Below are 57,671 nucleotides of genomic sequence, written 5' to 3'. Positions count from 1 at the left end.
TTTAAGCCTGTACAAAGAAGAATAATGCACTCCATGCGGGAGTTGGAAGATGGCAGATATAACAAAGTAGCGAATGTCGTAGGAAACACCATGAAGTATCACCCGCACGGTGATGCCTCAATTACGGATGCGATGGTGCAAATTGGTCAAAAAGAATTATTAATTGATACCCAAGGAAACTGGGGAAATATTTTCACCGGAGATTCTGCCGCCGCCGCCAGATACATTGAAGCCAGATTAACGCCATTTGCTTTGGAAGTCGTTTTTAATCCAAAGACCACCGATTGGGCTAAATCGTATGATGGCAGAAATAATGAACCCATTGATTTACCCGTAAAATTTCCCTTATTGCTTGCTCAGGGTGTCGAGGGAATTGGCGTCGGACTTTCTACCAAGATTATGCCTCATAACTTTAATGAGCTTATTGATGCTTCTATCGCCCATTTAAAAGGTAAAAAATTTCAGATTTTTCCGGATTTTATTACCGGTGGAATGCTCGATGTTTCTAATTATAATGATGGTGAACGGGGTGGAAGAATCCGTGCCCGAGCCCGAATTATTCAAAAAGATAAAAATACACTTTGCATCACCGAACTTCCATTTGGTAAAAATACGGGAGATTTAATTGATTCCGTTATTAAAGCCAATGAAAAAGGGAAAATTAAAATCAAGAAAATTGAAGACAACACTTCAGATGAAGTTGAAATCAATATCTTCTTGGCCAATGATGTTTCACCAGATAAAACGATTGACGCGTTATACGCTTTCACCGATTGCGAAATCCCAATTTCGCCCAATGCCTGCGTGATTGTTGGCAATAAACCAATGTTTCTGAATGTTTCGGAAATTCTGAGACAAAATACAGATCATACCGTTTCTTTACTTAAAAAAGAACTGCAAATTGAGTTGCATGAATTGCAAGAAAATTGGCATTTTTCTTCGTTGGAAAGAATTTTTATCGAGAACAGAATCTACCACGATATTGAAGAAGTTAAATCTTGGGACGAGGTCATTGCGACCATTGACAAAGGATTGAAACCGCATACCCAACATTTATTGCGGGCCGTAACCGAGGAAGATATTCTGCGATTGACCGAGATTCGAATTAAGAGAATTTCCCGATTTGACCTGGATAAATTCAAAGAAAATATTCTTGCACTCGAAGGAAAAATAGAGCAAGTAAAACACCACTTAGAACATCTGATTCCGTATGCCATTGACTATTACGCAAATATTCAAAAAAAATATGGCAAAGGAAGAGAACGTCAAACAGAACTAAGGATTTTTGATACCATCGATGCGACGAAAGTTGCGGTAGCAAATGAAAAATTCTACGCCAATTTTGAAGAAGGTTTCATCGGGACATCGCTGAAGAAAGATCAGTATTTATTTGATTGTTCTGATATTGATGATATTATAACCTTCCAAAAAGACGGAACAATGAAAGTGGTAAAAGTGGAAGCCAAAACTTTCATCGGTAAAAATATCGTGCACGTCGCCATTTGGAAAAAGAACGATAAACGTACCGTTTATAATATGATTTATCGGGAGGGGAAAGACGGATCTTACTATATGAAACGCTTTTCTGTGACGGGTGTCACTAGAAATACCGACTATAAATTGGCCTCTGATAAGAAAGGTTCGGATATGTTATATTTTTCTGCAAATCCTAATGGTGAAGCAGAAAAAGTAAGTGTTTTATTAAAACCCAATGCACGTGTTAGAAAAAATAAAATTGATATTGATTTTTCTGAATTAACAATAAAAGGCCGTGATTCCAAAGGAAATCTAGTCACGAAATATACCGTAAAAAAAGTAGATCTTAAAGAAGAAGGTCATTCTACTTTGGCGCCCCGAAAAATTTGGTTTGATGATACGGTTCGACGATTAAATGCAGATGCACGTGGAACTTTACTAGGAACTTTCAAAGGTGATGATAAAATATTGACCATCAATGCCCAAGGAGAAGCTAAATTAGTAAGTTTTGAATTAAGCAACCGTTTTGATGACGACTATTTAATTTTAGAAAAATGGAAACCAGAGCAACCGATTACCTGTATTTATTTTGATGGAGAGAAGCAGATTTATTTTATCAAAAGATTCTTGCTAGAGCATACGACCAACATACAGAATTTCATGCCTTCAGACCATCCAAAATCTTTCGTCGAAAATATTTTGGTAGCGAATAATGCCACGGCAGAAATTACTTTTGTTAAAGTAAAAGGTTTAGAGAAAGACCCAGAAACCATTAATATTGATGAATTTATCGCGGTTAAAGGAATTAAAGCCCTCGGAAATCAATTCATTAAAGAAAAAGTAAAATCCATTAATATAACGATTCCTGAAGTTGTGGAAGAAATCAATGAAGGCTTTGATTTGGTAGAAACTACAGAAGGCCATATCAGTTTCATCGATGAAGATGTAAAAGATGAAGAAATTCCAGAAGAAGGAACCATCGGTGATCTGTTTGAATTTCCAGAAGAGTAAGACGGTTTAAAAAACTGAAGAAATATAAAAGAGACGCTTTGTGGAGCGTCTCTTTTTGCGTAAATTTTTAGAGATTTTAAAACTTCACTTTTAAAATGACTTCCTTACCATCGCGTATAACCGTCACCGCAAGTTCGTCTCCGGAGTTGATTTTTGCTAAACAGTCCATATAAGAATAAACTTCTTTGATCTCACAGCTACCGATTTTGGTGAGTACGTCTCCGGCTACCATTCCTGCATTTGCGCCGGGCCGATTTTCCGTCACGCCATCAACATGCAGTCCATCTTGGCTATCTGCATAACTCGGCATAATTCCTAGAGTCACTTTGTATTTAGGAACCGATTTGCTGGCGCTCATTTTGGTTTTGGTAAAAGTAATTTTATCTGACTCCGACAGGGCATTCGCTAAACCGAAAATATAATTGGTAATCATTCTCACCCCATAGAAATTGATTTTTTCCGTATCATCACTCGGTTTATGATAATCGCTGTGTGTCCCGGTGAACATAAATAAAACAGGAATATCCTTCAGATAGAAACTGGTATGATCAGAGGGTCCAACACCAGAACTATCAATGGCTAAATTAATTCCGGCGGGTTTATAACGATGAATATACTTGGAAAAATCTGGTGAGGTGCCAACACCACCCACTGACAAATCTTTGTCTTTGTTCAAGCGGCCGACCATATCCAAATTAATCATTAAATCGATATTTGTTCCTTTTGGTAAATGGTCCGCCATATATTTAGAGCCCATTAATCCATCTTCTTCTCCAGAGAAAAGAGCAAAAATATAGTTGGCTTTTTCGGTTGTTTTATTGGTAGAAAACATTCTTGCCAATTCTAGCACGGCCGAAACTCCGGAAGCATTGTCATCAGCTCCGTTATGAATTTGCCCCGCAGAATTCATCAAAGTAGAGTTGTGGTGCTCGTTTAAGCCCAAGTGGTCATAATGCGCTCCGATCACAATTGTTTTGCTCGCTTTATTGTCCAAATAACCAATGACATTTCTGGCATTTATTTTTACAGATGAACCTTCTTCGTGTGGATTTAGTTTTATGGAATAGTCAAAAGTTTGAATAAAGTCCTTACCCATAAATGGTTTCAACCGTAGTTTAGAAAATTCGCTGCTAATATATGCAGCCGCTTTTTTTTCGCCCAAGCTTCCGGCTAACCTGCCTTGTAAATCATCGGAAGCGAGATAAGTAATATGATTTTTAAGATTTTTTTCTGAAACATTTTCGGCCATATCTGTCTCCACCCAATCGGCAATAAAGACATTGGTCTCATTTGGTTTTTCACCCTCACGATTGCTAGAAAAAACCAATTTTTTTCCATCAGGAGAAAACATAGGGAATGCATTGAACATACTTTCATAAGTCACTTGTCTCAAATTACTTCCGTCGAGATCTACGGAATAGATCTGAAAATCGTACCCTCTAGTGGAATGATGATTTGAGGAAAACAAAATCTTTTGATCAGAGGGATGAAAATAAGGTGACCAATTCGCTTTTCCCAAGTGCGTAACTTGTTTCAACGCTGTGCCATCAATATTCATGGTGTAGATTTCCATATTTGTAGGCGCCACAAGATTTTGAGCCAACAATTGTTTGTATTCATTAATATCGTCGGAAGTTGTAGGGCGTGATGATCTGAAAACCAATTTCTTCGAGTCGTGAGAGAAGAAAGCTCCACCATCATATCCCAACCCAGTTGTTAATTGTTTTAAGTTCTTACCATCGATATCCATGCGCCAAAGTTCCAAATCACCACTTCTGCTGGACGTAAACACAATGTACTTTCCATCGGGTGATACTACGGCTTCTGCATCATAACCAGGTTCATTGGTGAGTTTCTTTACTATTTTTCCTTTAAGGTCTGCCATATAAATATCGAATTCTGCGTAAACCGGCCATAAATATTTACCATCTGCCCGAGGCACTGGTTTTGGTGGACATTCTTTATTGGAATCATGCGTAGAAGCATACAGAATATGTTTGCCATCTGGCATGAAAAATGAGCAAGTGGTTCGGCCATATCCCGTAGAAACAAGCTGTAAATCTTTGGTATCAATATTTTTTTTGTGGAGATCCAAAAGATAAATCTGATCGCAATGCGCACCAATTAATGGATTTGTAACCTGCAGGGTTAATTTCTTACCATCTGGTGAAAAATAGGCTTCGGCATTATCGCCCCCAAAAGTTAATTTCTGAATATTTCGAAGGTTATGCTCCTGTGAATATAAAAATGCCGAAAAACCTAAAAATGTGATTTTTAATATCGATTTTGACCAACTCATAAATAATTGCTTTTTTTAGTGACCTAACAAATGTAATAAAAAAAATCGCAGAATAACCTGCGATTGAATTTTTAAAAAGGATAGCCGAAGGCAAAGTTCAGCACTGGTTTTAACGGTTGCCATTTACCAATTACCCAGCGATCACCACTAGGTTTATTGGGATCATACACTTTATATGCAGCATCTAAGCGCAAAGTAATATATGCCACATTAATTCTTAAACCTACACCGGTACCGACTCCCATTTGCGAAATAAATTTGCTAAACTTAAATTGATCACCAAAACCACTGTCTTTTAAACTCCAAATATTACCGGCATCTACGAAGGCCGCACCTTCAAACATCTCTGTAAAAGGCATTCTGTATTCGATGTTGGTGGTCAGCTTTACATTATCCATAACGTAGGAGCGCACTTTTTCATCGAGTTGGGAATCTGCAGGGCCTAGACCGCCAAAAACGCGCCAGGCTCTAATATCATTTGATCCACCATTAAAATAGGAACGTACAAAAGGCATGGTTGATGAATTTCCATACGGAATCCCGATTCCTACAAATTGTCTTAAAGCAAGGGTTTGTTTTTCATTATTAAAGGTGAAATATTTTCGAACATCAATATCAAATTTTACGAATTGAGAATAAGGAATACTAAAAATTGTTCTGGATGGTCCAGAAACTATCCCATCGTCTCTTCTGCTGCTGTTGAAAATACTGAAAATATTGCCCGCAAGTTCTACTTTTCCGTTAAAGTAAAACGGATTTGGGCGGTCTTTTTTACCAATTTCATTATACACAAAATTATAAATCATGGATGAAATCAGGATGTTTTGGGTCTGCCGGTCTTTGTTAATCAATGATTGAAGAAACGTATTCAATGCATTAAGATTATCGCCAGTTAAGGATTGCTGAAAATTTTGATCTGCTACAATCAGGGTAGAAAATTCATCAGAACTAATGTTTCCGGCTATAAAATCTTGGTATAACGTAGGAGAGTAAATTTCAAAAATGCGGTCGCGAACATCTGCATCACGGGGAAAGAAATCATAATATCGATCTTTATTTCGGGTCAAACTTAACTGCGTATTAAAAATCGACAGCCGGTGGGAAACAATATCATTGGCATTGGCAAAATAATTTAAACTTGCGTTAAAGCCAATGCGTCCTAAGCCTATATTATCTTGAACAGAAGTTCCTAAATTAATAGAAGAAGTGGGCGAATACCTTTTGGGCACTACTTTCCAGGTTTGAAAAGGGAGCAATAAGCGCGGAAAATTGAGTTGCGTTTGCGCAGAGACCTCATACGCTAAGGTTCTTTTATCGGTATTTTTAGAACTAATGACCGAACCAAAAATACCCGAAAGGCTGGTGGTTAAGTTTTCTGCACCGCCAAAAAGGTTTCGACTGGTAAGATCAACAGAGGGTGATACACCGAAATTTAAAATTTGCGAATAATTAAGATCAGTTGCAATTTTTAAATCATATTTTGGTAGCGGCGCTAAAAAATAGGTTACATCTAAAATACTATCATTAGACTTCCGTAGAATTTCATCATATTTAATAATACTGAAATTATTGGTTGCAGCAATATTTCTCTTGGTAAGGTCTAAATTTTTCTGACTGTAAATTTCACCCGGGCGTAAAATAATCGGTCGCCACAAAGACATGGTTTTATACTGATTGTCGAGTTTATAGAAATTAATTCTTAGCAGCGAATCTTTTACGGTATCTGTGGAATCTGAAAGTTTTTCAAGCAAGTGAACTTTTACCTTGCCAATGGTAGTTAATTTATAACGGGAATCAGCAGAATCCTGGTGGATATCCATCGTCAAGGGAACATTTTTTCTACTCTGCAACGTATCTGCCGTAAAATATATTTCTTCGTTAGAATTATTAAATTTATAGTAACCTCTGTCTTTCATCAAATCATTAATTCTCTTCACTTCTTTTTCCAAAACAGCTTGGTCGAGTACTTTTTTGCCGCGCACGAAACTCTTATTCAGGTTTTGTTCATAAATATTTTTAATGGCTAAATCTGGAATATTATAATAGTAATCGCTAATGTAGGTTGGATCTTTAGGTGTAATTAAATAATTGACTTGTGCTTTCTTCGCTGCAGAATCCAAATCTTGACTGTATTTTACATCGGCATCCCAATATCCTTTATACACCAAGAATTTCCGAACAGAATTGGCGCTTTCTTCAGTTTTTCCTTGATCTAAAATAACCGGCGGCTGGCCAATACTTTGTAAGAATCTTTCATAAAAAAGACTTTTGCCCACATATTCCGGATGCTCAAACTTTACAAAAAGTGAATCTCGTAGTTTTTGATCTCTCATTTCTGTAGGATAGGTCATATATTCCGCAAGAATTGAATCGTATTTGGGATTGGTGGCATTATACATCCATAAACCGAAGGGCAGAAAGTAGAGTTGTTTTTTGTTCGGTTTTTGATTTACATGGTCGGATACTTCTTCTTCATGAACCTTTTTTCCTTCATATCTAAAATTATTTTTGGTCAACAGAAACTCGCCATCAGGAACTTTTTTTGTCGTGCTACAGGCGTACAAAAAGAGGATAGTGATTGCAGATGAAAAAAATAAGTAATACTTTTGAAAATATTTTGAAAAATGCTTACGGCTCATAAAATAAAAATTTTACAATCTCTTGATAAAAAGAAGTTCAGACAAAAATACAATTTGTTTTTGGTTGAGGGCAATAAAACGATCAAAGAAATACCCGCTTCGACCTACAGAATTAATGAAATTTTTTCTGTAAATCCGTCTGACTTAATTCTGGAAAGCCAATCCATTACCCCAATATCTTCTGCTGAATTAAAAAAAATAAGTTTTTTACAGCATCCTAAAGATTCAGTGGCGGTTTGTGAACTTAAAGAAGAATCATTGTTAAAAGAAACTGGTGTGCAATTAATTTTAGATGGGATACAAGATCCTGGTAACCTTGGTACCATCATTCGATTGGCAGATTGGTTTGGGATTTCGCAAATCATTTGTAGTGATGATACGGCAGATTTTTACAATCCAAAAGTTATTCAGGCAAGTATGGGATCTTTCCTCCGGGTGAATATAGTTTATCAGGATTTAGAAAGTTATCTTGCTGAAAATACGCAACCCATTATCGGAACTGATATGAACGGCACCAGCTTTTATGAGTATCCATTTCCAAAAAATTTTAATTTGGTTTTGGGAAATGAAGGAAACGGAATTAGGCCTGAAATAGAAAAACTGCTCACGGATAAAATAACGGTTCCTCGCTTTGGCAAGTCGCGGGCTACGGAGAGTTTAAATGTGGCGATGTCGGCGGGAATTATCCTAGGACAAATTTTCAAACAAAAATAAAAGCCGGTAAAAACCGACTTTGTATCTTATATTAATTGTTCAAAACTAGAGGTCGTTTTTGATTTTTCATAGTCTTCAATTTTTTTACGGATAAATCGTAAAGCAATAGGAGCCAGGTAAATAAGCGCCAACCCAATTAGTTTTTTTTTCCAACTTTTATTGTAAAGACTTTTTCTGGCATAATTTCCGACAAAAGTTACCGCACCTAATTTCATGGCATTTTCTACAATGCTCATTCCTCCTTCGCTTTTTGCAAAATTCAACACAGAACTTCTGCTTAGCAAAGAATCTTTAATACTACCGGAGATTTCTTTCACAATTTCATTCGTTTTAAGGGAGATTGTGGTTTCGCCCTCGAGGTTGGTATCTTGTTGCAGAAATTTATCGGTAAAGCCATTGGTCAAAACACTTAAACTTTCTTTGGTGTTGTCAAAGGTAAGAAGATCTTCTAACTCAGATACTTCCTTTTTTAGCAATGCTTTCTTACGTCTAAGTTCCTCCAAACTATTATATTTTGCGCTCATCTTTAAGAATTTATAAATTTAATAATTGTATCAGCTATCTTATATTTAATTGAATTTCGGAGGGCAAAAATCAACAGTAAAATCAATAAATAAAAACCTGCCATCATTAAAATTCCGTAGCCATAATTCCCTAACCAAGAGCCAAGTAACAACCCCAATCCAATATTAAATAGTATGATAAAGAATAAAGCCGCTACCGTTCCTAATAAAAGATAGGTTAATGTTCCAACGGTAATCGATGATTTCTCGGTCATCTCCATTTTAAGAAGATCAATTTTCTTTGTGGCAAATTCTTTTACAATGTCAACCATAATATTTTTTTTAAAGTTACAAAAAAAGGAACTTAAATTAAGTTCCTTTTTATTTTTAGGAATAAAACAGGTTTGAGATTATGATCTCATTCCGTCTAATTCACTTTCTACATCTTCTACAACTTCTTTTGTTTTAGCAACCGCTTGATCTTTGTATTTATCATAACCGTCTTTTACAGAAGTTACTACTTTGTCAGCCGTTTCTTTAACTTGAGTTGAAATATTTTCGTATTGGTTTTTTACTTTACCAGATACGTCTTCAAATTGCTCTTTTGCTTTTTCAGAAACTTTTCCATATTGATCAACTGCTTGATCTTTTAAATCATTCGCTTTGCTCTTGATTTTTTTTCTCGTTTCTGCACCTTCTTCTGGAGCATAAAGCATTCCCAGAACAACTCCTGCTGCTGCTCCAGCTAATAAACCTGCTAATACACTTGCTGCGTTATTACCTTTCTTTGACATCTTACTTAATTTTTAATAGTTAATAATGATTACCGAATGAATTTCTTCATCTCTTATAAAGTTACAATTAATATACCAAAGAAAAAAGTAGGGGTATTAATGTTTTGTTAAAAAGTTTTTAAGTAAGACAAAATCAAATCAATTGTTTCTTGTTTTGTAAAAAGTGAATTATCGATAACAATTGCATCATCAGCTTTTTTCAAGGGTGCAACTTCTCTTTCGCTATCTGTTTTATCTCTGGAAATTAGGTTTTCACGAACGGTGTTTTCATCGGTTTTGATACCTAAACCTTTCAACTCCAAATAGCGCCTTTTTGTCCGTTCTTCTACACTTGCTGTCAAAAAGAACTTAAAATCGGCGTTGGGTAAAATCACAGTGCCAATATCGCGGCCATCCATTATTACGCCACCTTTTTCAGCCATCTTTCTTTGCGCATCGAGCAGGAAATCACGAACTTCTTTTTGTCTGGCAATTAAACTCACATTTTCATTCACCTCATTGCTTCGGATTTCTTTTGCGACATCCTGTCCATTTAGAAACATCACCAATTCTGTATCGATGGGTTTAAATTCGAGTTGAATTTCTTTAAACCTGCTAAAAAGATCAGATAAGTTGATCTGACCATCTTCACCAATACAATGATTTAAGGCAAAATAAGTAATTCCACGATACAAAGCCCCAGTATCCAAATGGACCAAGCCAAGCTTTTGTGCAATGATTTTCGAAATCGAACTTTTGCCAGTAGAGGAGTAGCCGTCGATAGCAATTACAGGTTTTCTCATAAGGCAAATTTCCTGAAAATATTTGAATGAAAAAAATTATTAAGGGTGGTTTGGCTGAGAAAACCTAATAAAAGACAGGAATAAAAATACAGATTTATCTGCGATTCCCAGAAACTTCGATTAAATCTAAAGTGATCCCGAACATATTAATATTAGAGGCATTATGATACCTTACATGCGCATAATCGAAACGAAAACTTGAAATCTTGATGCCGAAACCGGCAGACAAACCTGCGAAACTTCTTTGGTCCAGTACAGCAAGTTCATTACCGCGACGGATGTTATAGCCAAATCGGATATTAAAAGCCTGTTCAGGGAAAAGTTCGGCACCCAAAGAAATATGATCTGCAAGTTTTCGGGTCCAGTTAATGGGTTGGCCGTTATTATTCAAATCCTGCGAAATATTGAGCTTTTGCAAGTCATGTGCGGTAATGGTAAAGGCCAACGGAAATTCATCTAAAATTCTGGTGTATCCTAAATCCACCCTAAAAGCCACATTTTCCCGGGTCCCGTTAAAAGATTTGAATTGATAACCGAAATTACGAAAAACCAAAGCCAATGTTTCCCGACTTTTATTGTTGTGGTAGGTAATTCCAGCGGTACCGACTACGGCCATTGAGGTATAGCTATCGATTTTAGAAGTGATAAAATTTGCACCACCAGCGATGGTGAAATTTTCATCAAACTGATAGGCGTAGGACAAGCCAATGGAGGCGTCCATCGCACCAAAATCACCATTGATCTCTGCGCTTTCATCAGTTCTTGGCATTTTACCATAATCCATGTAGCGGGCATTAAAACCGATCAGATGTCCTTCTGCCAAATCCCTTACATAACTGATGGTTCCGTATTTTGAGTCGGCGAGGTAAGACGCGTAGTTTACCGAAATCATTTCATCTTGCTCTAAATTCATCAACCCGGGATTTACTGCCGCAAAACTCACATCAAAATCACGTACAGAAACTGCGTCACCGCCCAAAGCTGCTTGTCTGGCAGAAACAGGAATATTCAGAAAAGGGTACACGTTGGTTCCTTCCTGAGCAGTAAATAAGCCAGCAATTAATAGCGTGGTAAAAGCAATATTTTTTTTCAATGGTGTTGGTAAAGATGCAAAAATAATTTATTTATGTACTTTTCAAAAATTATTTCGGTGTAAATATAAATCTATTAACGAAATTATTTGTGTTTCCTTATATTTGCAGCGTAAAAAAGTAATAAAACTGTAAAAATGAAATACGAACGAATTCTTCTAAAATTAAGCGGTGAAGCCTTAATGGGAAACCGCCAATACGGAATCGATAATGACCGACTGAAAGAATATGCCGCAGAAATCAAAAAAGTAGTCGATATCGGTTGTCAAGTGGCGATTGTAATCGGTGGTGGAAACATCTTTAGAGGTCTTGCTGGTGCTGCCACCGGAATGGATCGAGTTCAGGGCGACTACATGGGCATGCTGGCAACGGTTATTAATGGAATGGCATTGCAAGGTGCCTTAGAAGATGCTGGAATATTTACCCGTTTGCAAAGTGCCATAGAAATGGATAAAGTAGCAGAGCCCTTTATTAAAAGAAAAGCAGTGCGTCATTTAGAAAAAGGCAGAGTGGTTATTTTCGGGGCTGGAACTGGGAATCCTTATTTCACAACTGATACCGCAGCAACTTTGCGAGCGATTGAAATTGATGCCGATGTTATTTTAAAAGGAACCCGGGTTGATGGAATTTATGATTCTGATCCTGAAAAAAATGCGGATGCCGTAAAATACAATTCACTTACTTTTGAACAAGTATATGAAAAAGGTCTGAAAGTAATGGACATGACTGCTTTTACCTTAAGTCATGAAAATAAATTACCAATCATCGTGTTTGATATGAACAAGGAGGGTAATCTTCTGCGTGTGGTGCAAGGCGAAACTATCGGTACTTTAGTGAATTTATAAAAAAATAATCCTATTTTTGAATACTTCATTTTAATTAGTAAAACAGAAATTTAAGATATAATGGAAGAATTAGAACTTATTGCAGGGATGGTCAAGCAGGAAATGGATGCGGCCATTAAACATTTGGAACATGCTTTTCAGAAAATTAGAGCCGGCCGGGCTTCTACAACCATGGTACAAGATGTTATGGTAGAATATTACGGTGCGCCAACACCATTGAGCCAAGTCGCCAATGTGATGGTTCCCGATGCGATGACAATCTCCATTCAACCTTGGGACAAAACAGCGATTGGCGCAATTGAAAAGGCAATAATCAATTCTAATCTTGGTTTTGCCCCTTCTAATAACGGAGAGAACATTATTCTAAATGTTCCGCCTTTAACAGAAGAAAGAAGACGTGAACTGGCAAAACAAGCGAAAGTAGAAGCAGAATCTACAAAAATTACGGTTCGTAACGCACGACAAGATGGAATGAAAGAATTACGCAAGCTAGATGGTGTTTCTGAAGATTTAATTAAAGATGAAGAAGCAAAAATTCAAGTATTGACCGACAAATATATCAAAATGTGTGACGATCATTTAAAAGTGAAAGAAGCCGAGATTATGAAAATCTAACCTTTTGTATTTGCAACATAAAAGCCGTTTCAGCCTGGTTGAAACGGCTTTTTTTTCTTAAAAATATCACAATATCATCGGTATTTTTGCAATTACCTTCTTAGTTATGTTTCTGCGCAAAACTGAAAATACTTCCCAATTTAATTTTAGAATAACCATTGGACTTTATCTTGGCAGCATTAATCATTGCATGAGCCAAAACGCTAGTGGGTAAGGGTTTCTGACTTTTTAATAGGCCAAATGAATTTAAAAAGTGAATGACTTTTGCGCCGACGACTTCACCAAAACGATTTGAATGTTTTCGCTCCAACATTCCCGGTTGAAAAATGGTGACTTTATTGAAGTGCAATTCTTTGATTTTTCGCTCCAGTTGTCCTTTAATTCGGGAATAAAATACATTAGAATTGGCATTGGCTCCATAGGCAGAAACCAGAATAAAATCTTCTACATTATTCTCCTTCGCACTTTTTGCAAAGTTATATTGATAATCAACATCTACTTTTTTCTGAGCTTCTTTACTTCCAGCCGCTTTCAGCGTAGTTCCCAGGCAAGAAAAAGCAACATCGCCATTCACCAAATCTTTCCACTCCTCAGGTTTTTCGAAATCTACGATATGAACTTTCAGTTGAGAATGGTCTGTTTTCAAAGGTTTTCTTACGAAAACATGAACTTCTTTAAAAGTGTCATCTGCAAGCAATTGTGCTACGAGATCTTTTCCGGTGGCACCTGTTGCGCCGATGATTAGTGCGATCATATATAAATAAGTAAGAGGTAATAATTAGTTGGTCATCTTTTCTGAGATTGCGAATTATAAAATTACTAAATTTGTGGTAGATTTAACCCATAACTAATTGCTTATTACGCATAACTTAAAAAGATGGATGTAACCGAAATTTTAGATTATTGCCAGCGCAAAAAAGGAGTTGAAGAAACCTTTCCCTTTAATCCAGAGACTTTGGTCGTAAAAGTAGCTGGGAAAATGTTTGCTTTAATTCCCTTAGAAAAACAACCTGTAAATCTTTCACTAAAAGCAGATCCCGAAAAAAGTGCAGAACTTCGGGAGCAATACCCACAAATTACTGGAGCATATCACATGAATAAAACCCATTGGAACTCGGTGCGGTGCGAGGGTTTGAAAAAGGAATTGATTTTTGAGTTGATCGATCATTCGTATGATCTGGTCGTAGCTTCTTTAACAAAGAAAAAAAAAGAAGAGTTGTTGAATTCCTAAAAATTGAATTCAGAGGTCAATCTTCGATCCTCATCTAATCTCACCATCAGTTCTTCTAAACCATTAAATTTAATTTCTTCATGTAAAAATTTTCTGAAGTTTACGGAAATTTCTTTGCCGTAAATATCTTCATCAAAATCTAAAAGATAAACTTCTACAGAAAGTGAATCTCCCTGAACGGTTGGATTAGTTCCAATACTCAGCATTCCTTTATAATGCAGGTTTTTTACAAAGGCATCAACAATATATGCACCTTTTTTTGGCAATAATTTTATCAGATCAACTTCAATATTCGCTGTTGGATAACCAATGGTTCTTCCGATTTTTTTACCGTGAATTACTTTACCTGAAATAGAGTAGTTGTAACCCAGCATTTCATTGGCATAAATTACGTTACCATTTGACAAAGCATTCCTAATTTGGGTAGAACTTATATGATGGTCGTTATAATTTACAGCTTGTACCTGCTCTACTTCAAAACCGAATTCTGGACCCATCTTCTTTAATAATGCAAAATCGCCACTTCTGTTTTTTCCAAACGTATGATCGTATCCTACAATTAAATGCTTTACCTGTAGTTTCTCTACCAAAATCTCCTTTACAAATTCTTCGGCTGTTAAATTTCTGAAATCTTGATTAAATTCTTTTAAAAACAGTTGTTGTAAACCGTTTTTTTGAAGCAGATATTTTTTCTCATCAATGGTGTTCAACAATTTTAAATCCTCATTAGGATTAAAAACTTTTCTCGGATGTGGCCAAAAAGTAAGAATGGCAGACTGCAAATTTTTTGTAGCAGCAATTACGTTGAGTTTCTGGATTATACTTTGATGTCCTATGTGCACCCCATCAAACATCCCAATGGATAATACTAAAGGATATTCTGAAAGTGAATCTGTGAAGTTTTCTGTAATTTTCAACTGAAATTCTTGCTAAGAGTGGAAATATTTGCCTTAAAAAAAGCCTTTAAATAACTTTGTGCAAATATGACAAAAATCTTCTTTTAAACCAATTGCAAATTTGCGAATATTCATTATATTTGCACCAAGAAAAAAATTAGCAATGGCAAACCAACTTAAAGGAAAAATTTCTCAAATTATCGGACCGGTAATCGATGTCCATTTTAGTGATGCGGCAGAACTTCCAAACATCTATGATGCCTTGGAAATCTTAAAATCCGACGGTAACAAAGTGATACTTGAAGTAGAACAACATATTGGTGAAGATTCAGTAAGATGTATCGCAATGGATGCAACAGACGGACTTCAAAGAGGTCAGGAAGTAATTTCACAAGGAAAACAAATTACCATGCCAACTGGTGAAGCAGTTTATGGTAGATTGTTTAACGTAGTTGGAGATGCAATTGATGGAATTGAACAAGTTTCTAAAGAAAACGGTTTACCGATTCACAGAGATGCTCCGAAATTTGACCAACTAACCACTTCTGCTGAAGTTCTTTTTACAGGAATTAAAGTAATTGACTTGGTAGAACCTTACTCCAAAGGAGGTAAAATTGGTTTGTTCGGTGGAGCAGGTGTTGGTAAAACAGTACTGATCCAGGAATTAATTAACAATATTGCAAAAGGTCACGGTGGACTTTCTGTTTTTGCCGGGGTAGGTGAAAGAACCAGAGAAGGAAACGACCTTTTGAGAGAGATGCTAGAATCTGGCATTATTAAATATGGTGATGAATTCATGCACTCTATGGAAAATGGAGGATGGGATTTATCTAAAATCGATTTAGAAGTAATGAAAGAATCGAAAGCAACCTTTGTTTTCGGTCAAATGAATGAACCTCCTGGAGCAAGAGCTCGTGTAGCACTATCGGGTCTTACGATTGCAGAAAGCTTTAGAGATGGAGACGGTACAGGTCAAGGTCGTGATATCTTGTTTTTCGTTGATAATATTTTCCGTTTTACACAAGCAGGTTCAGAAGTATCTGCACTATTAGGAAGAATGCCATCAGCAGTAGGATACCAACCAACTTTGGCTTCAGAAATGGGTGCGATGCAAGAGCGTATTACTTCAACTAAAAATGGTTCAATTACTTCCGTACAAGCGATCTACGTTCCTGCGGATGATTTAACTGACCCGGCGCCGGCAACCACATTTGCTCACCTAGATGCAACTACGGTATTGGATAGAAAAATTGCTTCCCTAGGGATTTATCCAGCAGTAGATCCATTGGCTTCTACTTCTAGAATCTTGACTCCAGAAATTTTAGGAAATGAGCACTACGACTGTGCACAAAGAGTGAAAGAAATTCTTCAAAAATATAAAGCATTGCAAGATATCATCGCAATTCTTGGGATGGAAGAACTTTCTGAAGATGATAAATTAGCCGTATACCGTGCCAGAAAAGTACAAAGATTCTTATCTCAACCTTTCCACGTTGCGGAACAGTTTACAGGATTAAAAGGAGTTTTGGTAGATATTAAAGATACCATCAAAGGATTTAACATGATCATCGATGGTGAGTTAGATCATTTACCTGAAGCTGCTTTTAACTTAAAAGGTACGATTGAAGAAGCAATCGAAGCAGGTGAAAAAATGTTAGCGGAAAACGCATAAATAATTTTAAATGATAAATTTTAGATTTTAGATTGTGAAAGCATTTTAAAATTTAAAATCTATAATCTATAATTTTAAAGAATGAATATTAAAATTTTAACTCCCGAATTTGTAATTTTCGAAGGTGATGTAAAATCAGTTTTACTTCCTGGAAAAAATGGTGAATTCCATATCATGAAAGATCACGCCGCTATTGTTACTTCCCTAAACGGAGGAAAAATTAAAGTGTATACGGATCAGATTAAGGAAGAATATAGCCAACATTTCACCAGAGAAAACGAAAAAGAAAGTGTATTTTCTTTTGTTATGAAAAGTGGAGTGGTAGAATTTAGCAATAACAAAGGAATTATTCTAGCGGAATAAGAGCTTTATTACAGATAAAAATTCCCGTCTTTTTTAGAAGACGGGAATTTTTTTGGTGTAAAACTGAATTTTAAAACTAAAAGCCTATTCTATTTTTGAAACTTTTTTTATAAATCACTCGCCGTATTTTCTTTTGAAAGTTGACGGTGTGAAACGAAGATCAATACAATCATGATCGCAATAGAAACCAATGAAGCGGGCAATGTTCCTAAATCCAAGCCACCCTTTGCGATTGGTTTGGTTAGAAAATCTCCGAAGGTAGCACCGAAAGGACGGGTGAAAACAAAGGCAATCCAAAATAAAATAATAGGATTAAGTTTTGTAAAATAGTGCAGCGTAATAACAAAGAGTATTACAGCTAAAGTGATCACTGCACCAGTCAAATAACTTAAACCCAAACCATCGTTTAAATAGTCTCCGAAAGCAGTTCCCAAACTGTTGGAAAATAGTACGGCGATCCAAAAATAAATTTCCTTTTGCTTTTCAAAAATAGGGGAGACTTCCAGATTGCCATATTTTTTATTCCATAAAAAAAGCGTTAAGAGCAAAAAGGCAAGCAGCACCATACTTCCTAAGGCATAACCCAAATGTAAACTTCGATCGATGAAATCAGAAATTTCAGTTCCTAAAGTCGTAGTTCCGATAATCACCAACCAGAAAAAAACGGGTGTGTATTTCTTGGCAGAAAGTTGCAGAAAAAGGGTCAATAAAAAGAAAACCAAGGTAATTGCTATACCTACCAAATATCCTAAATTCAAGGTTTGAGCAATAAAATCGCCTAAAGTTTCACCTAAGGTGGTGGCAATAATTTTCATCAGCCAAAAAAGCAGGGTGATTTTGGCTATTTTGTTCAGGGTAAATTCTTGTGCGGAGTTCATCATGGTTTATTTAAATTTCAATACCTGAATTTTAAGTCAGAATTCTTTAGTAAAAATAAACCTTTTTAAGGTGGAGTCGGTTTAAATTCAAGGATTTATTTTGAGCCCTATTAAAACTTACAAACTCAAAATTACGCCGTTCCGTCTTAATTGTAAAATTGGTTTTGAAAACCAAAATGATTCAAAATCCTCAAAAACTTCTTCAAACTGATTTTTAAGCTGTTGAAGGGTAATCTTTTTGGGATTATCGGTAAAATTATCGCTGAATATTTTCATGAGCCAATCTGCGTAATCTCTTTCCAATTCTATTTTAACAATATTGGTTTTTAGATGGAAAGTCAATCGTGTCAGTTCGAAAGAACCGGCTCTTGTGCTTTTTACAAAGTTCTCGACATTTGCATTTTTATCGAAAAATACTAACTTGGAGTTTCCTTTAAAAATAATTTCCTCTTCTTCCAAAAGACAGTCGTGGATATAATCGGGGTGAATGGTAGTTTTCGGAATTTTAAAATCAAACCAATCTTTCAATGGAAGATCAAAATTGATTCCATGCATGTAATTGAAGAGCGATTTCTTTAAACCGAAACTAAATAGGCTGTGATCGAGCCCCGATTCGTCAATAAACTCCACATCGTTATGTGCAAAAAGGATTTCTTTTCTTACCGGTTTAACCCCAAATTCTTCTGGATTATTCCCAATCGGTGAGTGCGCCGTCATCGAAAACTGGTGCCAGAAACCACTCTGCACGATTCCCATTTCAAAGAGTTGCCGGACCATTTCTAAAGAGTCTACCGTCTCCTGGATGGTTTGCGTAGGAAATCCGTACATTAAATAGGAGTGCACCATGATTCCGGCTTCCGTGAAATTTCGTGTTACATTTGCCACCTGATCTACAGAAACTCCTTTGTCTATAAGTTTTAATAAGCGGTCACTTGCGACTTCTAAGCCGCCAGAAACGGCAACACACCCGGATGTTTTCAGTAAAAAGCACAAATCTTTGCTGAAGCTTTTTTCAAATCGAATGTTCGTCCACCACGTAACAACCAAATTCCGGCGTAGAATTTCTAAAGCAACTTCTCTCATCAAAGCTGGTGGCGCCGCTTCATCTACAAAATGAAAACCCGACTCTCCAGTTTGAGCAATCAATTCTTCCATTCGATCTACCAAAATTTTGGCAGAAATGGGTTCATATAATTTAACGTAATCCAAAGAAATATCACAAAAAGTACATTTTCCCCAATAGCAACCGTGCGCCATGGTGAGCTTATTCCAACGTCCGTCGCTCCATAAACTATGCATCGGATTGGCGATTTCAATAACGGAAATATATTGGTTTAACAGTAAGTTGGTGTAATCAGGAGTTCCTATAAGAGCCTGCTTATAATCTGATCTCTTGGTATTATTTTTATAGCTGACTTGTTGATTTTCTAAAATGAACGTTCTTTTGAATTCGCTATCTGAACTGTTTTTTCCTGAACTAACATTTTCAAAAACTAATTCAATAGGTAATTCACCATCATCCAAAGTGATAAAGTCGAAAAATTCAAAAACGCGTGGATCCTTTAATTCTCGTAATTCGGTATTTGGAAAACCACCGCCCATCACAATATTAAGTCCTGGATAATTGGCTTTGATAAACTGCGCGGATTTAAAGGCTGAATATAAATTACCCGGAAAAGGAACCGAAAAACACACTAATTTCGGTTGTGCTAAATCTAATTTTTCCTTTAGTAATTTTAAGGTAAATTCATCAGTAAAAGTTTGCGGAGCATTTAATTTTTCGTACAATTCATCAAAGGAATTGGCACTTTGCCCAATGCGTTCGGCATAGCGGCTGAACCCAAAATCAGCATCGATATTTTCGACAATATAATCAGAAATATCCTCTAGAAATAGTGTTGCCAAGTGCTTTGCTTTATCCTGTAAGCCCATATTTCCGAAGGCATACTCCATATCATCTAACTGATTAAAACGGGAAGCTTCCGGCAGAAAATTCATGCTGCAGATTTGTCTTGCCAAAGTCGGATTTTGATTCTGTAGGAAAAGAATAACCTGATCGATGGTTTTAATATACTCTTCCCTTAAAGCAAAAATGCGCTTTGAATTTTCTGAAGTTTGAGTTAAATTGATGCTTTTTGAAAATACTTTTTGGATTCCATTTTTCGAAAATAATTCTAAAATCACTTCAATTCCCAAATCAATCTGATAACTTGAAATATTTTTGGTGTTCAAAAAACCTTTAATGTAAGCCGTTGCCGGATAAGGCGTGTTGAGTTGGGTAAAAGGCGGCGTAATGAGGAGCAGATCTTTCAAGCGTTTTCTTTTTGCAAATTTATTTTAAATCTTGGAGTTTAGAACCATTAAATTTTTTAAACAGTAAAAGTCACAAATAATCTGTGAGTTATGTGTTAAATGGCGACGGAAGGAAAAAGTATGGTTCTTCTCAATTTTCATTCTCTTAGTAAAACTTTCTGGCGTGAATTTTTTGGTAATTTTTTGGTGTAAACTTCTATCTACAAATCAAAATCTCCCGCAGCTTCTGGCTGATAAACAACTTCATCGATCACGATTTTGGTCATTCCTGAAGGAATCAGCCAATCGATTTCATCTCCAACTCTGTAGCCGATTAGAGCAGCTGCAACAGAGGAAAAAATTGATATTTTCTTTTGTTTTAAATCAGCTTCTGCAGGATACACCAGTTGAAACTCCATCGAAGTTTTATTATTTTGAAAGTGAATCTTTACAATTGAATTCATGGTGACCACATCACTTTCAATTTGGTCTTGCTCTACAATTTTAGCAGCTTTTAGTTCGGCGAGTAATTTTTCCGCTTCATCTTTTTTAATGCTGTTTTTTGCTTTAGCATCGGTAATGGATCGGTGGATTTTATTAAAATCTTGTTTGGTAATAATAACTTGGCTCATAATAATAGGTTTTAAATAAAAAACCGTTTGAATTTTTCAAACGGTCTATATTAGGAATATATTCTGAAAATTCTACGAGTTCTTAAAGTGAAGGTTTTTCTCCTCCATTAATTTTTGCTCCTGCTCTTTATAAAAGCCAGAAACTAATTTTTCATGAATGGCTTCAAATGCAGCCAGCGTTTCGTTTATTTCCGAATCGGTATGGGAAGCAGTTGGAATTAATCGTAATAAAATCATCCCTTTAGGAATTACAGGATAGATTACTACCGATGTAAAGATTCCAAAATTCTCTCTTAAATCTCTAGAAAGTAGGGTAGCTTCAACGGTAGAACCTTCCATCATTACTGGGGTTACACAAGTATCAGACCCACCTAAGTTAAACCCTCTTTCTTTCAACCCATTTTGTAATTTATGAACATTCTCCCAAAGTTTTGCTTTGATTTCCGGGCGCGAACGCAAAAGATCTAGTCGTTTTAAACCGCCGATCACCATAGGCATCGTTAACGATTTTGCAAAAACCTGTGACCGTAAATTATATTTTAAAATTCTAATAATATCTTTATCTGCGGCAATGAAGGCTCCAAAACCAGCCATTGATTTGGCGAAAGTAGAGAAGTAAACATCGATTTGATCTTGGCAACCTTGCTCTTCACCAGCACCGGCACCAGTTTTTCCTAAAGTTCCAAATCCATGCGCATCATCAACCAATAAACGGAAATCGAATTTTGATTTTAAATCACAAATTTCTTTGATTTTACCCTGCATTCCGCGCATCCCAAATACCCCTTCGGTAATCACTAGAATGCCACCACCTTGTTCTTGTGCAACTTTGGTCGCTCTAACAAGGTTTTTCTCTAAACTTGCAATATCATTGTGCTTATAAGTAAAACTTTTACCCATGTGAAGACGCACGCCATCAACGATACAGGCATGTGAATCGGCATCATAAACGATTACATCGTGCCTTCCAACGAGTGCATCAATGGTAGAAACCATTCCCTGATAACCAAAATTTAAAAGATAAGCAGATTCTTTTTCAACAAATTCTGCTAATTCTCTTTCTAATTGTTGATGCTGATCTGTTTCACCAGACATTGCTCTGGCGCCCATTGGATAAAACATCCCATATTCAGCGGCTGCTTTTGCATCAGCTTCTAAAACTTCTGGGTGGTTACAAAGTCCCAAATAATCATTCGCACTCCAGAAAATCACCTCTCTTCCTTGAAATATCATTCGTGGACCGATCGGACCTTCTAGTTTTGGGAATACAAAATAACCCTCTGCATAATCTGCAAATTGTCCCAATGGACCTGGGTTTTCTCTAAGGCGATCAAAAATATCTTTCATTATTTTTTTTGGTTTTAAATACTCAAAGTTAATTATTTAAACTAAAAAAACCTTTCGCTTACTACAAAAAGGTTTATTCTAGTGTTTCTCTTTATTTTGTTATTTAACAAATTCTGTTTTATATACTTCATCATAATTATGAACACAATTATTGATGAATCCTTGTTCTGCCATCCATTCGTCGCTGTATACTTTGGTAATATATCTGGATCCATGATCCGGGAATAGGGCAACTACCAGATCATTTTCTGTAAACTCATGAGAATTTGCATATTGTAAAAGTCCTTGGGTAACTGCACCGGTGGTATAACCTCCCATGATGGCTTCTTTCAAAGCAATTTCGCGCGTTCTGTAGGCTGCCATTTCATCATTAACGCGAACAAATTCATCGATTTTATCAAATAATAAAGCCGCAGGAATTAGATTTTTTCCCATTCCTTCAATTTGGTACGGATGAATATCTTCATTGTGAATTTCTCCTGTTTCATGGAAGCTTTTCAAAATTGAGCCAGAAGCATCAACACCGATTATTTTAATATGGGGATTCTGTTCCTTTAAAAATTTTGCAGAGCCCGAAAGTGTCCCTCCAGTTCCTGTACAAGCAATAAGGTGGGTGATTTTACCTTGGGTCTGTTTCCAGATTTCGGGACCAGTTGTTTGATAGTGTGCATCAATATTCAACTCATTAAAATATTGGTTGATATAAATTGAGCCAGGGGTTTCACTGGCTACTCTTTTAGCTACTTCATAATAAGATCTTGGATCATCAGCCGCCACATTTGCTGGGCAAATATAGACCACTGCACCTAAGGCCTTTAAATAGGCGATTTTTTCTTTCTTTGTTTTATCACTTACGGCTAGAATACATTTGTAACCTTTGATAATACAAACCATAGCAATTGAAAATCCGGTATTTCCGGAAGTAGTCTCAACTACCGTAGAACCAGGCTTCAAGAGTCCTTTTTTCTCAGCAGCTTCAATGATATGCATTGCAATTCTATCCTTCGTGGAGTGGCCAGGATTACAAGATTCTAATTTAGCATATACTGTAGCCGGAATCTCTTTAGTAACTTCATTTAGTTTAACCAAAGGAGTGTTACCTATTAAACCCAGAATGTTATCGTGAACATTAGTCATTATTTCGTCATTTTAGTCAATTAAAACCGTCTGCAAAAATACTAAAAAATAAATAATTCAACAATAAATCCAGAACTTTGTATTTATTCTATGAGATATATCATTCTCTATTCTTGTTTTCGGCGATTTGGCAGTAGGTAAAAAGCAGAATTCATGCTTAAATTTTGTTAAAATCAATGGATAATAAGTTAAAAACCTTATTTTCGCAACATTGAAAATTTAATATGAAAAATTGGTCTTTTAAACAGTGGAATACTTTAATAGGATGGGTGGTATTCGTTATTGCATTTTTTACTTATTTAGCAACCATCGAACCTAATTTTAGTTTCTGGGATACGGGCGAATATATTTCTTCTGCGGTAAAACTAGAAGTTACCCACGCTCCAGGAGCTGCACTTTTCCAGTTGGTTGGTGCTGTTTTCGCGGTATTTGCTTTTGGAAATGGCGAAAATTATTCGGTCGTTATCAATGCAATGTCGGCTCTTTTCAGCGCATTTACCATCTTGTTTTTATTTTGGACCATTACACATCTTGTGAGAAGGTTGTTGCATAAAGATTTTCATGAGATTACCAAACATCAGGAAATTTCTATTCTTTTCGCCGGCGTCATTGGAGCGTTATGTTTTACCTTTTCTGATACGTTTTGGTTTTCTGCGGTAGAAGGTGAAGTGTATTCAATGGCCTCCATGTTTATCGCTCTATTGCTGTGGTTAATTACCAAATGGGAAAATGAATACCTGGAAAACGATAACGAACGTTGGATTATTTTAATATTCTTTGTTCTGGGTTTATCTGTAGGCGTTCACATGATGGGAATGTTGGCAATACCAGCCGTTTGCTTTATCTATTATGCGCGCAATTATGAGTTTACTTGGAAGAGTTTTATGTGGGCAAATATTGTCACTCTAATAATTTTAGCCACGGTATTCAAAGGAATTTTCCCATTAATAATGACTTTATTCGGAAAAATGGAAGTTTTTGCCGTGAACGGAATCGGACTTCCTTTCCATTCTGGGACGATAATTGCATTTATGATTCTCATTGCAATTTGTTATTTTACCTTAAAATATGCCCGTACAACTAAAAAAAGCATTTATCAAACCATTGTTCTTTCCGTGGTCTATATGATGATTGGTTTTTCTTGTTGGATGGTAATTCCGATTCGAGCCAATGCTAATCCACCAATGAACTTGAACAATCCGGATAACGCCATTGGCATGTTGGATTATTATAATCGTGAACAATATGGTGATTGGCCAACTTCCTACGGACAAAACTACACGGCACATCTGGATGCAAATGGAATTCAAAAAAATGAAGACGGAAGTTATAAAACCACTAAAACTGGTGATGTGTACGAAAAAGATGAAAAGACACAAATGTACCGGAAAGTGGGCGAGCGGTTTAATTATGTGTACAGTAAAGAACATATAAGCTTTTTACCTCGTATGTTTAATGAAGATCCATCGGTGATGGAAAATTATATCTCCATGTACGGTGCGCCAGATTTTTCCTTTAATTATGGTAATGAAGAGGTGGCCGATAATCCAGAGGCCCTTCAAATTTTTGATGATCTCAGAAAAAAGTATGAAGAAGGAAGTATCAAAGCCGCTGATTATTTACAAGTGAAACCTTATAATTTAATCAATGTGCAAAGGCCTTCCTTAAGCCAGAACTTGAATTATTTCTTCACCTTTCAGAACGGATATTACTTTGTAAGATACCTGATGTGGAATTTTGTGGGTCGCCAAAACGACTTAGAAGGAAACATGGAAAACAACCGTGGGAATTGGATTTCTGGTATTTCATTTATTGATAATGCCATGTATGGTGATCAAAGCAAAATGCCAGCGAAATTTAAAAACGAAAGTACCGTTGCTTTTTTCTTCCTGCCTTTATTATTAGGACTTATTGGGTTTTTCTTCCAACTCAATAGAGATTTCGGTCGGTTCTATGCGATTTTGTCCTTATTTATCATTACCAGTGTTGGCATTATATTCTATACCGGTGTGAAACCTTTTGAAGTACGGGAAAGAGATTACGCGATGGTCGGTTCCTTTTACGCTTTTGCGGTATGGATTGGCTTGGGAGCAGGCGCCATACTTTGGTATATACAAGAGAAAGTAAAATCAGATGCTTTAAATATCGTTGCTGGCCTGGTTCTTCTCGGAATTCCTTTAATGATGGGCTTCCAGAATTATAATGTTCATGATCGAAGTGGTCGCTACACCGCTTATGATTACGCTTATTCTACTTTAAAATCTTTACCAAAAGATGATATCCTATTTGTTTATGGTGATAATGACACGTATCCTATTTGGGGAATGCAGGAAACTTCTGGTTTTAGAGACGATGTTAAAGTGGTTAACTTCACTTTGCTTTCAACCCCTTGGAACATTGATCAGGTGAAGAGAAGAACTTACAATTCAATGCCAGTTCCCTCAACTTTTGTTCATGAAGATTATCGAGATGGAACCAATGATCAAATCTTCGTAATGAATAAAAAAGATTGGGAAAATATTTTTGCAAATATGAAAGAGCAAGGTGCGCCAGATAACACCTTTTCGGAATTTAAAAAATATTTGACTCAGGATGCGATGACCATGAAAGAAGCCGTGAATTTTATTAAAATGAAATCGGATAATAAAGATCAAATATTAAAAATGATTTTTGGTGAAGCAAAATACGAGAAATTTAATTTCTTGCCGGTCTCTAAATTTATTTTACCGGTGAATAAACAAAATGCTGTAAAATCTGGAACGATTGCACAGAAAGATTTAGCAAATACCGTGGATCAAATCACCATTAATTATAAGAAAACCAGCATGTTCAAAAATAATTTAATTTTGATGGATATCTTGGCAAATTTCGATTGGAAACGGCCGATTAATTTTTCTTCAGGTGGAATTTACGACCCTGAAAATCTATTCTTTTTGGGTGATTATTTACAATATGATGGATTCAGTTACCGCTTGGTTCCCATTGAAACCAAAGAACGAGAGGATGGGGAAATGGGCAGAGTTGACGCCAATTCATTGTATCAAATTGTTAAAAATTACAAGTGGGGAAATTTCAAAGATCTGAGTGTGCATTTTGATGAAACTTGCACCCAAAACATTGTAAGTTATAGGAGTTCTGCAAGCCGTGCAGCCGAAGCCTTAGCGTTGTCTGGGCAAAAAGGAAAAGCAGCAGAAATATTGGATCTGGCCTCGAAAGAAATTCCTGTGGCAAAATATAATGATCCACGCTCGCTAAGTTCTATGGTCTACGGATATATCGTGGCTGGCCAAGAACAGAAAGGATTGGCGCTTGCAGAAGAACTGAAAAAAGGAATTTTTACGGAATATGAATATTACAACAGTTTATCAGAAAAAGAACAACGTTTTGTAAGCCGCCAAATGAGAGCAAAACCCATGGAATACTCCTTAGTGGTTGGAGCCGTAGCAGATGCGTATGCGAAAACAGGACAGAAAGTAAAAGGATATGATTATTTGGTAAAATCAATAGAACCTATTGACAAAAAGTTTAGCGCATTTGTTAAACATTTGCAAACAATGGGCAAAGAAAAAGCTTTTAATGAAGCTGATAAAGTAAAAAAAATAACTCCTTTTTACACCTATTTGTTTGATATTATGGAGCCTTACGACTCGACCTATTCAGAAGAAAAGGAAAGTCAAATTACCGCTGCAATGATGAAAGCAACGCAGTAAAAAAATCTTAAACGTAAAAAATCAAATTAAATGACCGTATTAGATTATATTAAAAAAGTTCCGAAAGCAGAATTACATCTTCATATTGAAGGTAGTTTTGAACCAGAATTGATGTTTGAAATTGCACTAAGAAATAAGATCGAAATTCCGTACGCAAGCATCGAAGATTTGAAAAAAGCCTATCAATTTAGTAACTTACAGGATTTTCTGGATATTTATTATGCTGGTGCAAATGTTCTTATCTATGAACAGGATTTTTACGATTTAACGATGGCTTATTTTAAACAATGTGCCAAAGAAAATGTGCTTCATACCGAAATCATGTTCGATCCGCAGACCCATACCAAAAGAGGTATCGCATTTTCTACCATTATTAATGGAATCCAGCGTGCAAGAGAAGAGGCAGAAACTCAGTTTGGTATTTCTTCGCTTTTGATTATGAGCTACCTGCGCCATTTATCAGAAGAAGATGCCTTTGAAACTTTACGACAATCACTTCCGTACAAGCATTTAATTAAAGCAGTAGGCTTGGATTCTTCTGAAAAAGGAAATCCACCTTCGAAGTTCCAAAAGGTTTTTGAAGCTTCGATAAAAGAAGGTTATGTTCCTGTGGCTCATGCAGGTGAAGAAGGTCCCGCAGAATATATTTACGAAGCTTTGGATTTGTTGAAAGTTGCCAGAATTGATCACGGAAACAATTGTCTATCTGATTCTAAATTGGTTGATCGGTTGGTTCAAGAGAAAATGGCCTTAACGGTATGTCCACTATCAAATACAGCCCTTCGAAATGTTGATCACCTCAATAATCACCCGCTGAAAAAAATGTTGGATTTGGGCTTGAAAGTCACTGTGAATTCAGATGACCCCGCCTATTTCGGTGGTTATCTTACGCAAAATTACATCAGTTGTATAGAAGCACTTGATTTATCTTTAGACGAAGTTAAGCAGTTGGTTCGCAATTCTTTTGAATATTCTTTCTTATCTGAGCAAGAGAAAAAGAAATTTTTGGAGCGGATTTAAGTAGCGATATTATCAATTATAGTTAAATTTTTACTACTTAAAATTTACTATGATCATTTTTTTTAGATTTAAAAATAAAGGGCTGGCTAATATGTTAGCTTTTTTTGTTAGCTTTTTAGCCTTATTTATACTTTAATATTTTTCTGAAAAAAGGTGTAATAACCCAATAAATTTAATGACGTTTTGTTACATTTGTAAAAAACAACGCCATGAAACAATTATTACTTATTTGTATGCTTTCGTTCGGAATGCTATATTCCCAACAAAGCACAGAAAACGAAATCCCGGGAAAGGTGTATCCTATTACAATCCTTTCTTTGCAAAATTCTGTTAAGACGCAGAAATCATCACCTAAACGAATTAAAAATTTGAGCATTACCTTGCCCAATTTTTCTGGTGAAAAAGTGAATTACAATTTAACTGAAAATGATTTAACCCATGAAAGAGTTGCAGATGTTACCACTTTCGATGGAGTATCTACCGACGGAAATTCCAAATTAAAGCTTTCTTTATTTCAAGATCATCTTGTAGCAATTGTGAAAAATAAGGATGGATATTTTTATGTGGAACCCTACAAAACTTCTTCTGGAAATTATCGAATTTATCCGGCGTTCGCTGATTTTGGAGTAAATTTCAGTTGTGATAATGCTGTAGACCCCGATTTATTGCAAGAATTGATTGCCGTAAAAGACAACCTTTCTTCAAGACAATCTGCACCTAATTTTCCTTATGGAAATCAATTAAGAAAATTCAGAATGGCAATCGCTACGACAGGGGAATTTACACAAGCTTTTGCCGGAAATCAGAATAATGCCTTAGCAGAAGCATTAAGTATGCTTAATTTAATCAATTTGATTTACGAATCTGAAGTGTCCATTAGCTTCAACGTAATATCAAAAACTACGGATAAAACCTTAATATTTACAGATCCCAATACTGATCCCTTTACAGTAGATCCTTCATTTGCGAGTGCTGCCAATTCCCAAACCGGTTTTAATACCATGAATACCAACGGAACTTTGGCCTATTCTTTATATGATATTGGCCACACTTTCCATATTATGACAGGTGGTGGTGCACAAGGACAAGCAGGAAATCAACCCTGCAATTCTTCATTTAAAGCAAGAGCTTGGAGCCAGTGGAATATCACCATGCCCAAAGCAATTACTGCAAATCTTATTGTTCATGAAATGGGTCATCAATTTACTGCAGGCCATACCTACAATGCAGTAGGTGGAACCAGCGGTAGCCCAACTTTCTGTACTTCTGGATGGAGCAGTACAGCAGCCGTAGAACCAGGTGCTGGTACAACGATCATGAGCTATGGAAATAACTGTACGGTTCCCGCTAATCAAACCAATACGGGGAATAATGGTTTAAGTTATTTCAATGCAAAAAGTCTGGATCAGATTACTGCTAATTTAGCGGGTCCAGGAAATTGCTATAATGTAGAAAATACGGCAAATCAGGCACCTGTTGCTAATGCTGGAGTAGATATTACGATTCCAAAAAACACTCCTTTTAAATTAAATGGTACGGCTTCTGATCCGAATGATACCAATTTATCTTACACGTGGGAACAGGCAGATAATGCAAGTGCAAATGATAAAGGTGCTTTTGGCAGCACTATCGCTGGTGCAGGTGGTTATGTTGCAAGTAGCAGTACAGCCAGTGCTCCCTTGTTTAGATCAGAACAAAGTACTTCAAGCACCGAAAGAACTTTTCCTAAGCTGATCTATGTTTTAAATAACCAAAATTTACCACCGGTTAATGATGCAGAAGTGCTTCCCGGCGTGGCGAGAAACATGAAATTTAGATTTACGGTAAGAGATAATAATGCCTTGTCTGGCGGTGTAGATTCAGATGAAATCGTCGTGGCTGTAGACAATAGTGGACCGCTAGTGGTTACCTATCCGTCAGTAACAGGTATTACAATAGCAGCTTCAACTGGAACAATTATTACATGGAATGTGAATGGGACAAACGCTTTAAAATCAACAGTAAATATTTTACTTTCAGTAGATGGTGGAAGCAGTTACCCATACCAATTAGCGATGAATACGCCAAACGATGGCTCAGAATCGGTCACGATTCCAAATGTTCCTGGAACTACAACTGCAAGGGTCAAAATTGTAGCAGTTATTAATCCCAATGCAGAGTTTTTTGATGTTTCCGATAAAGATTTTACCATCAGCTCTGCTTGTAACGCTTATCAATCCTTTATTAATCCTACCACAGCAGTAACTACAAGTGTTGGATCTGCGGCTAGTAATCTAAGCATGACTGCACCTTCGGCAGCAAGTAATTCTTTCACTGTTAAAAATATCGATTACAGTACTGCAACATCAAATAATATCGTGGCTTACAGCGATGCTACAAAATCAACGCCTACCTTGGTCACTAATAATTATCCTTCCGTAACTTATAGTTTTAGAGTGACCAAAACCGGAAATTATGTATTTAGTAAAACAGGCGCTTTTTTAATCGTAACCATTCATTCTGGATCCCCTTATTCGACAGGTAATTTTGTTGCTTCTAATGCATATAATACAGGTGGTGGTAGTTATTCTTCGGCTGCATCAACCCAAAGTATGGTATTACAAGAAGGGGTAACCTATTACGCAGTACTATGTAATTTTAGCAATCCTGCAAATAATTTAACGTACGATATTACCAGTTCTGGATCCGGAAATTTATACAATCCGGTGACAACACCAGCTGGTTACAGTTATACTTTCATAGCGATTAACAATTCAGACAGTAAAATTAAAGCGGTAAGTTCTACAGCAAATTTCTCTACCTTACCAGTTGGGGAATATACTGTAAAAGGAATTTCTTTCCCTACGGCAACCAATAGTTCACTTTTTGTAAATCAAACAGTTGCAGAATTGGCAAGCGCCGGAACTTGTTTTGCGCTTAGTGGAAATGAAAGATCTTTGATCATCGATACTACTTTAGCTTCGATCGAAAATCCATATACAGGTAAAGATTTTGTGCTCGCTCCAAACCCAGTCGATAATTATCTGACTGTCAAGAGTAAACAAAAAATATCCGGTTACCAAATCTTAGATATTTCCGGAAGACTCATTGAGACCAATGTTTTAAACAATGAAACCATCAATTTTAGTCGGTTAAAAACCGGAAATTACATGCTAATATTATTAAATAATGGAAAAGTAATTCATCGAGAAAAAATAATTAAAAAATAATTAACTTTGAAAAAGCCATCGTAAAGGTGGCTTTTTCTTTATATTAGCATTTATGAAATTTATTTTAGTACTAACAGGTATATTTTGTTTTGGCTTAGTTTTAGGCCAAAATAAGCAGGAATATGTCTTTAAATTTAATGTGAAAAAATGGAACAAAGAATTTTTAAAACAACATAAACCAACTAAAGATGGAATGGTTTCTATCAATCTTTTTGATGTTAATGGAAAAGCCGTTTTATTTGAAGTACAAGAGAAAAGTATTTCAGAAGTGAACGTTCCAGATATTAAAATTTTTAAAGGAAAATCAACAGATGATACAAAGATAATCACATTGACCATCTTACCAAAAACCATGAGCGGTGCATACTTAGAAAAAGGCATTCAGTATTTTATCGAAGCTGTAAAAGGAAGTTGTAATCATTATAAAGTGTATACAAAACCGGAGATCGATAAAAAAATTGAAGTAGGACAAATTGAAGATTATATAAAATAGTTAATAGAAATTAAACCCAAGTCTTGAAAAAATATTGTGCTTTTCTTCGTGGTGTTAATGTTAAGGGTACTTCTATGAAAATGGTAGAAGGATGCAAAATATTTACTGAGGCAGGAATGAAAGAAGTTTCTTCCGTTTTAGCCACCGGAAATATCTTATTTTCTTCTGATAAAAATCGATCAGACCTAAAGAGGATTTTACAGCAAGTACTTTCGGAATATTTTGATTATGAAGCATTTCTATTCCTGAAAACCAAACAGGAAATTACAGAAATATGTACTAATAATCCATTTGTAAAATCCGAAGATTTGCATATTTATGTATTCATTGGAACAGAAGAAATTGAAAATTCACTTTTAAAAGAATTTAATTTAACCCTAAAATCAAAGAACGAAGACGGTAAAATTGTAGGAAATACGTTCTATTGGCAAATTGAAAAAGGAAACACATTGGATTCTAATTTTGGAAAGGTTCTGGGTAAAAAATCTCTGAAATCTCAAATGACATCTAGGAATATCAATACTTTGGAGAAAATTTCAAAGAAGTTTTAAATTAATTTTTTATAAATAATGATAAAAAAAATTCTATATACATTAATAATTTTGTTGACTTTCTTGTCATGCAATTTACAAAAGGAGTTTTATGAAAGTGGAAATTTGAAAGGGAAAGGAAAATTTGAAAATGGTCTGAAGAGTGGGAAATGGAAATTATTCTATGAAACAGGAGAACTTTATGAAATGGGAAATTACTTCAATGGGAAAGAAATTGGCGAATGGAAAATATATCACGAAAACGGAAAAATTAAGCAATTTGGAAGTTTTAACAACGGTAAACAAAATGGAGAATGGAATTTCTTTTATTCAAATGGTAATCAACAAGGAAGCGGACACTTAGAGGACGGGAGGAAAACTGGAATCTGGAAATGGTATTTTGAAAATGGAAATATTTTTACAGAAAGAAAATGGAAGGATGGTAAACTGGTTGAAATAATAATTTGTGTCGACGGAAAAGGAAACGATTTAGATAAAGGTACCTATAAAAATGGGCTTGGAACGGTACATATTTACGATGTCAATGGGAAATTGTTAGAAACATCCTATTTTGAGAAGGGTGAATTTAAAAATTAACATTTAATAAAAAAATCTACATTTAGTTTATTATTATTGACTAAAATTTTTATTAGAGGTAAATAGTACCATTGAAAATAGACCGAAAAATTCCGTATTTTTGTTCCTCTTAAAATTACATCAATCCAAATAAAAAAAATGATTCAATACCTCGATAACATCCACCACAAAAATTCTAAAAATTTCTTTCTTATTGCCGGTCCATGCATTATTGAAGGCGAAGAAATGGCCTTACAGATCGCCGAGAAAATTGTAGAAATGACCAATAAATATGAAATTCCATACCTTTTTAAAGGGAGTTTTAAAAAAGCAAACCGAAGTCGGGTAGACTCTTTCACCACGATTGGAGAAGAAAAATCTTTAGAAATATTAAAGAAAGTTGGCGAGACTTTTAATATTCCCACTACGACTGATATTCATGAAAACGAACATGCTGCACTTGCTGCAAATTATGTGGACGTTTTGCAAATCCCCGCTTTTTTAGTGCGGCAAACCGACTTATTGATTGCAGCTGCAAAAACCGGAAAATGTGTAAGTTTGAAAAAAGGACAATTCCTTTCCCCAGAATCTATGCAATTTGCGGTACAAAAAGTACAAGATTCTGGTAATCCAAAAACGGCGATTATAGAAAGAGGCAATTCTTTTGGCTATACCGATTTGGTCGTAGATTTCCGGGGAATTCCTACCATGAGAAATTACGCACCTGTGATTTTAGATGTCACCCATTCGTTGCAGCAGCCGAATCAAAGTTCGGGTGTAACTGGCGGAAGACCAGAGCTCATCGAAACCATTGCAAAAGCCGGAATTGCTGTTGGTGCAGATGGTCTTTTTATTGAAACTCATCCTGATCCAAGCAAAGCACTTTCCGATGGCGCAAATATGCTTCGATTAGATAAGCTGGAAGAATTATTGCAGAAATTAACCCGAGTAAGAGAAGCAATACTGTAATTTTTGTTACCTTTAAAATCTAAATTTCCAGCCTTGAAAAAAATCCTTTTATTCCTGTCGGTTCTGCCAATTTTTGCCTTTGCGCAAATTAATCTGAAAGTTTTAGATGAAGATGGGCAGCCTATTTCTGAAGCCAATGTTACCTATAACAATCAAACCTTTACAACAGACGATAAAGGTTTTGTAAAAATTCCGCTCGCAGAATCGGAGCAACTTTTATCGGTTCAAAAAGCGAGTTTCAGGGGCTTTAATAAAAATATTAAAAGTACACCCAAAGTTCAAAACATCAATGTTCTCTTTGTCAAAGCGGAAAGAGAAACCGAGATTGAAGAGGTTGTTTTTCAAAAGAAAGGAAAACCAAAAGTAACCGATCTTACTTCGATGGAAATTTCTGCGAAAGAAGCACAGCAAGTAGCATCTCTTTCCGGCGGAGTTGAAGGTCTTCTGAAAACGCTGCCTTCCGTAAACTCTAATGCAGAACTTTCTTCGCAATACATGGTGCGAGGCGGAAATTACGATGAAAACCTAATCTATATTAATGATATAGAAATTTACCGCCCCTTTTTAATTCGCAATTCTTTGCAGGAAGGGTTGAGCATCATTAATCCAGATATGGTAAAAGCCATTAACTTTTCCGCCGGTGGTTTCGAAGCGAAATATGGCGATAAAATGTCATCTGCGCTAAATATTTATTACAGACAGCCTACAAAATTTGAACTTTCTGGAGAAGCGAGCTTGATTGGTGGAAGACTCACTACGGGATTCGCCTCCAAGGATAAAAAATTATCTGCCATGATTTCCGGACGGTACAGAAATACCAACTTGGTTTTAAATACACTGAATGAAGACACCGATTTTAATCCGCAATACCTGGATTTCCAAACCTATATTAATTATAAATTAAATGATAAATGGGGTTTTTCTTTCATTGGATATTGGAGTAAAAACGATTATGAAATGATTCCGAAAGTGAAAGAAGTGGAATTCGGAACCTTACAATCCCCTTTGAAACTGAGCGTTTTCTACAATGGAAAAGAGGACGACAAGTATAAAAATATGATGGGTACGGCATCCATTAATTTTAAACCCAATAAAAAATGGGCATTTACTTTAGATAATTTCGCTTACCAAAATCGTGAGCGTGAATATTATTCCATCGCTTCTGGTTATCTGTTACAAACATTCGATCCGATTACCGGAGCACCCATTACGTCTTATGATGTTGGTGGACAAATCGATCACGCCAGAAATGATTTATTGGTTAAAACCTACGGTGCACAACTGAAAACAAAATTTTCGCCTGATGTAAATACAGATTTTGAACTGGGATTGAAATTTGAAAAAGAAAACCTAAGAGATTTTACGAATGAATGGCAATTGGTAGATTCCTTAGGCTACAGTACGCCTAGGACTTATGTAAATCCTGGGACTTTGGATCCGTCGCAACTGCGCTTGCGCTACAGTATCTCTGGCGCCAATCATATTGAACCGACCCGACTTTCTGGATATATGCAATATTCTAAAAAATTCTATTGGGGGGACAACCGCGTATTTATCAATGCTGGAGTTCGTGCTGCTCATTGGGATTTTAATGATGAAACAATTATTTCGCCAAGGGCTCAAATTGCCGTTAAACCAAACTGGGATATGGACATGTTGTTCAAAGTATCTGGTGGAGTTTATTACCAAGCGCCGTTCTATAAAGAAATAAAGGATGTTGATGGAAACTTTAATCCAAATATCAAATCACAACGTTCGATGCAAATTATTTTAGCCAATGATTATGAATTTCAAATGGCTGATCGTCCCTTTAAGTTAACTACAGAATTGTATTATAAGAAAATGGATCATTTGATTCCTTATTATTTAGATAATGTAAGAATTAGATATTCTGGTGAAAATAATTCTGAAGGATATGCGTACGGAATTGATACCCGATTATTTGGCGAATTTGTACCAGGAGTTGATTCTTGGGTTTCTGCAAGTTATGCCAGAGTATATGAAAATATTGATGGGCGCGGCGATATTCCAAGACCGACCGATCCAAGATTTAGATTCTCGATGTTCTATCAAGATTACATGCCAAAATTCCCCTCTATGCGCGTGAATTTGACTTTGGTTTATGCGAATGGACTTCCCTCTGGAACACCAATTTCTTTAAATGAAAATGGCCAACCAGATTTTGAAGCGCCTTATAAATACCAGCGAACTTTGCCGTCTTATAAAAGAGTAGACATTGGCTTATCTAAAGTTTTTATCGACCAAAAAGACAATAAAGTAAACGGTGGTTTCTGGGGTAACTTTAAGGAACTTACTTTGGGTGTTCAGATTTTCAATGCCTTCAATATTAGTAATACCGTTGCAAACCAATGGGTAAATGATGTGAATTCAGGGTATAATTATCCAGTTCCCGTGCGATTGACGGGCAGGTTTTTCAACGTGAAGTTAGAATTTAAGTTATAAAGCAGCCAAGAAAAAAGTAAAAAGAGCCCTGGTTTGTAGAAGTTCCCTATTAATTTAAAAAGAATGTCAGCATTTCATTACGCTTTCAAAGTAAAAGATATCGATTCGACCAGAAAATTTTATGTAGAGATTTTGGGATGTGAGGAAGGACGTTCTACTGAAAATTGGATTGATTTTAATTTTTTCGGAAACCAGCTTTCTGCCCATGTCAGTAAAAATTTGCCTGATTTGGATTATTGCGGAAATGTAGACGGAGTTATGGTACCGATTCCGCATTTTGGGTGTTTACTCGAAAAGGAGTTGTTCAATAAAATATTGGAAAAATTACGGACTGAAAACATTGAATTTCTCGTAAAACCCTATAAAAGATATGAAGGAAAAACCGGGGAACAAATGACGATGTTTGTATTTGACTATAGTGGCAATCCTCTAGAATTCAAATCATTTTCAAAAAATGATGAAATTTTTGCATAATATATCTTATATTGATTATTTAAAATGCTGCTAAAATAAATAGATCATATTTATTTCGGCTAAAACATAAAACTCATAAAGTTGTTTTTTAAGATTTTTTTTGGTTGAAAATACATAATTTATCAAAAATGTTAGACCATTAATCACATTTTAAAGATTATGGGAGGAAATTCAACAAAAAAGGGTGTTTTCACCTATTGTCAGAATTAAAATTATAATTATTTTTACTAAAGCTATATTTAAAGTTTAAGTATAAAGTTCGGCTCAACGATCATTGTGCAATATATTTTTAGTACAGTTGATCATTTTAATTTTAGAGAATTTTAGAAATCAGGTTTAATGAATTTTAGCACCGTGAATTTGCTTGAGTATTTTAAATAAAGCTAGCTTGCTTTTTCAGTTTACAAATTTTTGAAGAATACAATAACCATAAAGAATGTTACTAATGAAAAAACATTTACTATTTTTTAGTTTTATCGCTTGTATTTTTCTTTATGCGCAAGAATCGGTGACCAAAAAATATTTGGCTGAAGATAATATAACCTCGGCGAAAAACTTTTCTAAGGAATATATTGAGAATGTTTTATCTAAAAAATATACCCTGAGAACGATCGGAGATCCAGAAAGCAATAATTACGATATAGAGTATACCGTTGAAGATAAATTAGGTTTTGCAATTATCCTCATCAATTACGATTTCAGAGCCAACGATTTTACCCTGAAATTAAAATCGCTGAATTATGAAAGCAAAATAAATGGCAAAGTAATGCCAGTTACTAGCAATAGTACTGATCAATGGATTTCTGAATATTATGACAACACAAAAAAACTTCTGCTTACTTTACATTCTGATTACATTGCCCCAGATTTAAATGAGTGAGAGAATTAATAAAATCAGTTAAATATCTAACTTTTCTAAATTTAAAAGAAACATTGATTAAAATATAAACTCAAAAATAAACTATCATGAGAAAATCACTCGCCCTATTATTCGTATTATTCCTGTCTATCGTAACATTTGCGGCATCCAGAACAGGATATTATACCGCTGGACAAACCAGAGAATCAGTCTTGGAAAATGTAAAAACATTTGAAAAAGACATGTTGGAGTACAAATACTCCAAAGATGCAGAAAGGAGAACCAGCAAATATGATTATTCCCAATCTTGGTCTTACATGAGTGCAGGTGCTACAAGTGCCGCAACAATGCGCTATCAATTTTATGATGATAGAGTAGTAGTAACCATGTCCGACGCCATGTTTATCTCTAAAGAAGGAACAAAAATTCCTTTGCAAGAAAATGACCCAACAGAAGTAAAAAGAAAAGTGTATGAAAGTTTGGAAAACATTATGGTTACTGTGTTTTTTAAATATTTGCAAGTTTCTGAAACAAAAACAGCCACTTCGTCTTCCGTTGCTCCTACGCGTACAACTGGTGCAACGTATGATCAAATTACTGCAAATTACTTATCCACTGACAACAAAGATGCTGGGAAAAAATATTCTGCAGAATATGTAGATCAAGTTTTGAAAAAAGCATATGTGGTAAACTACATTAGTTCTTCAACAGCAGACAGTCAAGAAATAAAATATACTTTGGAAGATGAAAGCGGTATTGCAACAGCAGTGGTCACGTACGTATTTGGTCCCAAAAGTTTTACCATCAAATTAAAATCGATTAACTATTATCATAAAGGCAACAAAACCAACACGGTAATTTCTAAAGAAAGTAACACAGAAGCAACTTCTAAATTTTACAACTTAATAAAAGATTACTTCATAGACAAGCATGCCAATTATATTGCGCCGGGAGCTGCATAATAAAATTGCTTAAAGTATAAAATATTATCAATGATAATTAGAGGCACGTTTCATCTACAATAGAGTACGTGTCTTTTTTATTATACCAATACCAAAATTTTTCATTTTAAAATCATAATAGAAAATACAAAAGAATAAAAATTATGAAAAAATTAATGGTCTTTCTCTTCATTGGTCTCTTTAGTATTGTTGCTTTTGCAAGACCTAGAACAGGCTATTTTGAGGGTACACAAACCAAAGAATCTGTTTGGAATTACGCAAAGGAATATGAAAAACTGTATACTTCAAAAGGTGTTCAAATTGCTACCGTTAAAAGTAATTCTAAATACAATTATGAAAATGATTGGCGATATCCATCAAATAATGCAGTCTTAACCGCTAGGGTTCATTATCAATTTTTTGATGATCGTGTCGTTATACATATTTTGGAAGCAGGACTTATTCCTGATGGTAAAGCAAAAATTAACCTTACCGAAGAGGATTCTAATCCAACGAAAAAAAATTTGTACGAAGCTTTACAAAACATGATTGTTTTTAGCTTTTTTACCAATTTAAAATTGAGCGAAACAAAGCCAACTCATGCTTCTGTAAAAAACGAGACTAAAGAACTTTTCATTGAAAATGGATATGATTTCGTTACAAGAAACTACAAAGCCAATCAAACCAAAGAAATGGCGAAAGAGAAAAATCTGTCATATATTCTAAATGTTATCAAACCTACATTTCAGGTAACTTTTCTATCTGATAAAAATTCTGATAATTTTGATGTAAAATATTTTAAACATGATGAAGGAGAAATTTCTACCACTATAATTGTAAACTATAAGTTTTATAACAAAGATTTTTCTATTTATATAAAATCTTTAGAAGTGATAAAAGATATTGATAAAAGCAAGGTTATAGTTAATAAGTACATCAGCACAGAACCCCAAAAACAGTTCTATGAATTTATGAAAAGTTCTTTTGTAGATGGTCATGCAAATTATATTTCGCCGAAATAGATTTTGAATTATTTAAAATAAAATTTATAAAATGAAGAATCTATTTTCCATACTATTCTTTTTTGTATTCACATTTACCGCTTATTCTGCAACCAAAATTGGTTATTATTCAAAAAATCAAACTAGAGATGCGGTTATGAAAGAGGTGAAAAATTATGATGAAGACATGCATGCTTCAAAATTTAAAATGTCTCTTTTAAACATCAAAAATAAATACGATTTCGAAAAAAAATGGGAGAAAAACCATGTAGGATTAACTTTAATTACCAAAGTGCATTATCAATTTTTACAAGATAAAGTACTCGTTACCCTTGTAGAATCTACTTTTAGTATTGATGATGTAAAAACAGTTTCTCTCGCTGAAAATGAAACGATGAAAGAAAAAAGAGATTTGTATGAATATTTAGAAAAAGCAATGATCACCAATTTTTTTAGACGTTTAAAGATAACTGAAAACAACACCCTCAAAAAACCTGACAACACTTACCAAACACAAAATTACGACAGCGTAAATAAGTATTTTTCTGAAAAATTAACCAGAAAGCAATCTAAAAAATTAGCGACAGAATACATAGATATTGTTCTAAAAGACGCCTATGATGTGAAATATCTCGGATCAACGCCAGAAGATAATTTGTACAGTGTAAAATATACTTTGGACAATGAAGAGGGAAGGCAAACAGCAATAGTTACTTATGGTTTTAGTTTAGATGGTTTCAAAATAAGTATCAATAGCATCAACTATTTCAATAAAGCTGAAAAAACCACAACGCTCATTACCAAAAATAGTACGACCGAAAAAGAACAGAAGCAATACGAATTACTGAAAACTTATTTTTTAGATAAACACTCAGCGTACATTCTTTCCGGAGAATATGATGAATATTGAAGATTAAAAAATTATAAATGATAGGAACCAAGTCACTAATAAAAAAAACCCGAAAATTGAAGAATTTCGGGATTTTAATTTACTCGGCATCCGGATCATTACGATATGAAATCGTGTCATACAAATCTTTCCGGCGGTCGCTCATCGTTCGTACGGCGCCGTAATGATGTAATTCTTTCAGCAAATTTAAATCTACATCGACGATTAAAGTCATTTCGGTATTTGGCGTTGCTTCCCCTTTAATCGCATTGGATGGGAAGGCAAAATCAGAAGGTGTGAAAACCGCAGCTTGTCCATATTGAATATCCATATTATTTACCCCCGGTAAATTACCTACACATCCCGCAATTGCAACATAACATTCGTTCTCAATCGCTCTGGCAGAGGCACAATTACGAACACGCATGTAGGCATTTTGCGTATCTGTCAGGTAGGGAACAAATAAAATTTTCATTCCTTGATCTGCCAGAAGTCTTGGCAATTCTGGGAATTCTACATCATAGCAAATGACCAAGCCCACTTTTCCGCAATCGGTATCAATCACTTTTATTTGATCGCCACCTTTCATTCCGTAGAATTTTTTCTCGTTTGGCGTAATGTGAACTTTGCGGTGTTCATCAATTTTGCCATCGCGGTGAAGCAGATAACTTACATTGTACAATTCTTCATTTTCCACTAAAGGCATGCTTCCACCAATAATATTGATGTTGTAACCAATCGCTAACTGAGAAAGTTTATTTTTAATGGCTTCCGTAAGTTCAGCCAATTTAAACATGCTGTCTCTTTCGCTTAAATCATTAAATGGAGCGAGTAGAGGCGTATTGAAAAACTCTGGAAACATGATGAAATCTGATTTGTAATCGGCCATCACATTCACAAAAAACTCAACCTGTTCAAAAAACGCATCAATATCTTTAAAATGACGCATTTGCCATTGAACCAAACCGAGCCGAATAACCGAATCCTGCATGGTATTGGGTTTCTTGCTATAATAAATATTATTCCATTGCAACAAAACCGCATTTTCGGCAGAATGTAAATCTTCTGGCAGATAATTTTTTAGCACGCGAACTGGTAAAAAGTTATTGGCCAACTGAAAACTTAAAACGGGATCGTATAATTCTTTTTTTCTTACCTGCTGTATATATTGTCGCGGCGAAAGATCTTTGCTGTGCAAATGATAGTTTGGAATCCTTCCCCCTACGATAATTGATTTTAAATTAAGTTTTTCACACAATTCTTTTCGGGCATCATACAATCTCCTGGCTAAACGTAGTTCTCTGAATTCTGGATCTACAAATACCTCAATTCCATACAACACATTTCCGGTGTCAGAATGGGTGTTAAAGGTGTAATTCCCAGTAATTTCTTTATACGTGTGATCATCACCGTACAGTTCATATTGAACAATTAAAGAAAGACAAACCGCTGCAATTTTGTCATCAACTGTAATGCAGATTTGGCCGTCTGCGAAGAGCTTTATCAATTTTTTTATACTCGTCTTAGACCAAATACTTTCCGACATTGCCGGATAGGCTTTTTGCATGGTCTCTCTGAGTTCTTCATAATCCTCAATTTTCAAAGGTCTAATATCTATTTGCATCGATCTTTTTAATTTTTTTTGTTTAAACTAATAGGCCACTACAGTGATCGCGCAAACTGCCCGTTGCTGAAGAAAGCACATTATTTATATTATTTATTTTCAAAACACCCATGAACGCAAAAATCAACGCTTCTTTAAAGTCGATTATTTCTGGCGTAGGAATCATGATTTTTGTTTGTGTTTTACTTTGTATTCTTTCAATTAAATACGAGTTATACGTTCCACCACCTGTAAATAAGACATTATTAATTTTATAGTGATTAAAAACCTGCGCAATCTGTGTTGCCACATGTTCCGTAAAAGTAGCTAAAATTACCGCTGGATTTTCAGCTTTAAACTTGGGCAAAATATTTTCTGTAACCCATTCTATTCCTAAAGATTTCGGTGGACTTTCTTGATAGTAGGGAATAGCGTTCAAGGAATTTAAAAGGTTTTCATTAATGTTTGAATTTCTGGCAAAGTCACCATTTTCGTCATATTCTTTTCCTAATATTTTGGCCAAATGGTTCAGTACAATGTTCACCGGGCAAATATCAAATGCGATCCTCTTTCCTTTGTCTTTGAAAGAAATATTTGAGAAACCACCAATATTTAAGCACGCATTATATTCAGAAAAAAGCAACTCATCACCGATCGGAACTAAGGGTGCACCGTTGCCACCCATGAGAACATCTTGGCTTCTAAAATCGTAAATTACGGGAACATCAGTACACATTTTAATCGCCCGACCATCTCCTATTTGAACGGTGAACTTTTTATGTGGCTGGTGAAATACGGTGTGACCGTGCGAAGCGATGAAATCAACTTCTTTTAAATCATAATTTTCAATAAATTGTTTTGCTTTTTCTCCCAAATAAAAACCGTACTCGGTATGGAGTTCAAAAATTTCTAAGGAAGTTAAATGAATGGCATTCCGAAGCCGATTTTCCCATGTTTTAGAATAAGGAAAAGTAGCAGCATGTAGGATTTCAAAAGTCCATTTACCAAGGGCATTTTTTTTAAAAGAAGCGTGACAAATATCCAACCCATCGAGACTGGTACCAGACATTAAACCCAAAGCGTAGAAATTCATAAAATTATAATTTACTTAAATGTATGAATTTTTGTTGAAAAATAATCGTCTAAATCGTTTTATTAGCGGCCTTTTTCTGGAATTTTCTGAGCATTGATGTCGCCAGAATTGTTGTAGAACGTGTATTCAGAAAAATCATCTTTTGCGGTCATCCCGTTGGCGCCAACCAAAGTAGAACCATCTTTATCAGTTACGTACACCGTATCGGTCGTATAGATAATCTTTTTCACCTGATCCCAATAAACCGACTGCATGGCAAACATCTGATTTTCATTGCTGATGATCTTTACATTCCCCTTGGCTTCGTAAAATTTCTTTTTTTCATTAAATTTCGCATATTTCGCCGATATTTTTCCAGGAACATCTGGTTTCTTTTTATCATAAAAAAGAATATTAATTCCTTTTCTGGCAACGATGTAAGGCGAATCAATATACTCGAATTTCTCGATAAGTGGAGCCGTAGCACGCAGCTTAATCAGCCCAGAATCCCGTTGCACAATATTGGCATTATTGATAATCTGCGACGGAAAATTGGTGTTTCTATTTTTATTGATGAGGGCAAGATCTTCATCACAAGAGATTAAAGCAAAAAATATAGCGCAACTTAAAAAGACGGCTATATTTTTATAAAATATTTCTTTAATGAAATTCATTTTTAATCATAAAGTCGTTTGTTAAACCACTTATCAGCAAAATTAATTCCTATTTTCAAGTTCACGAAATTTTGACGGATCAAATTATTATCCAAAGTTCCTCGTTTTCCCAATTCAATCCCCAAATCGATTCCGCTCATTCTGCTGGCACTTTTATTTTCGAAAGGAAAAGTCATTCCACCCGTAATCGCAAATTGATTAATATTTGTTCCGTTAAATGCTAAGCTTCCTTTTTCGTAATAGGCTCCATATCGGTAGGTAACCCGTGAAAAATAATTTCTGAAGTTATTGTAGTTCGGTAAATACCAACCTCCGGCAGAAACTTTATAAGAATTTTCGTTTACAAAAGGTTTTCCTAAAAACTGAATGGTTTCGCCTTTTTTATAATCGACTTGTGTACCCACAAACCATTTGGCATCTTTGCCATAACCTGCACCCAGAGAGAATTCCATTGGGATCAAGTTTTTATCTTCGCTGAGTTTTTCCTCAATAATACTTACATTATTTTTAAAATCTCCCGCACCGTAATAATAGGTGCTGTTCATGTATCGGGTTTCCATCTGACCCGTATTCCCAAACGTATACGTGGCACCTAAAGTTAACTTTCGGTCTTTCTCGAGGTTTTTCTGATAGGCCGTACCCAAAGTGAAATTAAAAGTTTTTACTTTATTTTTAGTTTCATATCCATTGATTAATTCAGCATCTGAAAAAGTCAATTCATTAATATCATAAACATTACCGAAGAAAAAATTGGATCGAAGACCCAAGGCGAACTCTGGTGTAATCTGGTAGGAAACTGCGGTTTGTACGGTGCTGATTGTTCCTTCACCGCGATAAAGACTCGCTTGTTTATTCCCTCCATCCAGTACTGCGGTCGTTAAAACATTGTATTTTTTTGAGCTGTACGGTTGATAGCCCATCCCAAATTTCACTTTTTTTGAAATTGGAAAGGCAATTGAAATATTCGACAAATAAGAAGAATGTTTGGTAACACTCATATTATCATAATCGGATTTGAAGAAGTTATTTTCATTACTTCCTTCAACTTTTAAAGTGGTTAACTCTAAATTTTTATTCGCTGCTGGATTGCTGAAATTAAAACTGTTGTTAAAATCCCAAATATATGCGGTAGAAACGCCACCCATCGAGCTGATATCGGTCGTATTATCGTACTTAACATCACCGATCCCAAAGGCAGCATATGGAGAATTACCAATAGTTTGTGCATTAAGTAAATAACCTGCAGCAATCAATGGCAATACAAAAAATCTTTTCATTCTCTATTTTTAAAAATAATGCGCAAATATCTTAAATAATACTGAACTGTGAAAATAAGTTTGGTTAAAGTTTGTTAAGCTTATTCAATATTTTTTTCATCACAACAGAGGTAATAATCATATGTTATAAGGATTTTACCGGAAGTCGTATTTCAATATTTTCAAGAAAGCATTTCGTATTCTTACATTTTAATTGGACTTAAATTTTAATAATGAGCTGGATTTCCTTCGACCGAATTTTAACATTATAAGCATTTTTTTCTTTCGAATCATCCAACAAAAACATTTATCTTTGAAGCATGAATTGGGAACAAATTATAGGTCATCATGAACTGAAAAACCTGCTGAAAGACAGCATAAGCAGCAATCGCATAAGCCACGCACAATTATTTGTTGGTAAAGACGGGTATGGCACCATGGCATTGGCAATGGCTTTTGCGAAAGAAATTTTACGAAAAGAAAATGAACATTCTTCCTCAAAAGTAGACCATCTTAATCATCTGGATTTGCACTTCAGTTTTCCTGTTTTCAAAGCCAGTAAAAACGGTTTATCCGCTCAGTTTTTTGATGAATTTCGGGAAATGATGTTAAAAAATCCCTATTCAAATAATGAAGATTGGAACGCTATTTTAGAATCAGAAAATAAGCAGCTCAGTATTTACGTCGAAGAAATTGATGAAATCAATAAGAAATTTGCTTTAAAGAGTTTTGAAGGTGGAAGTAAAATTCTAATTGTATGGCAAGCCGATAAAATGAATACCGAGGCCGCTAATAAATTTTTGAAATTTTTGGAAGAGCCACCAAAAAACACCTACATTATTCTTACCGCCTCAACGACAGATTTTATGCTTCCCACCATATTGTCGAGAACGCAAATCGTGGAAATCCCCAGCATCAAAGAAGAAGACCTGGGTCATATTTTACAGAAAAAAGGGAGCGTAAGTTCCGAGAGGACCCAAGAAATTGTTTTTCAAGCCCAAGGAAATTGGAATACCGCTCAGAAAATGTTGCATTCTGAAAATGGGAATAATGAATTTGAAGAGCATTTTATCAAGTGGGTTCGCGAGGCCTTTCAAGTAAAAAAGAAACCCGAGTTTTTAAAGAATATCGTTCTTTGGGGTCGGAATATTGCCAGCTGGAACAAAGAAAAACAATTGTCTTTTCTAGAATATTGTTCGGAAATGTTTCGATTGGCTTTACTCCAAAATTATGGCAACGATCGTTTGGTGTATAAAAAAATAGAGACCGATGGTTTTAAATGGGATAGCTTCTCTAGATTCATTCATGGAGCTAATATTGAGGCGATTTTAGAAGAAATTTCATCCGCAGATTACCACCTGGAAAGAAACGGAAACACCAAAATCATCTGGACGGATTTAGGAATTAAACTCTCGAGGTATATTCATAAAAAGCCCTAAAACAAGTTTTTTTAAATTCTACATTGCAACTTAAAACACCTTTAATTAAATTTTATAAAAAAGTTGTGAAAATCGCATTGGTTTGAAAATCTACTGCAGATGATAAATGTTTAGATTTATTTAATTAAAACAATGATAGACTCGGAATCGATAATGTATTCTACTACTTGGTCAGGTGCTTTTATCCGAATAACAGCATCAAATATAATTTTAACCTCATACGGGCCAATTTTTTTGGTAAGCTCAAGATGATCCACCGTTTTATCTCCAATTGAAGACGTATTTTTAAATAATGCTATAATTTCTGGTAATAAATTTATTTCGGCATCATTAAATTCAACCGTAAAATTATTTCTTAAAATACTTCCAGGAGCTTCAACCTTAAAGGTATTATTTTCAAATTGAAATGAGGTATGCGACCGATCGATCTTGCTTAAATAACGATATTGTGAAATATCTGCGGCAAATGTCTTTGATTTTAACCGCATCCTTTGATAATCTGCTGTATGGTCATTATCATATTTTACATTTTCAAACTCAGAATGTATACTGTTAAAACTCCAAATATTTCCTTCCGCCAGATCTTTAGCATAATCATTTCTAAGGGTCATTGGCAGCAAACTTAACAAGAAGTCGTTTTCTTCTCTTTTCGCAAGAAAAGCAAACTTGTCAGAAACATCATTAACAGCGGTGCTCGAAATTTGTTTATCAAAATTAATAGTGCCGTTGGCCAATACCTTATTATCTTTTAAAGTTTTTAGCAGCTCACTTTTCTGACTTCTCTTGGCTACAGAAAAAGCGTTGAGATAAGGGAAAATCAAAGAAAATAAACCAAATATGAATAAACTAATTGGTACAAATCTGATGGTTTGTTTACGGCTGAAAATAAAATAAAGAACAACCGTTGTAAGCCAAAGAGCCAGCAACAGCACGAAATACCTAGGTTCTGTATACCCGTATTCTAAAATTCGTGTAAATATGGCTGTAAATAATAGGACGATTAAAGGTGCCAAAGTATAATAGAAAATTTTAGAAAAAATCTTAACCCATGATTTTGTAAAATCTTCCCTTAATGGATGAACCAAGAGAATGGCGAGAATCCCAACAACGGAGTAGGCAAGAATCAAATAAGAAACCCAACCTCTTGGCAATTCCCAATTGATCAGAATTTTAGCAGAATAAAAATAAAGAATGACCGCATAGATCAGTAATAGAGGAACTAATACATATTGCGTGAAAAACTTTAAAATCACAGGATATTCACCATTTTTTTCTAAATAAGGCAATCCTTCTTCATTGAAAAGAAGAAAAATAAAGGTACTACCGAAAATGGATAGGAAGCTAAAGGTGTAAGAATAATAACGCCCATTAAAATTAAAATCAAACAAATTATCGACTGCTACAATGGCAAGCATAATTCCGCCCGTTAAAATTCCGGTGAAGACAACCGTCAGAAATAGATTGATGAATAAGTTTTTGTTGTAATGCCAAAAACTGATCTCGCTATTTTTTTTAATAAATGCGATAAAAGAAACCAGTAAGTGGGATAGAATAAAGGTAGGAAAGATAATATAAGCGTAAACTTCCGTAAATCTTTCTTCGGTTTTCGGCAATAAAAAGTAAAAAAAGACCAAAAATAAAATACCCAACAATTGAAACAGTATTTCTTTTCCGATTCTTTGTGCCAACATCTTTAGCGCATACATCACCGATATTCCTAAAGCAGCTACCAGACCAAATTTCACATAAAAAAAGGAATACTCACGACTGTTGTAATCATAATTGATATAAAACATTGCGGAAACCGCTGCCAGAAAAGCCATCACTAGGACCATAGGGTACGCGCCAAGAATCGCCTCGGTTTTCCCGAAAATTTCTTTAAATTTTTTAATCATTAGGTGTAGGTATTAGGTGATGAAGAACAATCGCATTTTTGAAACAGTCTACAAATTCTTTTTCTTTTTATTTTTTTTCTTTTCGCCTTTTTTCTTTTTTTTCTTTTTTTTCTTCCTCTTGAACGAAATGATTTCGTTGATAAATTCAGTCAGGTCAGTGTCTTCTTCTTTTCTTTGTGGCGAAATTGTCGATGATTTGATCTCAAACAACTGCTTAGGATTTTGATGATCTAAAAGCTTTTCTGCAGCCAATATTTGGATGAGTTGTGTAGAAGAATTATTAAAGTAGTCTTGCAAAAACTGCTTCAATAAATAGATTCTGTAATCATCAAACGGAATGGCTACGGTATATTGAAAAACCCGGCCGTCTTTATGGGTGCTCAGAAATTCTTTTTCAACCAAAATTTTCAAAAAGGTGGAAATCGTATTGGGATGAGGCTTCGGTTCGGGATATTGCGCGATGATTTCTCGCATATATGCCGAATCGAGCCGCCACAAAACATTCATTAATAATTCTTCGCTTGGAGTCAGTTGACTTATTTTCATAATGTATTATTGGGTTTGGATCTGCGTATAAAGATAAATAAAAGAAACGAAACTCGAGATAACAGCACCGCTGAGAACTTCGGCCCGAGTATGCCTTTTTAAAACAATGCGGCTGAATCCCACAGCAATTGTAATCCCTAACCAAATAAGTCCGTACAGCGGATTTATGGTCACCATCAATGCTGCTACAAATAAGTTAAGAGCAGTATGCATGGAACTTTTAATAAAATAATTGCTGATTTGCATCGCGATTAATAAAATGAGGAGAAAAATCAAAACAAAATCAGTTCTTTCATATCGTAAATAAACAAATGTTAAATAAGTAAGAATAGAGGCTGCAATAAAAAAATAAAATCCCTTTCTCTGTTTACGGTCAGAGACATCAGTATCAGTATATTTTTTAGTTTTTACATGGTATATAATCCAAAATGAAATAGGAATAATGGTGAGGAGTAATAATGGTAAGAACTGGCGTACGGATTCTTCAATTGAAAAGTTTGCAGAGCTGAAGACGATAAAATAGATGATTAAAGAATTCATGGGATTAAAAATTTCCGATAGGTATTTAGAGACTTTTATCAGTGTAGGCGAAGGGCTTTTTAGCATAAATCAATTTATACTTTCAAAAGTAATATTTTTAAATGACTAATATCAGAACTTTGTTTTCTTATGCTAGCAATAAAGACAAAGATTTTTATTATTTTTGCTAAATATTTACAATGAACATGAAACCGTTCGGTTGCATGCTGTTATTAAAAAGCAATAGTTAACACATGAAAGAATTTTCGAAAGAGGTCTACCTGAAGTGGTATGAAGAAATGACAATGTGGAGAAGGTTTGAAGACAAATGCCGTTCTCTTTACCTAAAACAAAAAATCAGAGGATTTTTACATTTATATAACGGTCAGGAAGCAATTCCGGCAGGTTTTGCCCATGCGATGGATTTATCGAAAGACAGCATGATTACCGCTTACCGTTGTCATATTCATCCGATGGCAATGGGTGTAGATCCAAAAAGAATTTTAGCCGAACTTTGTGGTAAAGCCACAGGAACTTCTGGCGGAATGGGCGGTTCTATGCACATCTTCAGTAAAGAACACCGTTTCTATGGTGGGCACGGTATTGTAGGTGGGCAAATTCCATTAGGTGCCGGAATCGCGTTTGCTGATAAATATTTCGACAGAAATGCCGTGAATATCTGTTTCTTCGGAGATGGTGCTTCTCGCCAAGGATCACTACACGAAACCTTTAATATGGCCATGAACTGGAAGCTGCCTGTTGTATTTGTTGTAGAGAATAATGGCTATGCCATGGGAACTTCTGTAAAAAGAACCGCAAACCACGAAGATATTTATAAATTAGGATTGGGTTATGAAATGCCTTGCCTACCTGTAGATGCTATGGATCCTGTAAAAGTTGCTGAAGTTGCTTTTGAAGCGATCGAAAGAGCAAGAAGAGGCGACGGCCCAACCTTCATCGAAGCCAGAACCTATCGATACAGAGGACACTCCATGTCTGATGCCGAACCGTATAGAAGCAAAGATGAAGTTGCAGAATATAAAAAAAGCGACCCAATAGAAATTGTAAAGCAAAGAATCCTGGATAACCAATGGGCAAATGAAGATGAATTAGTAGCCTTAGACGAAAAATCTAGAGCGTTCGTAGAAGAATGTGTGGACTTTATGGAAGAGTCTCCGTATCCAGATTTGAACAAAGTATATGACTATGTCTATGCGCAGGAAGATTATCCTTTCATCAATAAATTAGAAAATAACTAAAAATAATTCATCTGAAATCTGATTTTGCTTAAAGTCAGATTTCATTTATTGAATCAAAAAAATAACAGAATATTATGGCAGAAGTAATAACAATGCCCCGTCTTTCTGATACGATGACGGAAGGTAAAGTGGCGAAATGGCACAAGAAAGTAGGAAATACAGTAAAAGAAGGAGATATCTTGGCCGAGATCGAAACTGATAAAGCCGTACAAGATTTTGAATCAGAAATCAATGGAACATTATTATATATTGGCACAGAAGAAGGTGGTTCCTCGCCCGTAGACACGGTGCTAGCAATCATTGGTAAAGAAGGCGAAGATATTTCAGCCCTAAAAGGAGGAAATTCTGCAGACCCAAAAACCGAAAACACCATTCCTGAAGAACATAAAACGGAAGGAAAAGTAACCGATATTGAAACGAACAAAGCAGGAGAAAAAGAAAGTACAGAAAATGCCGAAATTCCAGCGGGCGTTGAAGTAATTTCCATGCCGAGACTTTCTGATACCATGACCGAAGGAAAAGTAGCAAAATGGCATTTCAAAGTAGGTGATCAAATTAAAGAAGGCGATATTCTGGCAGAAATAGAAACCGATAAAGCAGTTCAGGATTTTGAATCAGAAGTCAATGGAACTTTGCTGTACACTAGCGTTTCCGAAGGAGAAGCTAGTCCAGTTGATACCGTCTTAGCCATTATAGGACCTGCCGGAACTGATGTTTCTGGTCTCACTTCTGGAGGAACAAAAAAAGCTGCTGCAAAACCTACTGCTGAACAATCATCCGAGAATGTTTCCGCTGCAGAAAATAAAGAACAACAACCTGTTGCAAATTCATCTACCGAAAGATTAGCCATCTCTCCTTTGGCTAAGAAAATGGCAGAGGACAAAGGTATTGATATTCATTCCTTGCAAGGTTCTGGCGAAAATGGCAGAATCGTAAAAAAAGACATCGAAAATTATCAACCAACTACCGCAGCACCAGCACTACAAAAAATTGCCAGCTCCCCAGCAGTTGCTGCACCAGCAACAATGGCCATGAATTTTGTACAAGGTGAAGATTCCGAAACTCCTAATTCTCAAGTAAGAAATATCATCGCCAAACGTCTTTCCGAAAGCAAATTCACAGCGCCACATTATTATCTGATTGTAGAAATCAATATGGACAAGGCGATACAAGCCAGAAAAGAAATCAATGCACTGCCAGATACCAAGATTTCATTCAATGATATGATCATCAAAGCTACGGCGATGGCTTTAAGAAAACATCCGCAAGTGAACTCGAGCTGGAAAGCAGATAAAATTATTCACCACGGAAACATCAATATCGGGGTAGCTGTTGCAATCCCTGATGGATTGGTCGTTCCTGTATTGAAAAACGCAGACCAGATGAATTACAATCAAATTTCTGCCAGCGTAAAAGACATGGCCGGAAGAGCAAAATCCAAAGGACTAAAAGCCAATGAAATGGAAGGCTCAACCTTCTCTATCTCTAATTTGGGCATGTTCGGTATTGAAACCTTCACCTCCATTATTAACCAACCAAATTCGGCGATCCTTTCCGTAGGTGCAATCGTTGAAAAACCTGTTGTTAAAGACGCTCAAATCGTGGTCGGAAATGTTATGAAACTTTCCATGGCGTGTGACCATAGAGTAGTTGATGGTGCAACCGGAGCGCAGTTTTTGCAAACATTAAGAACCTATTTAGAGCAACCTCTAACCCTGTTACTCTAAGTTTTTCTGGAAAAACTTTTATAGAATCCTTTCAATTCAGTTTGAAAGGATTTTTATTTGGGCGCCTCCCTCGCCACCGCTTGGCAGCTTCTCGGGTCGGTCTACGTGCAGTCGTTCTTTTTGTTTTTTCTGCGAAAAAACAAAAAGGAACTCCAACAATGCACTACGCCCTTGCGCAAAAACTCGCAAATATTACCCAAATATCAAATTCAATTCACTATTTTTGAAACCATGATAAAAGCGCGTAATATTCATAAATCCTATGGCGATTTAGAAGTGTTGAAAGGAGTTGATATTCACATCAAAGAAGGTGAAGTGGTTTCTATTGTCGGAGAATCCGGTGCTGGGAAATCAACTTTGTTACAAATCTTAGGAACTTTAGATAAACCCACTCATCCAAAGAAATTTAATACCGTTCTGGAATTGGCTGGGCAATCATTTGTCCATATGAACGATCGGCAATTATCTCGATTCCGCAATGAAAATATCGGATTTGTATTTCAGTTTCACCAACTTTTGCCCGAATTTTCTGCCTTAGAGAATGTTTTATTACCCACGAAAATTGCCGGAAAAAACGAAAAAGAATCAATAGATAAAGCCTATTCACTTTTTGAAGATTTGAATATCGCACATCGAATTCACCATAAACCGAATGAGATGTCGGGCGGTGAAGCCCAAAGAACCGCCGTTGCCAGAGCGTTAATCAATTCACCTAAAATTATTTTCGCCGATGAACCAACAGGAAATTTAGATTCGAAAAACGCCGATGATTTGCACCAACTGTTTTTTGATTTGCGAGATAAATACCATCAAACCTTTGTAATCGTAACGCACAACACGTATCTGGCAGACACAACCGATCGAAAGTTGGTTATGAAAGATGGAATGATCATTTAAAAAAGGATAAAACTTTTAGGTACGGTCGTTTATGAAATCGAAGATGAAAAATATATTTGCAGTACTCATTTTATTATTGTTTTTCTTTGAATCGAAATCACAAGAGAAACAACCTGTAGAAGAAATTTCGAAAGAGAAAATCGTTGAATTAAGAAATTTTTTAAAAGGAAAAGAATATAATCAAGATGTAGCTATTTTTATTAATTTTAAAATACCTTCTAATAAATTCCGACTTTTTATTTATGATTTAAAAAAAGGAAAAGTTCTTGAAAAAGCGATTGTTTCGCACGGTTCTGGTTCAGTTATTTCAAATTCAAATCAACTGAAATTTAGCTATATCGAAAATTCTTACCAATCATCTTTGGGAAAATATGAAATTGCAAATAAGTATTTTGGCGCTTTTGGTTTATCTTTTCGATTAAAGGGTCTTGATAAAACAAATAGCAATGCAATGAAGCGAGCCATTGTAATTCATTCGCTTTCTTGTATAAAAGATGAAGAGTCGAGCGAATTTGCTTGTTTGAGTTTAGGTTGCCCAATGCTTTCGCCAAAATTTTTAAAAACTGCTGAAAAATATATTGATTCCTCTAAAAAACGCATAATATTAGACGCATATTATTAAATTTGTAAACTGAGAACCTTTTTAAATTTCACCAAAATTACTTGCCCCCAATCCCTTAAGCATGTGATTTTGATGAATTTGTAAAATATTTTCTAGCCTTTAGGGTCGGTCATAAAGAAAATTTCTTTAAGAAAAATTAAACAAGCTCTGAATTATAATTAAAATCACTTCTAAAAACATGTCTATTAAATTCCTTGCAGAAGATGACCGACCGAGAGAGAAATTTTTACTAAAAGGTAAAAATTCACTTTCCGATGCCGAATTACTGGCAATCATCATGGGAAGTGGGAATAGGGAAGATTCTGCCGTAGAATTAGGTCGTAAAATCCTAAGTTCTGTCGGAAATAATTGGCATAATTTGTCCTTACTGCAGATTTCAGATTTAATGAAGTTCAAAGGTATCGGCGAAGCAAAAGCCATTTCAATTGCCACCGCATTAGAAATCGGTAGACGAAGAGCTGCCCAAGAAGTTCCCGAAAAAATACAAATTACCACCAGCCTTGAAAGCTATAAAGTCTTGCTCCCTTATTTATCAGATTTGCAGACGGAAGAGTTCTGGACAGTTTATCTTAATCAAAATAATAGAATTTTAGGGAAAAGTAAATTGTCTTCCGGTGGAATTAATCAATCGGTTGTAGACCTTAGAATTCTTTTTAAAAACGCTTTAGAACATCTAGCCACGGGTATCATCATTGCTCATAATCATCCTTCCGGTAATTTAAAACCCAGTTCCGAAGATTTAAAAATTACCAAGCAAATCGCAGAAGCAGGAAAAATTTTGAATATCCAATTGCTTGATCACTTAATTATTACACAAAATTCTTATCTAAGTTTTGCAGACGAAAATTTATTATGATTAGACTTCTGAAGTACAACGAAATCGATTTCGTTCAATATGCCCAATGTTTAGAAAACGCCTGCCAAAATACGGATTATGCCAACCAACAATTCTTGGATATTGTTTCGAACAAACAATGGTTTCTGCTGGTTTCAGGGAATTATGAGGCAATTATGCCGGTTTCCTATATCCGTAAATTTGGACTGACTTTTATTCTGATGCCAAAAATGTGTCAGCAATTAGGCGTTTTTTCAAAATTAGATCAACCTGAAATCAATCAACAGTTTTATGATTTCTTAGCGAGCAATTTTTTAGTTTTAATTTATGCTTTTAATGGAGACAATCATTTTATGCAACCTACCGCGAAGAAAACCTCCTATATATTAGAAAAAAATAATTACCAAACCATTAAAAAAAATTACAGCAGTCACCGCCGTAGAAATGTTCGGATTACTGGTGATTTAGTTGGCAATATTCATTTTAAAGAAAATTGGACTGATGATCTTAAACCTTTCTTTTTAAAAAATATAAAAGGAACCAATAAGGATAAAGACAATCATCAATATTTTAAAATATTCAAAGCATTATTAGAAAAAAACATCGGCCATCTCGGTGTATTAAAATATAAATATGCAATTCAGTCGTTCATTTATTTATATGAAGGAAAAAGAAACAGCTATCTCAGTTTGTTTATCAATGGTTATCCGCTAAGCAATCCAAATTTTCCGTCTCTAATGATTGACCACTGCTTGCAACGTTTTATTGAAAATAAAAATTTCGATTTTATGGGCAGTGATGTAGAAAATGTAGCGCGATTTAACGAAAGATTTGGCGCTGTTTCGTACAAATATTCAATTTTAACAAACGACAAGATTTCTTTATTGAAAAATTTATGGAAGAAATACAGAATAATCACTAATTTTGCACCGTAGAAAAAACCAATGATAGAATCGCCTTATTTTCCCTATGCATTTGCCTTATTGATTGCTGTACCGTTCTTGATATATACCAGACAATTTGTGTACAGTTATATCAGATTCAAAAAGCAAGAACTTAACTTTTTAACCGTCAAAGGACAATCGGAACAAAGGATTCAGGCTTACGAGAGAATTACGCTTTTCTTAGAAAGAATTAAGCCAGCCAATCTGGTAGCGAAATTTGATGAAAATCTAGCGACACACGAATACTTGTTTTTAATAGAAAAAACCATTAATGAAGAATTTGACTATAATGCCTCGCAACAACTTTATTTAACAAAAAACTCCTGGAGTAAAGTGGTAAACTGCAAGAATACCATTTTGCATTTGCTTCATAAAACCTATGATAACCTCAGCAATGAAAGCACATTGCAGGATTACAAAACGGTATTTCTAATGAATTATATGAATGAGCAAGATCATATTTCCACTTGTATTGAAGACTTGAGAAAAGAAAACCTAATTATAAATTAAAATAAATAAATGATACCGAATTTTAAAGCACATCCTTGGCATGGCATTCCAGTGGGGGATGAAGCGCCAAATGTTGTAAATGTCTTTGTAGAAATTGTGCCAAGTGATACCATTAAATATGAAATAGATAAACAAAGTGGTTATTTAAAAGTTGACCGTCCGCAGCAGTTTTCTAATATTATCCCAGCGCTCTATGGCTTTATTCCAAGAACATATTGTCATGATGAAGTTTTAAGATTAGCTTTGGAAAGTGGTGCAGAAAATGTAAATACGGGCGATTTAGACCCCTTGGATATTTGTGTGTTGAGCTCCCACAATATTCAATCTGGCGGTATGATTATGGAAGCGTTGCCCATCGGTGGATTTAAAATGATTGATAAAGGAGAAGCGGATGATAAAATTGTGGCTGTGATGAAAGGAGATCACGCGTTTGGCCATTTTAGAGATATTAGCGAATTACCACAAGCGGAAGTACAGCGGTTAATGCACTATTTTCTTACCTACAAGAACCTTCCGGATGAACCTGCAAAATGTACCATCCATGAAGTTTATGGTGCCGAACATGCTAAGAAAGTTATTCAGGCTTCACAATTAGATTATGCAAATAAATTCGGCGGTTAAACATAGAATTTTTTCGATAGATATAGACGAATGTTTTCATTCGTCTATTTTCATTAATATACGTCTATAGATCAACTTTTTCAACGCAACGCAATGATTGGAAATTTCTTGGCTATAGATAAACTTCACTGGCTTTGAAACCTCATGAAATTAATTTTAATGAATTTTATCAGCCTCAACCTAAAAAAGAACGTTAAGTTATAAAAAAATTGTATTTTCGGGTTTCGTTTTAATTAACAAAAATTTAACATTATTAAAATTAACATTAAAAAGTAACTTATGGATCTATTTATTTTAGTACCAATCTTTGGTATTATTGCTTTAATCTACACTTTTGTTCAGAGCTCTTGGGTGAGTAAGCAGAATGCAGGTAACGACCGCATGAAGGAAATCAGCGGCTATATTTCTGATGGAGCAATGGCTTTCCTCAAAGCAGAATATAAAGTGATGGCTTACTTCGTCGTTGTGGTCGCAATTTTATTGGCTATAATGGGCGGGTCGAGTGCAAACTCTCACTGGAGTATTGGTATTTCCTTCGTCTTAGGAGCAATTTTGTCTGCATTGGCTGGTTTTATCGGGATGAAAATTGCGACCAAAGCCAATGTAAGAACTGCAGAAGCTGCTAAAACTTCCTTATCTAAAGCCTTGAAGGTTTCTTTTACCGGCGGTTCTGTAATGGGAATGGGCGTTGCTGGTTTAGCAGTTTTAGGTTTGGGTGGTTTATACATTATCATTAAGCAAATTTTTGCACCAGGTGCAGGCGTTGATTCTCACGAGATGGAAAGAACCATCGAGATTTTGACCGGATTTTCTTTGGGTGCAGAGTCAATCGCACTTTTCGCTAGAGTAGGTGGTGGTATTTATACCAAAGCAGCCGATGTTGGCGCTGATTTAGTAGGAA

The 57,671-nt window shown here is 35.4% G+C and carries 51 protein-coding genes (2 of these 51 cut by a window edge); 30 read left to right on the top strand and 21 right to left on the bottom strand.

The genetic code is table 11. The features are described from left to right. Positions 1–2,487 carry the 3' portion of a DNA gyrase/topoisomerase IV subunit A gene (locus QWY78_RS08905; RefSeq protein ID WP_290218903.1) on the top strand. The gene continues 126 nt to the left of window position 1, outside the view, so only the last 2,487 of its 2,613 coding nucleotides appear in the window; its start codon lies beyond the left edge, outside the window; the stop codon is at positions 2,485–2,487. A 76-nt stretch (positions 2,488–2,563) separates the two neighbouring features. Here the strand turns inward: QWY78_RS08905 and QWY78_RS08900 are convergent, their stop codons facing one another. Beyond that, positions 2,564–4,786, bottom strand: a complete 2,223-nt coding sequence (locus QWY78_RS08900) for a M20/M25/M40 family metallo-hydrolase (RefSeq protein WP_290218901.1) — start codon at positions 4,784–4,786, stop codon at positions 2,564–2,566. 71 nt (positions 4,787–4,857) lie between these two features. Continuing rightward, positions 4,858–7,425, bottom strand: coding sequence for a translocation and assembly module lipoprotein TamL (gene tamL, locus QWY78_RS08895; protein WP_290218899.1), 2,568 nt, complete (start codon positions 7,423–7,425; stop codon positions 4,858–4,860). On the opposite strand from tamL, the gene QWY78_RS08890 reads away from it, so the two are divergent. Then, positions 7,411–8,139 (top strand): RNA methyltransferase, encoded by a 729-nt coding sequence (locus QWY78_RS08890; protein WP_290218897.1) that lies wholly within the window; start codon positions 7,411–7,413, stop codon positions 8,137–8,139. The two genes, tamL and QWY78_RS08890, sit on opposite strands and share 15 nt — an antisense overlap. Before the next feature lie 26 nt (positions 8,140–8,165). On the opposite strand, the gene QWY78_RS08885 is transcribed toward QWY78_RS08890, so the two are convergent. The 5 genes from QWY78_RS08885 to porQ form a co-directional block, all read right to left on the bottom strand. Beyond that, complete coding sequence (locus tag QWY78_RS08885; protein ID WP_290218895.1) at positions 8,166–8,663, bottom strand: phosphoribosyl-ATP pyrophosphatase; 498 nt, start codon at positions 8,661–8,663, stop codon at positions 8,166–8,168. A 2-nt stretch (positions 8,664–8,665) separates the two neighbouring features. Further along, entirely contained in the window at positions 8,666–8,974 is a 309-nt protein-coding gene (locus QWY78_RS08880; RefSeq protein WP_290218893.1) for a hypothetical protein, read from the bottom strand. A gap of 78 nt (positions 8,975–9,052) precedes the next feature. Continuing rightward, positions 9,053–9,436: a YtxH domain-containing protein gene (locus QWY78_RS08875; RefSeq protein ID WP_290218890.1), complete on the bottom strand. Its 384-nt coding sequence runs from the start codon at positions 9,434–9,436 to the stop codon at positions 9,053–9,055. Between the two features lie 107 nt (positions 9,437–9,543). Further along, entirely contained in the window at positions 9,544–10,218 is a 675-nt protein-coding gene (gene cmk / locus QWY78_RS08870) for a (d)CMP kinase (RefSeq protein WP_290218888.1), read from the bottom strand. Positions 10,219–10,312: 94 nt separating this feature from the next. Continuing rightward, positions 10,313–11,311, bottom strand: a complete 999-nt coding sequence (porQ, locus tag QWY78_RS08865; RefSeq protein WP_290218886.1) for a type IX secretion system protein PorQ — start codon at positions 11,309–11,311, stop codon at positions 10,313–10,315. Positions 11,312–11,446: 135 nt separating this feature from the next. On the opposite strand from porQ, the gene pyrH reads away from it, so the two are divergent. Both pyrH and frr read left to right on the top strand, forming a co-directional pair. Then, on the top strand, positions 11,447–12,154 hold the full coding sequence (gene pyrH, locus QWY78_RS08860) for a UMP kinase (RefSeq protein WP_290218884.1): 708 nt from the start codon (positions 11,447–11,449) through the stop codon (positions 12,152–12,154). Positions 12,155–12,214: 60 nt separating this feature from the next. Then, the gene (gene frr / locus QWY78_RS08855) at positions 12,215–12,769 is read left to right on the top strand and encodes a ribosome recycling factor (protein WP_290218882.1); all 555 of its coding nucleotides are present in this window, start codon (positions 12,215–12,217) and stop codon (positions 12,767–12,769) included. Positions 12,770–12,869: 100 nt separating this feature from the next. Here the strand turns inward: frr and QWY78_RS08850 are convergent, their stop codons facing one another. Further along, positions 12,870–13,523, bottom strand: coding sequence for an NAD(P)H-binding protein (locus QWY78_RS08850; RefSeq protein WP_290218880.1), 654 nt, complete (start codon positions 13,521–13,523; stop codon positions 12,870–12,872). Between the two features lie 123 nt (positions 13,524–13,646). Here QWY78_RS08850 and QWY78_RS08845 point away from each other — a divergent pair, with 123 nt between their 5' ends. Beyond that, entirely contained in the window at positions 13,647–14,000 is a 354-nt protein-coding gene (locus QWY78_RS08845) for an MmcQ/YjbR family DNA-binding protein (protein WP_290218877.1), read from the top strand. On the opposite strand, the gene QWY78_RS08840 is transcribed toward QWY78_RS08845, so the two are convergent. Next, positions 13,997–14,917, bottom strand: a complete 921-nt coding sequence (locus QWY78_RS08840; protein ID WP_290218874.1) for a bifunctional riboflavin kinase/FAD synthetase — start codon at positions 14,915–14,917, stop codon at positions 13,997–13,999. The genes QWY78_RS08845 and QWY78_RS08840 overlap by 4 nt on opposite strands. A gap of 142 nt (positions 14,918–15,059) precedes the next feature. Between QWY78_RS08840 and atpD the strand changes: the two genes are divergently transcribed. Together atpD and QWY78_RS08830 are read left to right on the top strand one after the other, a co-directional pair. Next, entirely contained in the window at positions 15,060–16,568 is a 1,509-nt protein-coding gene (atpD, locus tag QWY78_RS08835) for a F0F1 ATP synthase subunit beta (RefSeq protein WP_290218872.1), read from the top strand. Between the two features lie 81 nt (positions 16,569–16,649). Beyond that, on the top strand, positions 16,650–16,931 hold the full coding sequence (locus QWY78_RS08830; RefSeq protein ID WP_290218870.1) for a FoF1 ATP synthase subunit delta/epsilon: 282 nt from the start codon (positions 16,650–16,652) through the stop codon (positions 16,929–16,931). Between the two features lie 107 nt (positions 16,932–17,038). Here QWY78_RS08830 and QWY78_RS08825 read toward each other — a convergent pair whose 3' ends face one another. From QWY78_RS08825 to QWY78_RS08805, 5 genes are all read right to left on the bottom strand, one after another. Then, a complete protein-coding gene (locus tag QWY78_RS08825; protein ID WP_290218868.1) occupies positions 17,039–17,812 on the bottom strand; it encodes a COG4705 family protein in 774 nt (257 codons plus the stop codon). Positions 17,813–17,926: 114 nt separating this feature from the next. Then, positions 17,927–20,122, bottom strand: a complete 2,196-nt coding sequence (locus QWY78_RS08820; RefSeq protein ID WP_290218865.1) for a B12-binding domain-containing radical SAM protein — start codon at positions 20,120–20,122, stop codon at positions 17,927–17,929. A 200-nt stretch (positions 20,123–20,322) separates the two neighbouring features. Beyond that, positions 20,323–20,733 (bottom strand): nucleoside diphosphate kinase regulator, encoded by a 411-nt coding sequence (gene rnk / locus QWY78_RS08815; RefSeq protein WP_290218863.1) that lies wholly within the window; start codon positions 20,731–20,733, stop codon positions 20,323–20,325. Between the two features lie 72 nt (positions 20,734–20,805). Beyond that, complete coding sequence (locus QWY78_RS08810) at positions 20,806–22,080, bottom strand: aminotransferase class I/II-fold pyridoxal phosphate-dependent enzyme (RefSeq protein WP_290218860.1); 1,275 nt, start codon at positions 22,078–22,080, stop codon at positions 20,806–20,808. Between the two features lie 99 nt (positions 22,081–22,179). Beyond that, positions 22,180–23,217 (bottom strand): PLP-dependent cysteine synthase family protein, encoded by a 1,038-nt coding sequence (locus tag QWY78_RS08805; RefSeq protein WP_290218858.1) that lies wholly within the window; start codon positions 23,215–23,217, stop codon positions 22,180–22,182. A 224-nt stretch (positions 23,218–23,441) separates the two neighbouring features. Here QWY78_RS08805 and QWY78_RS08800 point away from each other — a divergent pair, with 224 nt between their 5' ends. From QWY78_RS08800 to QWY78_RS08740, 13 genes are all read left to right on the top strand, one after another. Then, positions 23,442–26,927, top strand: a complete 3,486-nt coding sequence (locus QWY78_RS08800) for a glycosyltransferase family 117 protein (protein ID WP_290218855.1) — start codon at positions 23,442–23,444, stop codon at positions 26,925–26,927. Positions 26,928–26,957: 30 nt separating this feature from the next. Further along, positions 26,958–27,947, top strand: a complete 990-nt coding sequence (locus tag QWY78_RS08795) for an adenosine deaminase (protein ID WP_290218853.1) — start codon at positions 26,958–26,960, stop codon at positions 27,945–27,947. A gap of 209 nt (positions 27,948–28,156) precedes the next feature. Further along, positions 28,157–31,156 (top strand): zinc-dependent metalloprotease family protein, encoded by a 3,000-nt coding sequence (locus tag QWY78_RS08790; protein WP_290218852.1) that lies wholly within the window; start codon positions 28,157–28,159, stop codon positions 31,154–31,156. A 52-nt stretch (positions 31,157–31,208) separates the two neighbouring features. Next, positions 31,209–31,649, top strand: coding sequence for a hypothetical protein (locus QWY78_RS08785; protein WP_290218850.1), 441 nt, complete (start codon positions 31,209–31,211; stop codon positions 31,647–31,649). Positions 31,650–31,672: 23 nt separating this feature from the next. Next, positions 31,673–32,200: a DUF1697 domain-containing protein gene (locus QWY78_RS08780; RefSeq protein WP_290218847.1), complete on the top strand. Its 528-nt coding sequence runs from the start codon at positions 31,673–31,675 to the stop codon at positions 32,198–32,200. Positions 32,201–32,218: 18 nt separating this feature from the next. Beyond that, entirely contained in the window at positions 32,219–32,776 is a 558-nt protein-coding gene (locus QWY78_RS08775; RefSeq protein WP_290218845.1) for a toxin-antitoxin system YwqK family antitoxin, read from the top strand. Between the two features lie 138 nt (positions 32,777–32,914). Further along, positions 32,915–33,724, top strand: a complete 810-nt coding sequence (gene kdsA / locus QWY78_RS08770) for a 3-deoxy-8-phosphooctulonate synthase (RefSeq protein WP_290218842.1) — start codon at positions 32,915–32,917, stop codon at positions 33,722–33,724. Between the two features lie 285 nt (positions 33,725–34,009). Next, positions 34,010–36,187, top strand: coding sequence for a TonB-dependent receptor plug domain-containing protein (locus QWY78_RS08765; protein ID WP_290219049.1), 2,178 nt, complete (start codon positions 34,010–34,012; stop codon positions 36,185–36,187). A gap of 63 nt (positions 36,188–36,250) precedes the next feature. Next, positions 36,251–36,661 (top strand): VOC family protein, encoded by a 411-nt coding sequence (locus tag QWY78_RS08760; protein WP_290218840.1) that lies wholly within the window; start codon positions 36,251–36,253, stop codon positions 36,659–36,661. 445 nt (positions 36,662–37,106) lie between these two features. Then, positions 37,107–37,541, top strand: coding sequence for a hypothetical protein (locus QWY78_RS08755; protein ID WP_290218838.1), 435 nt, complete (start codon positions 37,107–37,109; stop codon positions 37,539–37,541). An 86-nt stretch (positions 37,542–37,627) separates the two neighbouring features. Next, on the top strand, positions 37,628–38,482 hold the full coding sequence (locus tag QWY78_RS08750) for a hypothetical protein (RefSeq protein ID WP_290218835.1): 855 nt from the start codon (positions 37,628–37,630) through the stop codon (positions 38,480–38,482). A 143-nt stretch (positions 38,483–38,625) separates the two neighbouring features. Further along, positions 38,626–39,483, top strand: coding sequence for a hypothetical protein (locus QWY78_RS08745; protein ID WP_290218832.1), 858 nt, complete (start codon positions 38,626–38,628; stop codon positions 39,481–39,483). A 31-nt stretch (positions 39,484–39,514) separates the two neighbouring features. Further along, complete coding sequence (locus QWY78_RS08740; RefSeq protein WP_290218829.1) at positions 39,515–40,372, top strand: hypothetical protein; 858 nt, start codon at positions 39,515–39,517, stop codon at positions 40,370–40,372. 79 nt (positions 40,373–40,451) lie between these two features. On the opposite strand, the gene QWY78_RS08735 is transcribed toward QWY78_RS08740, so the two are convergent. The 4 genes from QWY78_RS08735 to bamG all read right to left on the bottom strand — a co-directional run bounded on the left by QWY78_RS08735 (position 40,452) and on the right by bamG (position 44,977). Further along, positions 40,452–41,975 (bottom strand): carbon-nitrogen hydrolase family protein, encoded by a 1,524-nt coding sequence (locus QWY78_RS08735; RefSeq protein ID WP_290218826.1) that lies wholly within the window; start codon positions 41,973–41,975, stop codon positions 40,452–40,454. A gap of 22 nt (positions 41,976–41,997) precedes the next feature. Next, positions 41,998–43,047: an anhydro-N-acetylmuramic acid kinase gene (locus QWY78_RS08730; protein ID WP_290218823.1), complete on the bottom strand. Its 1,050-nt coding sequence runs from the start codon at positions 43,045–43,047 to the stop codon at positions 41,998–42,000. 62 nt (positions 43,048–43,109) lie between these two features. Then, positions 43,110–43,700, bottom strand: coding sequence for an LPS export ABC transporter periplasmic protein LptC (gene lptC / locus QWY78_RS08725; RefSeq protein WP_290218819.1), 591 nt, complete (start codon positions 43,698–43,700; stop codon positions 43,110–43,112). Between the two features lie 2 nt (positions 43,701–43,702). Continuing rightward, a complete protein-coding gene (gene bamG, locus QWY78_RS08720) occupies positions 43,703–44,977 on the bottom strand; it encodes a BamG family beta-barrel-assembly machinery protein (protein ID WP_290218816.1) in 1,275 nt (424 codons plus the stop codon). A gap of 299 nt (positions 44,978–45,276) precedes the next feature. Here bamG and QWY78_RS08715 point away from each other — a divergent pair, with 299 nt between their 5' ends. Next, complete coding sequence (locus QWY78_RS08715) at positions 45,277–46,395, top strand: DNA polymerase III subunit (RefSeq protein WP_290218813.1); 1,119 nt, start codon at positions 45,277–45,279, stop codon at positions 46,393–46,395. Between the two features lie 116 nt (positions 46,396–46,511). On the opposite strand, the gene QWY78_RS08710 is transcribed toward QWY78_RS08715, so the two are convergent. The 3 genes from QWY78_RS08710 to QWY78_RS08700 are packed head-to-tail and all read right to left on the bottom strand — an operon-like array spanning position 46,512 to position 49,376. Further along, the gene (locus QWY78_RS08710; protein WP_290218811.1) at positions 46,512–48,290 is read right to left on the bottom strand and encodes a DUF4153 domain-containing protein; all 1,779 of its coding nucleotides are present in this window, start codon (positions 48,288–48,290) and stop codon (positions 46,512–46,514) included. A 48-nt stretch (positions 48,291–48,338) separates the two neighbouring features. Next, positions 48,339–48,836 (bottom strand): BlaI/MecI/CopY family transcriptional regulator, encoded by a 498-nt coding sequence (locus tag QWY78_RS08705; protein WP_290218808.1) that lies wholly within the window; start codon positions 48,834–48,836, stop codon positions 48,339–48,341. Between the two features lie 6 nt (positions 48,837–48,842). Beyond that, positions 48,843–49,376: a phosphatase PAP2 family protein gene (locus tag QWY78_RS08700; protein ID WP_290218806.1), complete on the bottom strand. Its 534-nt coding sequence runs from the start codon at positions 49,374–49,376 to the stop codon at positions 48,843–48,845. 233 nt (positions 49,377–49,609) lie between these two features. Between QWY78_RS08700 and pdhA the strand changes: the two genes are divergently transcribed. From pdhA to QWY78_RS08655, 9 genes are all read left to right on the top strand, one after another. Then, positions 49,610–50,614 (top strand): pyruvate dehydrogenase (acetyl-transferring) E1 component subunit alpha, encoded by a 1,005-nt coding sequence (gene pdhA, locus QWY78_RS08695; RefSeq protein ID WP_290218803.1) that lies wholly within the window; start codon positions 49,610–49,612, stop codon positions 50,612–50,614. Positions 50,615–50,688: 74 nt separating this feature from the next. Further along, entirely contained in the window at positions 50,689–52,341 is a 1,653-nt protein-coding gene (locus tag QWY78_RS08690) for a dihydrolipoamide acetyltransferase family protein (RefSeq protein WP_290218800.1), read from the top strand. Between the two features lie 231 nt (positions 52,342–52,572). Next, positions 52,573–53,238, top strand: a complete 666-nt coding sequence (locus QWY78_RS08685; RefSeq protein ID WP_290219047.1) for an ABC transporter ATP-binding protein — start codon at positions 52,573–52,575, stop codon at positions 53,236–53,238. Positions 53,239–53,281: 43 nt separating this feature from the next. Then, positions 53,282–53,860 (top strand): murein L,D-transpeptidase catalytic domain-containing protein, encoded by a 579-nt coding sequence (locus tag QWY78_RS08680; protein ID WP_290218798.1) that lies wholly within the window; start codon positions 53,282–53,284, stop codon positions 53,858–53,860. Between the two features lie 178 nt (positions 53,861–54,038). Further along, positions 54,039–54,716, top strand: a complete 678-nt coding sequence (gene radC / locus QWY78_RS08675) for a RadC family protein (protein ID WP_290218796.1) — start codon at positions 54,039–54,041, stop codon at positions 54,714–54,716. Continuing rightward, entirely contained in the window at positions 54,713–55,630 is a 918-nt protein-coding gene (locus QWY78_RS08670; protein ID WP_290218794.1) for a hypothetical protein, read from the top strand. Before radC ends, QWY78_RS08670 begins: the two co-directional genes overlap by 4 nt. A gap of 9 nt (positions 55,631–55,639) precedes the next feature. After that, positions 55,640–56,149, top strand: a complete 510-nt coding sequence (locus QWY78_RS08665; RefSeq protein ID WP_290218791.1) for a DUF7935 family protein — start codon at positions 55,640–55,642, stop codon at positions 56,147–56,149. A gap of 9 nt (positions 56,150–56,158) precedes the next feature. After that, a complete protein-coding gene (locus QWY78_RS08660) occupies positions 56,159–56,770 on the top strand; it encodes an inorganic pyrophosphatase (protein ID WP_290218788.1) in 612 nt (203 codons plus the stop codon). Positions 56,771–57,049: 279 nt separating this feature from the next. Then, positions 57,050–57,671 carry the 5' end (the start) of a sodium-translocating pyrophosphatase gene (locus tag QWY78_RS08655; protein WP_290218785.1) on the top strand. It continues 2,117 nt past the right edge of the window, so only the first 622 of its 2,739 coding nucleotides appear in the window; its start codon is at positions 57,050–57,052; its stop codon lies beyond the right edge, outside the window.

The sequence above is a fragment of the Kaistella yonginensis genome, from assembly GCF_030409525.1.
Lineage (GTDB): Bacteria > Bacteroidota > Bacteroidia > Flavobacteriales > Weeksellaceae > Kaistella > Kaistella yonginensis.
This window is presented reverse-complemented; position numbering and strand designations above follow the sequence as displayed.

Excerpts from the sequence above, each read along its gene's own strand:
- kdsA (WP_290218842.1), top strand. The coding sequence starts at position 32,915 with ATGATTCAATACCTCGATAACATCCACCACAAAAATTCTAAAAATTTC.
- QWY78_RS08800 (WP_290218855.1), top strand. The coding sequence starts at position 23,442 with ATGAAAAATTGGTCTTTTAAACAGTGGAATACTTTAATAGGATGGGTG.
- QWY78_RS08755 (WP_290218838.1), top strand. The coding sequence starts at position 37,107 with ATGAAAAAACATTTACTATTTTTTAGTTTTATCGCTTGTATTTTTCTT.
- QWY78_RS08790 (WP_290218852.1), top strand. The coding sequence starts at position 28,157 with ATGAAACAATTATTACTTATTTGTATGCTTTCGTTCGGAATGCTATAT.
- QWY78_RS08735 (WP_290218826.1), bottom strand. The coding sequence starts at position 41,975 with ATGCAAATAGATATTAGACCTTTGAAAATTGAGGATTATGAAGAACTC.
- QWY78_RS08900 (WP_290218901.1), bottom strand. The coding sequence starts at position 4,786 with ATGAGTTGGTCAAAATCGATATTAAAAATCACATTTTTAGGTTTTTCG.
- QWY78_RS08875 (WP_290218890.1), bottom strand. The coding sequence starts at position 9,436 with ATGTCAAAGAAAGGTAATAACGCAGCAAGTGTATTAGCAGGTTTATTA.
- QWY78_RS08890 (WP_290218897.1), top strand. The coding sequence starts at position 7,411 with ATGCTTACGGCTCATAAAATAAAAATTTTACAATCTCTTGATAAAAAG.
- QWY78_RS08700 (WP_290218806.1), bottom strand. The coding sequence starts at position 49,376 with ATGAATTCTTTAATCATCTATTTTATCGTCTTCAGCTCTGCAAACTTT.
- lptC (WP_290218819.1), bottom strand. The coding sequence starts at position 43,700 with ATGAATTTCATTAAAGAAATATTTTATAAAAATATAGCCGTCTTTTTA.
- QWY78_RS08685 (WP_290219047.1), top strand. The coding sequence starts at position 52,573 with ATGATAAAAGCGCGTAATATTCATAAATCCTATGGCGATTTAGAAGTG.
- QWY78_RS08830 (WP_290218870.1), top strand. The coding sequence starts at position 16,650 with ATGAATATTAAAATTTTAACTCCCGAATTTGTAATTTTCGAAGGTGAT.
- QWY78_RS08710 (WP_290218811.1), bottom strand. The coding sequence starts at position 48,290 with ATGATTAAAAAATTTAAAGAAATTTTCGGGAAAACCGAGGCGATTCTT.
- QWY78_RS08775 (WP_290218845.1), top strand. The coding sequence starts at position 32,219 with ATGATAAAAAAAATTCTATATACATTAATAATTTTGTTGACTTTCTTG.
- QWY78_RS08850 (WP_290218880.1), bottom strand. The coding sequence starts at position 13,523 with ATGATCGCACTAATCATCGGCGCAACAGGTGCCACCGGAAAAGATCTC.
- QWY78_RS08880 (WP_290218893.1), bottom strand. The coding sequence starts at position 8,974 with ATGGTTGACATTGTAAAAGAATTTGCCACAAAGAAAATTGATCTTCTT.
- QWY78_RS08760 (WP_290218840.1), top strand. The coding sequence starts at position 36,251 with ATGTCAGCATTTCATTACGCTTTCAAAGTAAAAGATATCGATTCGACC.
- QWY78_RS08885 (WP_290218895.1), bottom strand. The coding sequence starts at position 8,663 with ATGAGCGCAAAATATAATAGTTTGGAGGAACTTAGACGTAAGAAAGCA.
- QWY78_RS08785 (WP_290218850.1), top strand. The coding sequence starts at position 31,209 with ATGAAATTTATTTTAGTACTAACAGGTATATTTTGTTTTGGCTTAGTT.
- QWY78_RS08715 (WP_290218813.1), top strand. The coding sequence starts at position 45,277 with ATGAATTGGGAACAAATTATAGGTCATCATGAACTGAAAAACCTGCTG.
- QWY78_RS08690 (WP_290218800.1), top strand. The coding sequence starts at position 50,689 with ATGGCAGAAGTAATAACAATGCCCCGTCTTTCTGATACGATGACGGAA.
- QWY78_RS08750 (WP_290218835.1), top strand. The coding sequence starts at position 37,628 with ATGAGAAAATCACTCGCCCTATTATTCGTATTATTCCTGTCTATCGTA.
- radC (WP_290218796.1), top strand. The coding sequence starts at position 54,039 with ATGTCTATTAAATTCCTTGCAGAAGATGACCGACCGAGAGAGAAATTT.
- bamG (WP_290218816.1), bottom strand. The coding sequence starts at position 44,977 with ATGAAAAGATTTTTTGTATTGCCATTGATTGCTGCAGGTTATTTACTT.
- pdhA (WP_290218803.1), top strand. The coding sequence starts at position 49,610 with ATGAAAGAATTTTCGAAAGAGGTCTACCTGAAGTGGTATGAAGAAATG.
- QWY78_RS08730 (WP_290218823.1), bottom strand. The coding sequence starts at position 43,047 with ATGAATTTCTACGCTTTGGGTTTAATGTCTGGTACCAGTCTCGATGGG.
- QWY78_RS08670 (WP_290218794.1), top strand. The coding sequence starts at position 54,713 with ATGATTAGACTTCTGAAGTACAACGAAATCGATTTCGTTCAATATGCC.
- pyrH (WP_290218884.1), top strand. The coding sequence starts at position 11,447 with ATGAAATACGAACGAATTCTTCTAAAATTAAGCGGTGAAGCCTTAATG.
- QWY78_RS08665 (WP_290218791.1), top strand. The coding sequence starts at position 55,640 with ATGATAGAATCGCCTTATTTTCCCTATGCATTTGCCTTATTGATTGCT.
- frr (WP_290218882.1), top strand. The coding sequence starts at position 12,215 with ATGGAAGAATTAGAACTTATTGCAGGGATGGTCAAGCAGGAAATGGAT.
- QWY78_RS08660 (WP_290218788.1), top strand. The coding sequence starts at position 56,159 with ATGATACCGAATTTTAAAGCACATCCTTGGCATGGCATTCCAGTGGGG.
- rnk (WP_290218863.1), bottom strand. The coding sequence starts at position 20,733 with ATGAGCCAAGTTATTATTACCAAACAAGATTTTAATAAAATCCACCGA.
- tamL (WP_290218899.1), bottom strand. The coding sequence starts at position 7,425 with ATGAGCCGTAAGCATTTTTCAAAATATTTTCAAAAGTATTACTTATTT.
- QWY78_RS08805 (WP_290218858.1), bottom strand. The coding sequence starts at position 23,217 with ATGACTAATGTTCACGATAACATTCTGGGTTTAATAGGTAACACTCCT.
- atpD (WP_290218872.1), top strand. The coding sequence starts at position 15,060 with ATGGCAAACCAACTTAAAGGAAAAATTTCTCAAATTATCGGACCGGTA.
- QWY78_RS08705 (WP_290218808.1), bottom strand. The coding sequence starts at position 48,836 with ATGAAAATAAGTCAACTGACTCCAAGCGAAGAATTATTAATGAATGTT.
- cmk (WP_290218888.1), bottom strand. The coding sequence starts at position 10,218 with ATGAGAAAACCTGTAATTGCTATCGACGGCTACTCCTCTACTGGCAAA.
- QWY78_RS08810 (WP_290218860.1), bottom strand. The coding sequence starts at position 22,080 with ATGAAAGATATTTTTGATCGCCTTAGAGAAAACCCAGGTCCATTGGGA.
- QWY78_RS08745 (WP_290218832.1), top strand. The coding sequence starts at position 38,626 with ATGAAAAAATTAATGGTCTTTCTCTTCATTGGTCTCTTTAGTATTGTT.
- QWY78_RS08845 (WP_290218877.1), top strand. The coding sequence starts at position 13,647 with ATGGATGTAACCGAAATTTTAGATTATTGCCAGCGCAAAAAAGGAGTT.
- QWY78_RS08740 (WP_290218829.1), top strand. The coding sequence starts at position 39,515 with ATGAAGAATCTATTTTCCATACTATTCTTTTTTGTATTCACATTTACC.
- QWY78_RS08680 (WP_290218798.1), top strand. The coding sequence starts at position 53,282 with ATGAAAAATATATTTGCAGTACTCATTTTATTATTGTTTTTCTTTGAA.
- QWY78_RS08795 (WP_290218853.1), top strand. The coding sequence starts at position 26,958 with ATGACCGTATTAGATTATATTAAAAAAGTTCCGAAAGCAGAATTACAT.
- QWY78_RS08825 (WP_290218868.1), bottom strand. The coding sequence starts at position 17,812 with ATGATGAACTCCGCACAAGAATTTACCCTGAACAAAATAGCCAAAATC.